The sequence below is a fragment of the Veillonella dispar genome (assembly GCF_900637515.1).
GTDB classification, from domain to species: Bacteria; Bacillota; Negativicutes; order Veillonellales; family Veillonellaceae; genus Veillonella; species Veillonella dispar.
On record NZ_LR134375.1, the window covers coordinates 1,412,501 to 1,470,171 of the forward strand.

55 protein-coding genes and 1 rRNA gene (2 of these 56 running past the window's edge) are annotated in these 57,671 nt (G+C 39.5%); 3 read left to right on the forward strand and 53 right to left on the reverse strand.

Going from position 1 to position 57,671, the window contains the following annotated elements:
- The 26 genes from EL171_RS06555 to ylxM all read right to left on the reverse strand — a co-directional run.
- Positions 1 to 1,168, reverse strand: a 16S ribosomal RNA gene (locus EL171_RS06555); it reaches 395 nt to the left of the window's first position.
- 618 nt (positions 1,169 to 1,786) lie between these two features.
- Positions 1,787 to 2,962 carry an MFS transporter gene (locus EL171_RS06560; protein ID WP_005387362.1) on the reverse strand — a complete coding sequence of 392 codons (1,176 nt, stop codon included), beginning with the start codon at positions 2,960 to 2,962 and terminating at the stop codon, positions 1,787 to 1,789.
- A gap of 221 nt (positions 2,963 to 3,183) precedes the next feature.
- Positions 3,184 to 4,080: a protein translocase subunit SecF gene (secF, locus tag EL171_RS06565; RefSeq protein WP_005387361.1), complete on the reverse strand. Its 897-nt coding sequence runs from the start codon at positions 4,078 to 4,080 to the stop codon at positions 3,184 to 3,186.
- Positions 4,077 to 5,351 carry a protein translocase subunit SecD gene (gene secD / locus EL171_RS06570; RefSeq protein WP_005387360.1) on the reverse strand — a complete coding sequence of 425 codons (1,275 nt, stop codon included), beginning with the start codon at positions 5,349 to 5,351 and terminating at the stop codon, positions 4,077 to 4,079. The genes secF and secD overlap by 4 nt, the downstream gene beginning before the upstream one ends.
- Positions 5,352 to 5,372: 21 nt before the next feature.
- Positions 5,373 to 5,939: a 5-formyltetrahydrofolate cyclo-ligase gene (locus EL171_RS06575; protein WP_005387359.1), complete on the reverse strand. Its 567-nt coding sequence runs from the start codon at positions 5,937 to 5,939 to the stop codon at positions 5,373 to 5,375.
- Positions 5,939 to 6,229: a preprotein translocase subunit YajC gene (gene yajC, locus EL171_RS06580; RefSeq protein WP_005387358.1), complete on the reverse strand. Its 291-nt coding sequence runs from the start codon at positions 6,227 to 6,229 to the stop codon at positions 5,939 to 5,941. The genes EL171_RS06575 and yajC overlap by 1 nt, the downstream gene beginning before the upstream one ends.
- A gap of 77 nt (positions 6,230 to 6,306) precedes the next feature.
- Positions 6,307 to 7,422, reverse strand: coding sequence for a tRNA guanosine(34) transglycosylase Tgt (gene tgt / locus EL171_RS06585; RefSeq protein WP_005387357.1), 1,116 nt, complete (start codon positions 7,420 to 7,422; stop codon positions 6,307 to 6,309).
- Positions 7,423 to 7,430: 8 nt separating this feature from the next.
- Positions 7,431 to 8,456: a tRNA preQ1(34) S-adenosylmethionine ribosyltransferase-isomerase QueA gene (gene queA, locus EL171_RS06590; protein WP_005387356.1), complete on the reverse strand. Its 1,026-nt coding sequence runs from the start codon at positions 8,454 to 8,456 to the stop codon at positions 7,431 to 7,433.
- An 11-nt stretch (positions 8,457 to 8,467) separates the two neighbouring features.
- Entirely contained in the window at positions 8,468 to 10,057 is a 1,590-nt protein-coding gene (locus tag EL171_RS06595; protein ID WP_005387354.1) for a SpoIID/LytB domain-containing protein, read from the reverse strand.
- Between the two features lie 2 nt (positions 10,058 to 10,059).
- Positions 10,060 to 11,064: a Holliday junction branch migration DNA helicase RuvB gene (gene ruvB / locus EL171_RS06600; protein ID WP_005387352.1), complete on the reverse strand. Its 1,005-nt coding sequence runs from the start codon at positions 11,062 to 11,064 to the stop codon at positions 10,060 to 10,062.
- Positions 11,065 to 11,066: 2 nt separating this feature from the next.
- Positions 11,067 to 11,675 (reverse strand): Holliday junction branch migration protein RuvA, encoded by a 609-nt coding sequence (ruvA, locus tag EL171_RS06605; protein WP_005387351.1) that lies wholly within the window; start codon positions 11,673 to 11,675, stop codon positions 11,067 to 11,069.
- A complete protein-coding gene (gene ruvC, locus EL171_RS06610; protein WP_005387349.1) occupies positions 11,675 to 12,169 on the reverse strand; it encodes a crossover junction endodeoxyribonuclease RuvC in 495 nt (164 codons plus the stop codon). The genes ruvA and ruvC overlap by 1 nt, the downstream gene beginning before the upstream one ends.
- A 202-nt stretch (positions 12,170 to 12,371) precedes the next feature.
- On the reverse strand, positions 12,372 to 13,109 hold the full coding sequence (locus tag EL171_RS06615; RefSeq protein ID WP_005387348.1) for a YebC/PmpR family DNA-binding transcriptional regulator: 738 nt from the start codon (positions 13,107 to 13,109) through the stop codon (positions 12,372 to 12,374).
- 9 nt (positions 13,110 to 13,118) lie between these two features.
- Positions 13,119 to 13,691: an RNA methyltransferase gene (locus EL171_RS06620; RefSeq protein WP_005377916.1), complete on the reverse strand. Its 573-nt coding sequence runs from the start codon at positions 13,689 to 13,691 to the stop codon at positions 13,119 to 13,121.
- A 39-nt stretch (positions 13,692 to 13,730) separates the two neighbouring features.
- Positions 13,731 to 15,032 (reverse strand): glutathionylspermidine synthase family protein, encoded by a 1,302-nt coding sequence (locus tag EL171_RS06625; RefSeq protein WP_081442686.1) that lies wholly within the window; start codon positions 15,030 to 15,032, stop codon positions 13,731 to 13,733.
- Between the two features lie 14 nt (positions 15,033 to 15,046).
- The gene (locus EL171_RS06630; protein WP_005387344.1) at positions 15,047 to 15,607 is read right to left on the reverse strand and encodes a hypothetical protein; all 561 of its coding nucleotides are present in this window, start codon (positions 15,605 to 15,607) and stop codon (positions 15,047 to 15,049) included.
- An 11-nt stretch (positions 15,608 to 15,618) separates the two neighbouring features.
- Positions 15,619 to 16,050 carry a DUF350 domain-containing protein gene (locus EL171_RS06635; protein WP_004695577.1) on the reverse strand — a complete coding sequence of 144 codons (432 nt, stop codon included), beginning with the start codon at positions 16,048 to 16,050 and terminating at the stop codon, positions 15,619 to 15,621.
- A gap of 10 nt (positions 16,051 to 16,060) precedes the next feature.
- Positions 16,061 to 17,131, reverse strand: a complete 1,071-nt coding sequence (locus tag EL171_RS06640) for a hypothetical protein (RefSeq protein WP_005387343.1) — start codon at positions 17,129 to 17,131, stop codon at positions 16,061 to 16,063.
- Positions 17,132 to 17,207: 76 nt separating this feature from the next.
- Entirely contained in the window at positions 17,208 to 17,861 is a 654-nt protein-coding gene (locus EL171_RS06645) for an NAD(P)H-binding protein (RefSeq protein ID WP_005387342.1), read from the reverse strand.
- Positions 17,858 to 18,688, reverse strand: a complete 831-nt coding sequence (gene trmD, locus EL171_RS06650) for a tRNA (guanosine(37)-N1)-methyltransferase TrmD (protein ID WP_005387341.1) — start codon at positions 18,686 to 18,688, stop codon at positions 17,858 to 17,860. The genes EL171_RS06645 and trmD overlap by 4 nt, the downstream gene beginning before the upstream one ends.
- Positions 18,689 to 18,807: 119 nt before the next feature.
- On the reverse strand, positions 18,808 to 19,305 hold the full coding sequence (rimM, locus tag EL171_RS06655) for a ribosome maturation factor RimM (RefSeq protein ID WP_005387340.1): 498 nt from the start codon (positions 19,303 to 19,305) through the stop codon (positions 18,808 to 18,810).
- Entirely contained in the window at positions 19,305 to 19,712 is a 408-nt protein-coding gene (locus EL171_RS06660) for a YlqD family protein (RefSeq protein WP_005387339.1), read from the reverse strand. Before EL171_RS06660 ends, rimM begins: the two co-directional genes overlap by 1 nt.
- A 14-nt stretch (positions 19,713 to 19,726) precedes the next feature.
- Positions 19,727 to 19,954 (reverse strand): KH domain-containing protein, encoded by a 228-nt coding sequence (locus EL171_RS06665; protein WP_005387337.1) that lies wholly within the window; start codon positions 19,952 to 19,954, stop codon positions 19,727 to 19,729.
- Positions 19,955 to 19,975: 21 nt separating this feature from the next.
- Complete coding sequence (rpsP, locus tag EL171_RS06670) at positions 19,976 to 20,239, reverse strand: 30S ribosomal protein S16 (RefSeq protein ID WP_004695565.1); 264 nt, start codon at positions 20,237 to 20,239, stop codon at positions 19,976 to 19,978.
- A 59-nt stretch (positions 20,240 to 20,298) separates the two neighbouring features.
- Complete coding sequence (gene ffh / locus EL171_RS06675; RefSeq protein ID WP_005387335.1) at positions 20,299 to 21,651, reverse strand: signal recognition particle protein; 1,353 nt, start codon at positions 21,649 to 21,651, stop codon at positions 20,299 to 20,301.
- Positions 21,641 to 21,976 carry a YlxM family DNA-binding protein gene (ylxM, locus tag EL171_RS06680; RefSeq protein ID WP_005387334.1) on the reverse strand — a complete coding sequence of 112 codons (336 nt, stop codon included), beginning with the start codon at positions 21,974 to 21,976 and terminating at the stop codon, positions 21,641 to 21,643. The genes ffh and ylxM overlap by 11 nt, the downstream gene beginning before the upstream one ends.
- Positions 21,977 to 22,259: 283 nt before the next feature.
- Here ylxM and EL171_RS06685 point away from each other — a divergent pair, with 283 nt between their 5' ends.
- Positions 22,260 to 23,585, forward strand: a complete 1,326-nt coding sequence (locus EL171_RS06685; RefSeq protein ID WP_005387333.1) for an FAD-containing oxidoreductase — start codon at positions 22,260 to 22,262, stop codon at positions 23,583 to 23,585.
- Between the two features lie 168 nt (positions 23,586 to 23,753).
- On the opposite strand, the gene EL171_RS06690 is transcribed toward EL171_RS06685, so the two are convergent.
- On the reverse strand, positions 23,754 to 24,281 hold the full coding sequence (locus tag EL171_RS06690; RefSeq protein ID WP_005387332.1) for an ECF transporter S component: 528 nt from the start codon (positions 24,279 to 24,281) through the stop codon (positions 23,754 to 23,756).
- Between the two features lie 191 nt (positions 24,282 to 24,472).
- Entirely contained in the window at positions 24,473 to 26,647 is a 2,175-nt protein-coding gene (locus EL171_RS06695; RefSeq protein ID WP_039969645.1) for a heavy metal translocating P-type ATPase, read from the reverse strand.
- A 337-nt stretch (positions 26,648 to 26,984) separates the two neighbouring features.
- Here EL171_RS06695 and EL171_RS06700 point away from each other — a divergent pair, with 337 nt between their 5' ends.
- On the forward strand, positions 26,985 to 27,638 hold the full coding sequence (locus EL171_RS06700; RefSeq protein ID WP_005387330.1) for a YigZ family protein: 654 nt from the start codon (positions 26,985 to 26,987) through the stop codon (positions 27,636 to 27,638).
- Between the two features lie 23 nt (positions 27,639 to 27,661).
- On the opposite strand, the gene EL171_RS06705 is transcribed toward EL171_RS06700, so the two are convergent.
- Complete coding sequence (locus EL171_RS06705; RefSeq protein ID WP_039969458.1) at positions 27,662 to 27,850, reverse strand: hypothetical protein; 189 nt, start codon at positions 27,848 to 27,850, stop codon at positions 27,662 to 27,664.
- Between the two features lie 196 nt (positions 27,851 to 28,046).
- Here EL171_RS06705 and EL171_RS06710 point away from each other — a divergent pair, with 196 nt between their 5' ends.
- Positions 28,047 to 28,937: a LysR family transcriptional regulator gene (locus EL171_RS06710; RefSeq protein ID WP_005387328.1), complete on the forward strand. Its 891-nt coding sequence runs from the start codon at positions 28,047 to 28,049 to the stop codon at positions 28,935 to 28,937.
- A 196-nt stretch (positions 28,938 to 29,133) separates the two neighbouring features.
- On the opposite strand, the gene EL171_RS06715 is transcribed toward EL171_RS06710, so the two are convergent.
- The 24 genes from EL171_RS06715 to EL171_RS06830 form a co-directional block, all read right to left on the reverse strand.
- Positions 29,134 to 30,087: a dihydroorotate dehydrogenase gene (locus tag EL171_RS06715; RefSeq protein ID WP_005387327.1), complete on the reverse strand. Its 954-nt coding sequence runs from the start codon at positions 30,085 to 30,087 to the stop codon at positions 29,134 to 29,136.
- Positions 30,087 to 30,854 (reverse strand): dihydroorotate dehydrogenase electron transfer subunit, encoded by a 768-nt coding sequence (locus EL171_RS06720; RefSeq protein ID WP_005387326.1) that lies wholly within the window; start codon positions 30,852 to 30,854, stop codon positions 30,087 to 30,089. The genes EL171_RS06715 and EL171_RS06720 overlap by 1 nt, the downstream gene beginning before the upstream one ends.
- Before the next feature lie 4 nt (positions 30,855 to 30,858).
- Positions 30,859 to 34,059 carry a carbamoyl-phosphate synthase large subunit gene (gene carB, locus EL171_RS06725; protein WP_005387325.1) on the reverse strand — a complete coding sequence of 1,067 codons (3,201 nt, stop codon included), beginning with the start codon at positions 34,057 to 34,059 and terminating at the stop codon, positions 30,859 to 30,861.
- Between the two features lies 1 nt (position 34,060).
- Positions 34,061 to 35,128 carry a glutamine-hydrolyzing carbamoyl-phosphate synthase small subunit gene (carA, locus tag EL171_RS06730; protein ID WP_005387324.1) on the reverse strand — a complete coding sequence of 356 codons (1,068 nt, stop codon included), beginning with the start codon at positions 35,126 to 35,128 and terminating at the stop codon, positions 34,061 to 34,063.
- Positions 35,128 to 36,414: a dihydroorotase gene (locus tag EL171_RS06735; RefSeq protein ID WP_039969456.1), complete on the reverse strand. Its 1,287-nt coding sequence runs from the start codon at positions 36,412 to 36,414 to the stop codon at positions 35,128 to 35,130. Before EL171_RS06735 ends, carA begins: the two co-directional genes overlap by 1 nt.
- Positions 36,398 to 37,348, reverse strand: a complete 951-nt coding sequence (locus EL171_RS06740; RefSeq protein WP_005387322.1) for an aspartate carbamoyltransferase catalytic subunit — start codon at positions 37,346 to 37,348, stop codon at positions 36,398 to 36,400. The genes EL171_RS06735 and EL171_RS06740 overlap by 17 nt, the downstream gene beginning before the upstream one ends.
- 352 nt (positions 37,349 to 37,700) lie before the next feature.
- On the reverse strand, positions 37,701 to 40,988 hold the full coding sequence (locus EL171_RS06745) for a hypothetical protein (RefSeq protein ID WP_005387321.1): 3,288 nt from the start codon (positions 40,986 to 40,988) through the stop codon (positions 37,701 to 37,703).
- Between the two features lie 12 nt (positions 40,989 to 41,000).
- Positions 41,001 to 41,948, reverse strand: coding sequence for a DNA-binding protein WhiA (whiA, locus tag EL171_RS06750; RefSeq protein ID WP_005387320.1), 948 nt, complete (start codon positions 41,946 to 41,948; stop codon positions 41,001 to 41,003).
- A 15-nt stretch (positions 41,949 to 41,963) separates the two neighbouring features.
- Positions 41,964 to 43,313: a gluconeogenesis factor YvcK family protein gene (locus tag EL171_RS06755; protein WP_005387319.1), complete on the reverse strand. Its 1,350-nt coding sequence runs from the start codon at positions 43,311 to 43,313 to the stop codon at positions 41,964 to 41,966.
- Positions 43,314 to 43,325: 12 nt separating this feature from the next.
- Complete coding sequence (rapZ, locus tag EL171_RS06760) at positions 43,326 to 44,240, reverse strand: RNase adapter RapZ (protein ID WP_005387318.1); 915 nt, start codon at positions 44,238 to 44,240, stop codon at positions 43,326 to 43,328.
- Positions 44,241 to 44,252: 12 nt separating this feature from the next.
- The gene (locus tag EL171_RS06765; RefSeq protein ID WP_039969455.1) at positions 44,253 to 45,065 is read right to left on the reverse strand and encodes a Cof-type HAD-IIB family hydrolase; all 813 of its coding nucleotides are present in this window, start codon (positions 45,063 to 45,065) and stop codon (positions 44,253 to 44,255) included.
- Between the two features lie 288 nt (positions 45,066 to 45,353).
- Entirely contained in the window at positions 45,354 to 46,565 is a 1,212-nt protein-coding gene (locus tag EL171_RS06770) for a putative porin (RefSeq protein ID WP_005387316.1), read from the reverse strand.
- Between the two features lie 606 nt (positions 46,566 to 47,171).
- Positions 47,172 to 48,434, reverse strand: a complete 1,263-nt coding sequence (locus EL171_RS06775; protein WP_005387314.1) for an S-layer homology domain-containing protein — start codon at positions 48,432 to 48,434, stop codon at positions 47,172 to 47,174.
- 471 nt (positions 48,435 to 48,905) lie between these two features.
- Complete coding sequence (lepB, locus tag EL171_RS06780; RefSeq protein ID WP_005387312.1) at positions 48,906 to 49,478, reverse strand: signal peptidase I; 573 nt, start codon at positions 49,476 to 49,478, stop codon at positions 48,906 to 48,908.
- Positions 49,479 to 49,487: 9 nt separating this feature from the next.
- Complete coding sequence (locus EL171_RS06785) at positions 49,488 to 50,357, reverse strand: YitT family protein (protein WP_005387310.1); 870 nt, start codon at positions 50,355 to 50,357, stop codon at positions 49,488 to 49,490.
- A complete protein-coding gene (locus tag EL171_RS06790) occupies positions 50,347 to 50,874 on the reverse strand; it encodes a RuvC family protein (protein ID WP_005387308.1) in 528 nt (175 codons plus the stop codon). Before EL171_RS06790 ends, EL171_RS06785 begins: the two co-directional genes overlap by 11 nt.
- A 115-nt stretch (positions 50,875 to 50,989) precedes the next feature.
- The gene (locus EL171_RS06795) at positions 50,990 to 52,204 is read right to left on the reverse strand and encodes a DUF3084 domain-containing protein (RefSeq protein ID WP_005387306.1); all 1,215 of its coding nucleotides are present in this window, start codon (positions 52,202 to 52,204) and stop codon (positions 50,990 to 50,992) included.
- Between the two features lie 87 nt (positions 52,205 to 52,291).
- Positions 52,292 to 53,383: an LptF/LptG family permease gene (locus EL171_RS06800; protein WP_005387304.1), complete on the reverse strand. Its 1,092-nt coding sequence runs from the start codon at positions 53,381 to 53,383 to the stop codon at positions 52,292 to 52,294.
- A gap of 9 nt (positions 53,384 to 53,392) precedes the next feature.
- A complete protein-coding gene (gene lptB, locus EL171_RS06805; RefSeq protein WP_005387303.1) occupies positions 53,393 to 54,112 on the reverse strand; it encodes an LPS export ABC transporter ATP-binding protein in 720 nt (239 codons plus the stop codon).
- Positions 54,113 to 54,121: 9 nt separating this feature from the next.
- On the reverse strand, positions 54,122 to 54,841 hold the full coding sequence (locus tag EL171_RS06810; RefSeq protein WP_039969454.1) for an LptA/OstA family protein: 720 nt from the start codon (positions 54,839 to 54,841) through the stop codon (positions 54,122 to 54,124).
- A gap of 14 nt (positions 54,842 to 54,855) precedes the next feature.
- Entirely contained in the window at positions 54,856 to 55,392 is a 537-nt protein-coding gene (gene lptC / locus EL171_RS06815; RefSeq protein ID WP_005387299.1) for an LPS export ABC transporter periplasmic protein LptC, read from the reverse strand.
- Positions 55,379 to 56,311 (reverse strand): lysophospholipid acyltransferase family protein, encoded by a 933-nt coding sequence (locus tag EL171_RS06820; protein WP_039969452.1) that lies wholly within the window; start codon positions 56,309 to 56,311, stop codon positions 55,379 to 55,381. Before EL171_RS06820 ends, lptC begins: the two co-directional genes overlap by 14 nt.
- Before the next feature lie 13 nt (positions 56,312 to 56,324).
- Entirely contained in the window at positions 56,325 to 56,846 is a 522-nt protein-coding gene (locus EL171_RS06825) for a KdsC family phosphatase (RefSeq protein ID WP_005387295.1), read from the reverse strand.
- Positions 56,846 to 57,671 carry the 3' portion of a KpsF/GutQ family sugar-phosphate isomerase gene (locus EL171_RS06830; protein ID WP_005387293.1) on the reverse strand. It continues 146 nt past the right edge of the window, so only the last 826 of its 972 coding nucleotides appear in the window; its start codon lies beyond the right edge, outside the window; the stop codon is at positions 56,846 to 56,848. The genes EL171_RS06825 and EL171_RS06830 overlap by 1 nt, the downstream gene beginning before the upstream one ends.

The following is a 57,671-nucleotide window of genomic DNA, read 5'->3' on the forward strand; positions in this document are numbered from 1 at the left end:
AGTTCCCACCCAAAGTGCTGGCAACATAAGATAGGGGTTGCGCTCGTTGCGGGACTTAACCCAACATCTCACGACACGAGCTGACGACAACCGTGCACCACCTGTTTTCTGGCTTCCGAAGAAGAGGAACCATCTCTGGTTCTGTCCATCAATGTCAAGACCTGGTAAGGTTCTTCGCGTTGCGTCGAATTAAACCACATACTCCACCGCTTGTGCGGGCCCCCGTCAATTCCTTTGAGTTTCAACCTTGCGGTCGTACTCCCCAGGCGGGGTACTTATTGCGTTAACTCCGGCACAGAAGGGGTCGATACCTCCTACACCTAGTACCCATCGTTTACGGCCAGGACTACCGGGGTATCTAATCCCGTTCGCTCCCCTGGCTTTCGCGCCTCAGCGTCAGTTTTCGTCCAGAAAGTCGCCTTCGCCACTGGTGTTCTTCCTAATATCTACGCATTTCACCGCTACACTAGGAATTCCACTTTCCTCTCCGATACTCTAGATTGGCAGTTTCCATCCCATCACGGGGTTAAGCCCCGAACTTTTAAGACAGACTGACCAATCCGCCTGCGCGCGCTTTACGCCCAATAATTCCGGACAACGCTTGCCACCTACGTATTACCGCGGCTGCTGGCACGTAGTTAGCCGTGGCTTTCTATTCCGGTACCGTCAATCCTTCTAACTATTCGCAAGAAGGCCTTTCGTCCCGATTAACAGAGCTTTACAACCCGAAGGCCGTCATCACTCACGCGGCGTTGCTCCGTCAGACTTTCGTCCATTGCGGAAGATTCCCCACTGCTGCCTCCCGTAGGAGTCTGGGCCGTGTCTCAGTCCCAATGTGGCCGTTCATCCTCTCAGACCGGCTACTGATCATCGCCTTGGTGGGCCGTTACCCCTCCAACTAGCTAATCAGACGCAATCCCCTCCTTCAGTGATAGCTTATAAATAGAGGCCACCTTTCATCTATCCTCGATGCCGAGGTTAGATCGTATGCGGTATTAGCAGTCGTTTCCAACTGTTGTCCCCCTCTGAAGGGCAGGTTGATTACGCGTTACTCACCCGTTCGCCACTAAGATTGATAGAAGCAAGCTTCCATCGCTCTTCGTTCGACTTGCATGTGTTAAGCACGCCGCCAGCGTTCGTCCTGAGCCAGGATCAAACTCTCCAAGATATCTTGAAGCTATTTGAATAGCTCATTATTTGTTGTCGTTACATTTAAGTAACTTTGAATTATGGTTGGTTTTGACTATGTCAAAACCCGCACTCTGGCATATGTTCAATCGTATTGATTGATTACCTATCATTGTTCAGTTTTCAAAGATCTGTACCAGTTTCCACGACCTCTTTCGAAGTGTTTCATCAACTGGCGACTTGATTATTCTATCAAGTTCAGCTCATTCCGTCAAGCACTTTTTCAAAACTTTTTTAGAAGTTTTTTGCTTGTCGTTTGTGCTGTGTCCTAACGACTTGTATAAGTATAGCATAAATAAAAATATCGTCAACACATAAAGTGGCCATTTTTACAACTTCATTTTATTTTCACTACACATTTCAAAAATTACTTCTAATTTCGACAAATTTAAGGATTTAAATTTTATAACACTATTTTCTCTTTTATCTTTATTCATATTATTTTTAAGTACTATCTTATAAACCTATAAGCTTATAACTGTTTGATAAAAGAAAAATCCTTAGAACATACCATAAAATACATTCTAAGGATTGATTATTATATTGTGTCTAATAGTCTAATACGGTTAGTAGCTTTTACTATATCACTATATTTGTTTTACAGTTCTAGAGGCGTATACCTCTTTATCCATATATGATATAAAGCCAACGCTACAATCATTGTCACCGCTGTAAACATATAAAGATACTGATATCCTACAGCACTAGCTAACAGAGCAAGAATGACAGATCCCGCCCCCACACTTATATCTAATGCTAAAAAATATGTTGCTGTCGATACCCCAGCCCGTTCTATTGGTGCTGATTGAATGGCTAACGCTTGAAATGCTGGTTGTGCTGCACCATAACCTAAACCTAACAAAGGGGCCGTTAATATTATGGTTAATGGCGTAGTAGCTATTCCTAACGCTAATAGTCCTAGTATAAAGAGTACTAGGCCTGGGTAGATAATATATTTAGAGCCATACCGAGCATATGCTTTTCCTACTAGAGGTCGACTGATTATGATTATTACAGCAAAGATAGCAAAAAATGCACTGCCCCAAATACCAGACCCCATACTATTTAACTCAATGGGAATAAATACTAACACACCAGAATAGGTAAAGCCAATAAACAGTCCCATTAAAGCCCAAGGCAAACTTCTTTTTTCAATAAATTGAGATATATGCCACCCTTTGTGAGTAGATGGTTTAGGCATTGCTAATTCTTTTGATAAGGGAATACTATTACTCAATACTAGGACTAACCCTGTCATAATAGTTAAGAAAAGATAGAGAGCTATACTACCATATGAAGCAAGTGCATATAAGCCTATTGCAGGCCCCAACACCATTGCCACATTCGAAAAGATAGCAAACATATTGATGCCCTCCCCCTTTCGATTAGGAGGTAACACCAATACCGCCAACGCCGCCATTACAGTTGTGCCTAAAGCAAATACAACACCATGTAGCCCCCGCAATACAAAGATGGCTTCTAAAGAGGTTGTAAAATTAAAGAGCCCCATAATGATGAAAAATAAAGCAGTTGATAGTAGTAATACAACTCGTTTGTTAAAGCCATCAATCAAGCGACCTGCAAAGAGCCTACATACAATTGTTCCTATTTGAAAATAGGTCATCGCTAATCCCGCATCTAAATCACTTCCACTTAATTCAGAGGTTATAACTATCGGCAAGGCTGCTACGAGAACATATTGTGTCATATATAAAATGCCACTGCTTATACCATAGTTTATAAAAGCAGGGCTCCATAATCGATTTGAATCCATTTATCTATCCCCTTTTCAACATTGTGTTACTTTGCTATTTTACGCCCCCTATACAAAGAATTCAATAAGTATAGACCTTACTATATACATATCCTATACATATATGTATGAGTTATCCATGGTAATAATTTATTAGTAGATGATACATAAAAAGAACCTCTCTGAATATAATACAGAGAGGTTCTTATACTTTTACCAACAATAGGTAAAAGCATTATATATTATTGTTGATTGCGGATATCGTTTTTGTTGCGACTCTTCCACATAACCCATAAGGATGTAGCTACGCAGATAGAGGAGTACGCACCACTAGCGAAACCAATAATCATACAAAGAGCAAAGTTCTTCGTAGTGTCCCCACCGAATAAATAAAGGGATACACAGGCAAACATAACGGTAGCCAATGTATAGAAACTACGGTGAATACTTTGTGTAATAGACGCATTCGCAAGATCTGCAAATGTGTCAGAACGTTTATGTGTATGTGTATTTTCACGAACACGGTCAAAGATAACTACAGATTCATTCATGGAGTAACCTACAACCGTAAGAATAGCCGCCAAGAAAGACGCATCAATTTCTAATTGGAAATAAGAGAATACACCAAGAACCATAATCAAATCATGGAAAATTGCAACGAGAGCAGAAATAGCAACTTTATATTCAAAACGATAAGAAATATATAATGCTAATGCCGCAAACGCTATAACAAGATTTAACAACGCATGTTCTGTAACTTCAGAACCAATTACAGCACCTACAGTTTCAATACGTTTAACTGTATTGTTACCGATAGATTTAGTCAAAGATTCAATCACAGCGGCACTTTCACTAGGTTCAAGATTACGTGTACGAATCATTACGTCTTCGCCCGCTGTATCACCAGTAGTATCTCCAGAAAGCTGAATTTGTGCGTTTTCAAGATTATATTCTTTTAGGACGTCACGAACTTGACTAACCTCTACAGGTTGATCAAATACAACTTCAACAATCGTACCACCAGTATAATCAATACCAAAGTTAAAACCTTTAGTAAAGATGGAAATCAAACTGATAATAACAAGTGTGGAGGAAATTGCAAACCACCAACGATGATGCTTAATTACGTCTAATGTCATTTGCGTTTACCTCCTTTCAAAGATTTTGGTGCAAATGCGTCAGCACTTGTGCTTGGAGAGATATTCGCACCAAACCAGAATGGATGGTTCGTAAAGTTACAGTCAATAAGTAAGCGTAATAAGAAATGGCTCACAGTAATCGCTGTGAACATACTTACAACAACACCTACGCCTAAGCTGATAGCGAAACCTTTTACAGGGCCAGAGCCTAAGATTGTCAAGATAGCAGCAGTAATGATAACGGATACGTTCGCATCTGTAATTGTTGCTAAAGCACGACTGAAACCAGCTTCCATGGCTACACGCATGGACTTACCGGAGAACACCTCTTCTTTGAAACGTTCAAAGATAAGAATGTTCGCATCTACAGCAACACCCATGGATAAGATAATACCAGCGATACCTGGCAATGTCATAGTTGCATTAAAGCCTTTACCTAATACGAGCAATAAGAGCATAACATATACAAGTAATGCAATATTAGCTACGATACCAGAAAAACGATATAAAATAACCAAGAAAATCATGATCATGGCAATACCAGCACTGAAGGCTACAACAGATTTATCCTTGGAGTCTTGACCCAAAGAAGGACCGACTGTACGCACTTCTAATACATTAATTTTAACAGGCAATGCACCAGAACGTAATAAAATAGCCAAGTCTTTAGCTTCTTCTAAGCTTTGACTACCAGAGATTGTTGCTTTACCACCTGTAATTGCTTGTTGTACTACAGGATTAGTCAATTCTTTACCATCCAATGTAATGGCAATACGACGACCAATATTTTTAGATGTTAAATCAGCAAACTTCTTAGCCCCTTCATCGCTTAATTCAATAGCAACGAGTGGTTGTTTATTTTGACCTAACTCTTCTTTAGCATCTTTTAAATCATCACCAGTCATAACAGTTTGACCTTGGTCGTTTTTAAATTCCAAGACCGCTGTTTTACCGATACGTTTAATCGCTTCGTCAGGATCTTTTACACCTGGCAATTCGATGATAATACGACGAGCACCTTCACGTTGTACTAATGGTTCAGACAAACCCATTTCATTAATACGACGCTCTAAGATTTGCTTCGCTCGTTCCACTGCATCATTGTCAGCTGTACCAGTCGCAGAGTCCTCTGCTTCCAATACGATGTGCGTACCACCTTGCAAGTCTAGACCTTGTTTCAAAGAGCCTGCTAATGGTTGAATAAAATACGCAAATAATCCAATGATGGCAGCAATAACTACTAAAAACTTGATAATAGCTTTACCGTTCAAAATAGTTGCTCCCTTCTACTACTATACGCAATGTATAACGCCTTGCTCCGTTACAATTTTGCTCATCCGTTGGTCCAGTTCATCCATTGGAATTAGTGTATCCCACAATTGTACTGACCAGCATATGCCCATAAATGTACATGGTGAAAGTTCCTTGAGAAATCGATCATAATACCCATTCCCCATCCCCATGCGACCGCCTTGACGGTCAAAGCCAGCACCAGGCACTAAAATCAAATCCAAGTCATGTGGATTAATAACCTCGTATAGCTCAGAGGGAATGCGTATATTTAACACACCCCGAGTGATAGATTCTAGAGACTTAAGACGAACGGCAATCATGGTCGTCTTATCTGTACATACTGGAACATATACGGATTTACCATGTTCTAGAGCATGACGAATAACATCGTCTAAATTGGCCTCCTTAGGCATCGCTAAATAGGCCATAATGCTATTAGCTGATTTATATTCAGGAGTATTGACGATTTGCTCCGTCAACATAGGTGTCCATCTATGACAATCAGCAACGGATAAAGCAGCGCGCTGGGCCTTGCACGCCCGGCGCACTGCTTCCTTTGTATTCATTATTTTTCTTCCTTGTTTTTCTTGGAAAGAACGTTAGCAATTGCAGAGCGTGCAAATGTTAACTCTACTTTTTCAGATACTTGAACCTTTACTTTTTCATCATCAAGTTCAACGATTTCGCCATAAATACCGCCGATAGTAACGATTTTTTGGCCTTTCTTCAAGCTGCCTAACAAATTAGCGCGCTCTTTTTGTTGTTTCTTTTGTGGACGCCACAATAAGAAATAAAAGATTACGACCATCAACAAAATAGGCCAGCTAGTTTGCAACACTTGTAAAATATCTTCCATTTTATCCTCCTAGTATAATAAATATGTTTTTCTTTTCTAGTATAGCCACCTAATATAGATTTGACTAGACTTAATTACTATTTTTTAAAGCTATCCCAAAATTGCATTCTAAATTGTGGGAACCGATCTTCTAAGATGGCTTGTCTCATTTGACGCATAAACTCAAGCAAGAAGTAAAGATTATGGTATGTTACGAGACGCAATGCCAAAATTTCTTCCGCCTTATACAAGTGACGAATATAAGCACGAGAATAATTTTTACATGTATAACATTGGCAGCCTTCTTCTAACGGACCCCAATCATGAGCAAACTGCGCATTTCGAATATTAAGGCGACCGTTCCAAGTCATGGCCATCCCATTTCGAGCAACTCGTGTAGGATATACGCAGTCGAACATATCAATACCACGTGCTACGCCTTCTACAAGGCAATCCGCCGTACCAACGCCCATTAAATAACGAGCCTTGTTAGTTGGCAATAGTGGCGTAGTAAATTCTAAGATTTCATTCATCAAATCATGAGGTTCCCCAACGGATAAGCCACCAATACTATAGCCTTCAAAGTCCATAGCTACCAGCTCTTCCGCACTTTGTTTGCGCAAGTCTTTGTACATACCACCTTGGACAATACCAAACATTCCTTGACAGTCATGGGCTTTACGAGCCTCTTGGCAACGATGAGCCCAACGTGTGGTACGCGCTGTTGAGCGTTTCGCATAATCATGGTCCGCAGGATACGGAATACATTCATCAAAGGCCATCGCAATATCAGAACCTAATTGTTCTTGTACCTTTGTTGCCACCTCTGGAGATAAAAACTGTTTAGACCCATCAATATGAGATCTAAAGGTTACACCCTCCTCAGTAATCTTACGCATATCGCCTAAGCTAAATACTTGGAAGCCACCGCTATCAGTTAAAATAGCTTGATCCCAGTTCATAAATTTATGTAAGCCACCTGCTTCTTCTACGAGTTCAGGACCAGGACGAAGGAATAAATGGTACGTGTTGCTCAAGATGACTTGAGATCCCATCGCCTTTAATTCCTCAGGCGTCATAGTTTTAACTGTAGCTTGTGTACCTACAGGCATAAACATAGGCGTTTGGAAAGTACCATGTGGCGTATGCAATAAACCAGCACGAGCCCCCGTGTGAGGACATGTCTTTTGTAATTCATAAGTAATACTCGGCATAGTCCCTCCTAACGTATAAACATAGCATCGCCAAAGCTAAAGAAACGATAACGTTCGCGTACAGCTTCTTCGTAGGCCGCTAAACAATGTTCACGACCAGCCAATGCACTAATCAACATTAATAATGTAGATTGAGGCAAGTGGAAATTCGTTACCAACGCATCAATCATCTTAAATTTATAGCCAGGATAGATGAAGATTTGTGTCCATCCACTAATGCCTTGTAGGACACCATCATCATTGGTAGCCGACTCAAGGGTACGCACAGAAGTAGTACCTACCGCAATAATACGGCGTCCGTTTCGCTTAGCTGCATTAATACGATCAGCTGTATCTTGAGATACCACGAAGAACTCACTATGCATTTCATGGTCCTCAATTGTCTCTGCTGATACAGGTCTAAATGTTCCAAGACCAACATGCAAAGTAACAAATTCTAGCTCTACACCTTTCGCTTTTATCTTTTCTAATAGTTCAGGTGTAAAGTGAAGCCCTGCTGTTGGAGCTGCAGCTGAACCTTTCTCCTTAGCATAAACGGTTTGATAACGATCTTTATCTTCTAGCTTCTCATGAATATATGGAGGTAATGGCATTTCACCGATTTCTTGTATCACATCATCAAATACACCATCGCAAGTGAATTCAATGATACGACCTCCAAACTCAGTTTTATCTATAACGGTCCCACTTAATCGGTCATCAAATTCGATAACTTGACCAATAGGACATTTTTTACCAGGTTTAACAAGGCATTCCCAGCGATTTTCACCACATGGTGTGAGGAGCAATACCTCAACCTTGCCACCAGAGCCTTGACGTTGGCCATATAATCTCGCAGGAATAACCTTTGTATTATTAAATACAAGTACATCCCCTTCGTGAAGTTCATCTAGCAAATCGTAAAAATGCTCTTTATGCGCAACCTCACCTGTAACCTTGTCTAAGGTCAACAGTCTCGCTGTATCACGAGGCTCTACAGGATGTTGAGCAATTAGTTCCTCTGGTAATTCATAATCAAAATCTGTAACTTTCATCGCAATCCTTATTAGTACATTTTCTTTAATGTAATGCCACTATAGTAGTGACGCAAAATAGTTTGGTAATAATTTGTATCCCCTGGTGTCGCACGCTTAGCCATTTCTGCAGCGCCCCATTGAGACATACCAAGACCATGTCCCCAACCGTGGCCTTTAATATAGACAGTATCATTGCTACCAGTAAAATTATGATACGCCTTACCCGTACCTTTAGCTGGGTTATAATTTACATAAAAATCAAATAGTGTTGATTTCAAGCCTAAAATACTGCGTAAAGAATCTCCATCAATGGTCGTTTTGCCAGAGGTACCTATGAAAGTAGCACTCTTAATTCGGCCAGATACACCGCGGTCAGATGTTTGTTGACCTGGCTTGCCAAGAGGTGTCAATTGAATGCTCTTTAATTTACCAACCCCTTTACTAGCTGCGTTAAGCTTACTTTCAAGGGCCTGACGAGAAGTAGTCACTGTCCAGTTCGATGTAGATGTGCCAGTACTAAAATCCTTTACACCTTTCAAATACGGTACATCGCTACCCCAAACATTGACGCTATCTTCAGTATAACCGCCACCATCAGAATGGAATAAAGCATTAATAGGGCGTTGATTATATAACATAACCATACCCTTTGTTTTATTAACTGCATTTGTAGTAGCTTGCGTTTCACCACTAACCCCATTATAGACTTGGTGATCTGTGGACGTACTTACATCATACAGTTTACCTTTATTCTCTTCCATAGTATGAAGAGCATAAGTTCGAGCAGCTACAGCTTGTGCTTCTAGTGCAGCTGCTGGCCAAGATGGAACGACTTCTTGCGGAACTACGCCGTAAAGATAATCTTCAAGAGGTACAGAATTAATGACCATCATCTTTCCATTATTAGCACGTAATGTAAGTCCTCCACGATAGCCTTTGCCTTCAAACAAGAATGGTGCATCACTATTAGCTGGTTTTAATGTAACTACCGTATCAATAGCTTTGCCATTAACAGCAATTTTACCACTTCGAATACCAACAGAGGTTCCACGGTTTGCACTGATTGTGCTAACTTGACCATTAGCACCATTTAACACAACCATATTAGCAGTAGATGTAACTGTAGCATCGGAACTGCGACTACCCAATAACACGCGTACATTTGGTACATTTTCTACACGCTCCGTAGCAGGTGTAACAACAGACCCTACTTTATTACGCGTAATAGCAGCCGTATTAGCTTTAATACTATTGGCTTCAGAAGTTTTTACAGCCTTAGATGCAGCTGGCTTTACCGTTGTAGCCTTAGCACTAGTAACTGTAGATTTTGCAACAGGCTTTTGAGCCGTTGTTGCAGCCTTAGTTGCATTTGACTTCGGAGTCACTTTTGGCACAGGCTTTGGAGCCGGTTTAGTTACAAGTGGTCGAAAAGTTGACCGCTTCGTCGTATTTACTTTCGATACATTTGTTGTAGATACTGTTGCTTTCGTCGTTGGCTTTTTAGTCACTACTGCACTTTTATGTTGCAATGTAGCCCCTTGTGCAACAGATGCACCGCCAACATTTACACCTAAAAACAAAGTTGCCATTATCATCAATTGTAATCGTTTCGTTTTCATTGTTATTTCCCTGTCTGTGAAATACCTAAATGCTCATAGGCAAGTTTAGTAGCCACCCTCCCACGCGGTGTACGTCCTAAAAATCCTAATTGCATCAAATATGGTTCATACACATCTTCGATGGTATCTCTCTCTTCGCTGATAGCGGCTGCAATAGTATCTATTCCTACTGGACCACCATCATACTTTTCAATAATACACTCCAACACACGTCGATCGATTCGATCGAGCCCTTCTTTGTCAATATATAAACGTTGTAACGCATCATCTGCAATACTTTGAGTGATAACCCCATCACCTATGACTTGTGCAAAATCACGTACCCGTTTAAGTAGACGATTTGCGATACGCGGCGTTCCCCTTGAACGACGCGCAATTTCACTGGCCCCAGTCGGCTCAATACCGATATGGAGTATTTCTGCCGCCCGAGTCACAATAAACTCTAATTCCGGTTGTTTATAATATTCCAACCGGTTAATAATCCCAAAGCGGTCCCTCAATGGTGCCGCCAAAGCCCCTGCCCGTGTTGTGGCACCTACCAAAGTAAACTTTGGCAAATCAATGCGCACCGTTCGAGCACTTGGGCCTTTACCGATGATAATATCAATTGCATAGTCCTCCATAGCAGAGTACAATACTTCCTCTACACTGCGAGACAAGCGATGAATTTCATCGATAAATAATACATCGTGATCATCTAAATTCGTTAAGATGGCGGCCAAGTCGCCTGACTTTTCAATGGCAGGACCAGATGTTATGCGAAAGTTAACACCCAATTCATTCGCAATAATACCTGCCAATGTAGTCTTACCAAGACCTGGTGGCCCATAGAGCAATACGTGGTCCAATGCTTCACCACGTTGCTTTGCAGCCTGAATATAGACATTTAGATTGCCTTTAGCCTCTTCTTGACCAACATATTCGTTAAAGAATTTTGGTCGCAAGCTATATTGCCACATATCTTCTTCGTGCTCGCCATTTCCGACAAGGCGTACTTCTTCGTTCATCCTTATCGTCCTTTCCCAAGCTCAATCAAGCTGACCTTAATCAACTCAGATACATCACGCTTACCATCATCTAAAGACTCTACAATGTCAGCCACATCTCGCTCTGAATAGCCTAGCGACACAAGAGCCTCAATAGCCTCTCCGGCAGCACCACTAGCAGCAACGCCAATCGGCTGTATAGCTGCTGGTGATTCTGCAGATATATGCGTCATCTTCGCTAACTTATCCTTTAATTCAAGAACAAGTCGCTCTGCAGACTTCTTACCAATGCCCGGCAATTTCGTTAATTGCTGCACCTGGCCATTGATAACAGCTAATTTGAAAGCCTCTGGTGTCATGCCAGACAAAATGCCAAGCCCCACCTTAGGCCCTATACCAGAAACAGAAATGAGTAAAATAAACAACTCATACTCCTCTTCCGTCCAAAAGCCATAGAGTTGCATCGCATCTTCACGTACGTTGAGATACGTGAATAGCGTTGCCTCATGACCTTCAATCAATTGTTGTCGCGTAGTGGTCGGCACATATACACGATACCCTACGCCATGTACATCTACGTAACAAGACTCTTTAAAGAGATGTGTTACGATGCCCCGTACATACCCTATCATTATACCAACCTCTTCAATCTATCATTGTGAGAACTATGAGCCGTACAAATAGCGACAGCCAATGCATCTGCCGTATCATCAGGCTTAATTTTCTCACGAATCCCCAAAATATTCATTGTCATATAAATGACCTGATTCTTATCAGCCTTGCCGTAACCTGTAACGGCTTGCTTGATTTGTAGCGGTGTATATTCATAAATAGGAATACGCTGTTGTTCAGCCGCTAATAAGATAACACCACGTGCTTGACCAACCTTGATGGCCGTCGTTACATTGCGGTTGAAGAATAATTCTTCTACCCCAAACTTATCAGGCTTGAATTCCTCTAGAATATCACTTAGGTCATTAAATAAAATTTCCAACCGCTGTGAATCTGTTAATTCCTTAGGAGTTGTAATAGCCCCATAGGCTACAGGTGTTAATTTGCTCCCCTTCACGTCAATAATGCCATAACCGCATATAGCCGTGCCTGGGTCAATACCTATAATTCGCACCTTAACCCCCTTAGTTTAAAAATGAGATAAGCTGTCGCCTACCTCCATTACATAATCTATTTTATTATAGCACAATACCACATCGAAGTTCATGAATTTCCATAGAAAATTTATAAGAAACTCATTAATTTTCATATTCCCAATGGTTCTTTAAAAAATACATAAAAAAGGAGCACCTTTAACGTGCTCCTTATAATAATTATTATTCTTCTTCGTCGTCTGGCAAGATACCATTGTGATATACGTTTTGTACATCATCAAGATCATCCAATACGTCGAGCATTTTTTGCATTTTTACAGCATCATCACCAGTCAACTCAATAGTTGTATCTGGAATCATGGTAATTTTAGCTACTTCTGTTTCAATGCCCGCATCAGCAAGAGCTGCTTCTACCGCATCATAATCTTCAGGAGTAGTATAAATTTCAAATACATCGTCTTCGGACTTAAGGTCTTCTGCGCCCGCTTCAAGAGCCAACATAGTCAATTCATCTTCGTCATGACCTTCTTTATCGATAACGAATACGCCTTTAGATTTAAACATCCAACCTACACAACCGCTTTCACCAAGGTTACCACCTTGTTTAGAGAATGCATGGCGCACATCTGCTGCTGCACGGTTACGATTATCCGTCATAACCTCTACAGTAACAGCCACACCAGCTGGACCATAACCTTCATATACGATTTCTTCGTATGCATTCATATCCGTAGCACCAACACCTTTATCGATGGCACGTTGAATATTATCCTTAGGAATATTGTTTTCACGAGCTTTTTGCAAAGCCAATTTCAAACGCATATTACCTGTTGGATCGGCACCACCCATGCGTGCTGCTACGGTAATTTCGCGACCGATTTTCGTAGCTAATTTAGCCTTCAACGCATCAGTTTTGCCTTTTTTATGTTTAATATTTGCCCATTTTGAATGTCCTGACATAGACGCCTCCTATTTATTCCACCATGCCTCGCCCCGCAATCGATCTAAGATGATTGAAACGGCACTACGCACAGATAAATGATTGTATTCACCATGGCCATATATAGGTTCTAAAATATAGTCAAAGCTTTCCATCGTTTCTTTTGTCATACCATAACCGGTACCAAATAATACTAACACAGGGCGACCCTCATTTTCAAGGTGTTCACGCATCCGTGCATAGGAAATTGTATTATCATAAGTTCTAGCATCGGTAGTTGCTACGATAGGTTTTACCCCTTCCAGTTCCTCGATAGTACGCACCGCAACAGCGATAGAATTAACAAGTTCAACGCCTGTGAAAGCATCTTTTCTATCTGGATTATAGGTACTACCAAAACCAGATTTCCAATGTTCCATAATGGTAGCTGCTAATTCTCGTTGAGCCGGTATATTATGAATCACAAAATATTTAGATACATCATAGGTGATAGATGCGCGTGCAATATCGTGAATATCATAATTGGTAATGGCCGTCGTTATCACATCTTTATGCTTATTCATAATCGGATAATGAACAAGTCCAATATATAAATTAGCCAAAGCCTTAAATCTCCACAACAATAAAAATACAAAATAAAATTAATCGATTAAAAGCGGTACAAAATAAGCTTCAGTACCGGCAATCTCTTCTGGAGAAAAACGACAACCGACTGCAGAAGCTTGATCGCCAAGCATAAAGCAAGATAATGTCAAACAGCCTTCTTTCGTACCACTATCTACGGTATGAGTAAAGTGTTTCTGCTTAATAAAGTCCTGATACATAACCTTTTTACTATCCCGACAAACTATATCATCATAGTTATCTACAAATTTCTCCATGTATAGTTCAGCTTGATTTCCACGTTTTTGAACAACCTGAATATTTCGCCCTTCACGGCCCCAAATTTCCTTTTGAATATAAAGTCCATCATCAAGGTTCGGGAAATCACTTTCAAAATAGGACGGCGTCAAATAGCGCTCGATAATATCTCGCTCAGGGGCAGTAAAAAATTGGTTTGTTAAGTATAGAGCATACACTAAGGACATAAACGATTTATTCTGTAAAATAATCGCCTCTGGTGGATTAAATAGATTAAAGCGGTATTCATTATACAAATCTAAAAACATTTCACCTAGTGGTTCACCATCTGCTGTAGTTTCATCAATCAATAGTTCCATGGGATGTAAACGATACAGATTGGCTGCATGACCACCGTCAGATAATAGAATACCCTCATCATCAATGACCATATCATAAAAGGATAGGAATCGAACATCTGCTTCTGGGCATGCTGATTTCATAGCCTGTAAGAGAAACTGTGTAGTTCCATAGTCCTCTAAATAATCATGAAAGCACCCGAAAACAAAGGGTTCTGTTTCATTATCCGTCATCATATTATGTTGTTTATTAGTCACACTATATTTTTTACGAGATGTTCCTTCATATACGCGTTTCAAAAAACGTTCAAGTTCATTATAAGCATCTATATTAGGATCTACTTTATCGAAATATCGTGCCGCTACACCATTAGCATAATAACTTTCAATTAGAAAGCAGGGTGTATCCGCATTAATCTCGACCATGCGCAATTGTCCTCTATCATCAAGGACAAAGTCAAATCGAGATAACCATGTAGGTAAGCCCAATGGATTCCCACGATGTAAATAGGGAATCAAATTTTCGGGCATATCCATATTGAGAGCAAACTCATCAGGTGCCTGTTGAAATACCTTAGCGGCTTTACAAAATATTTGAAATAACATGCGCGACGCATGTCGAATTTCATCATAAAAACCAGCCGGAAAAGATTGTGTAGAAAGCGCAGGATACCGATCATCATAGCCTTCATAATCTACAAAGGGCAATATATTCGTATCAAGTTCATCTATATACGATTTCATAATATCGGCCTCCATTAGGAACTACTAGAACGTACACCTGCACTACCAAAACCAGACTTTTGACCTATAGAAGAGGCTTTTTGACTTCTACGCTTCTCATAGTCTTTATACGTACGTCGTCCTAAAGAACTATGCGTATTTGAACCTGTTGTTGTATATACATTAGGCTCCTCATAGGGTTTTAAAGGGGCTGCCACACGATAGGTCATAGTTCGTCCATCCATACGCGCTGTAGGTGGATTAAATCCATGAAAAATATAGTAGCCTGCTGCAATACTAGGTAACAGCCCCGCTAAACCAGCGTCCCATACTAAATTTCCACTAGTATCGCGGTGAAAGGTAACAGACCGGTTATCATCATATAAAGCTGTTTCTTTACCATCTCCGTGGTTTAATAGAGAATAACGATTACCTTGATTATCCTTTAATCGAACTTCCCCGTCATTTGCTTCAGGATAGATTTTATCACATACAACATAAGCAATGTCATTCCAGTATGAATACACACCAACGAGGCCCGCTACAGCGGCAAAAGCACTCGTTATGTATAGAGTTTTCTTACTTGGCTTATACATAGGACACTCCCTTAGTGCACAGCACCACTAACAACGAGAGCAAGACCTACAAAGATACCAAATACGAGGATACCCGCTGCAGTATTACCACGCATAATCTCTTCAGATAAATTATATTTTCGATGCCATAAATTAATAAACATATAGCCTGTTACAAACAATATAATGCCTAAAATAGCATATACGATACTGGCCACCACACCATGCAATAAAGATGTATCAGCAGTAGTCACTACAGGAGACATGATGACAGCGCGCAAAATTTCACCAATACCGATAAATGAACCCGCTGAGAGCCATGCTACAGCACAGTTACCACGTTTAATTTCTTCGCTGAATTTGCCGGGTACAAAGAAATCAATAACAGTATTAGCTGTTAACATTAGAAAAATCCCAAAACAAGCATAAAAAATCGTCAATAATACATCTGGTATATAAATCATAATAAGCCTCCTAATAATATAATTTTGTATTGGATGTGTTATTAGAGTTGCTGGTAGGATACAACCGTTCGCGTCCCGTATTATCCCCTAGTCGAACCATAGTCGCATAGTTATCGAGTATATGAGAGCTGATTAATGTACGATCAATAATTTTCCAATCCTCTTGTGTCAATTTTGATTGTTCACATACCTTAACCTTAGTTTGTCCATCCGTATTGGTAATGATATACACCAAGTCCCCAGAATAAAATACAATAACTTCATGTCCCTCTTCTAAGTTGTCCCGCTCATTTTTAATATCACCATTCACAGAATCAATCAAATCTAATGCGGTGCTAACAGGGTCCAACGAAGACGTGTATACATAATCGCCATCCGAATCTGTTTTTGTATAATATGCAGATGTGTCATGCATATGTTCTTTTGCCGTATAAGGCACTCCAAACATAGCGCGTATACTATGCCAAGACAAATCATTGTCCGACCAAAACAGAAATAGTAAAAATAATACACCGATCCCTATAGAAGTAGCAACTCCTTCAAAGCGTTTTTTCAGCCGTTGATTCCGTTTCTTTTTACTAATAGCATTAGCTTCTGCATCATTACAGAGACGAATATTCCTCAAAGGAACACGTGCCCCTTCGGCGAACATCTTCTCCCCTTTAAACCAATTCTCTTCAAAGAATACGCTAGCACCACCTTCACAGGGCAATTGATATTCCTTATACCCAGCTCGATCACCTACGGACGCACCACTATCACCATCTACAGCTACAACCTTTTCTAAACCGATTTGATGTAATGTAAATCCTTTCGGAACACGCTTACGATAGGATGTTCTAGATACAGTGCACCACACATTGTCATTGTACTCAATGGTAACCCATATTTTATCAGTTCCCTCAATAGCCTCTAGGCCATATTCATGCCAATAATCACCAGGAGACTTTTGCATAGATGGCTTAGCCTTATAGACTTGTTCCTGATCAGCTTTTGGAATAATCTCATTATATTTAATTTTTTCAGTTATTACATAACGGCTGCCCTGAACCTCAAGGACATCGTAACAATTAAACTCCATAAACAACCTCGTTAGAGTAGCAATAACCTATATATGCGTCTAAACTACTCTCTCTCCTAAACGGGATTTAATGAAATTAAGCTTTAAAATAGCCTGCACGTTCATGAATCGTTTCATTTTCAATAATAGAAATACCATATTGTTGCCCCATGGTAGCTGTTACAAGAACCTTAGCTACATCAGCAGTTTTTACAGGCTCTTGACTCATTAATACACGTGCTTTATTGATGACCCCAAATACAGCACAGCTAATACGTTCTACCAATTTAGGTTCTTCTCGAATCAAGGTAGCTGGACGAGCAATAACAATTGCTTCAAATGGAAGTTCTAAGATGACATCTTCCAATTGTCCTTTCATAGACAGATAAAAGAATTTCGATTTTGGGTTCGCCCCTAAAGAGGACACTAATCCATATTTTTTTACTCCATTTTGAGCTGCAATGCGAGCCATTTCGTACTGGTAGGTATAATCGACTGTCCATTGTGCTTCTTTAGAGCCTGCTTGTTTACGATTTGTGCCCATAGCAGAGAATAAAATATCTCCTGTTACTAAGTGTGCCCATTCACGAGGTTCATCAAAATTAACAATATGAACGGTTACCTTTGGAGATGTATACGTAACTTGACGACGTACAAATACATGAATTTCTTGAATTTCATGATTATCAATCAATGATTCTACAATATGGCGACCTACTGCACCAGTAGCACCTAATACTAAAGCTTTCATACTTCACCTGTATTTCTTTCAGACTCTTCAGCAATAATCTCTTTTAAAAGTTTAACTTCTTCTTTTGTTAAAGGTCGTTCCAATAAATCGGGCCGCAATAATCGTGTCCGCTTTAAGGCTTCCTTTTGTCGCCAGGTAGCAATATTTTTGTGATGACCGCTACGCAATACATCAGGAACAGCCCATCCTCTGAATTCTGGCGGCTTTGTATATTGTGGACATTCTAATAAAGGCTCATAAAAGGAATCCTCTTGAGCACCACTAGCTGCGCCTAATACACCGGGTATCATACGAGCCACCGCATCAGCTACCACCATAGCAGGCAATTCACCACCAGTTAATACATAGTCACCAATGGAAATCGTTTCATCTACTAAATGTTCCTCTACGCGGTAGTCAACACCTTCATAATGGCCACAAATGAGGACTATTTGATCGTACATAGCTAGTTCACGAGCCTTCTCCTGTGTGAAAGGCTGGCCTGTAGGTCCCATGAAAATAATTCGACGTCGTATACTTTCACTAGGATTACCAATGAGACTCATTTCATCACACATCTCATCTGTAGAATAGGCGCTATTAGTTTCGCTATCATATTGAGCAATAACAGATTCTACCGCTTCAAAGATGGGAGGTGCCATCATAAGCATACCCGCACCGCCACCATACGGCGTATCATCTACTTGACCATGTTTATTATGACTAAAGTCCCGAGGATTAATTACGCCCATAGATAAGCGTTCCGCTTCGATAGCCCGTTTTATGATGGAATGACTAAAAAAAGCATCAAAAAACTCAGGAAATAAAGATACGATATCGATACGCATAGACCGTCCTCTGTACTTATTAACTCACATAAACTCATTAGCATTATCTATATATAGCTATATTATATAACTTTTATCATAATATACCTATATGTAGATAAAAAAAACCGCCTAAAGGATTATATCCATTCAGGCGGATCTACGATCATCAATTTATTCTCCACATCGATGTCTTTAACGACCTCTTCAATGGCTGCAAATAATTGATCTGGTTCCCCATCTTTAGAAACCACATAGACATCATTAGCACCAGGTTGCAACACATCAGTAACCGTACCAAGCACGTTACCTTTAGTGTCTTGAACCTCAAGACCGATGATATCAAAAATGTAGTAGCGACCTTCTGGCAATTCTACCAAATCTTCACGACGGACTTGAATTGCTTTCTTACTGAATAATTCAGCCGTGTTACGATCAGGAATTTCCTTAAAGGATGCTAGTACAAATTGCTTATGAAATCGTGCGGATGCAACGTGGTATTCTTTACCATCGATGTAACAGGCATCCATATGCATAAACCGTTCTGGAAAATCGGTTTGAGGCATAATACGAAGATCACCCCGCACGCCGTGCGGGGCGATGATAACACCTATTGTGATGAAATCGTTATGTTTCATTATTGACGAAACGCAACGATTTTACCGTCTTCTAATAGGATTTCAGCGCCCATCATGGCATCCAAATCATCCCCGATTTTAACGGTAACTGTTTGCTCTAAAGTACCTTGAGGAATTTCAGTTCCCAAAGCTAAACCTTGAGCGTCTTTCAATTTAGCTGTTACTTCTTCTTTGAAAGCCAAGCGTTTATTTTTTTCTTCGTCGATTTGTTGACGAATAGCAGTAAGACTTGTTGCATCAACTTTAGCTGCATCAGCTAAAATACGTTGGGCTTGAAACTCAATTGCTTCCAAATCTTTATTCACCATATCAAGGCGAGTTTCAAGATCGGATACAATTTTCGCTTTCAAGTCTTCTGTTACTTTTGCTTTTACTGCTACAGGGACACGTAATGTCATTTCTTCCATTGGAATACTCCCTTTTAGACAATATCAACAGATATCTTTTTGTTCTCTTTAATAGCCGCCGCTTTCACCACAGCGCGAATCGCCTTCGCAATTCGTCCTTGCTTTCCGATGACTTTGCCCATATCCTCTGGGGCTACGTGAAGTTCGTAAATCTCCATGTTTCCCTTTTGGACCATGGTAACAGATACGGCATCAGGCTGCTTCACTAATGATTTCGCAATTAATGAAATTAATTCTATCATCACAGTATGCCTCTCTATTAATTACTTTTTAGCGTCAGCAAATTTTTGCATAACGCCTTGTTTTTTGAACAAGGAGCGAACAGTGTCAGTAGGCTGAGCACCTTTAGCTAACCAAGCCAAAGCTTTTTCTTCGTCTACATTAACGATAGCTGGTTGTTTAGTAGCATCATATTGACCAATAGTGTCAACAGGACGACCTTCACGTGGAGCACGTGCGTCAGCAACAACGATACGGTAGAAAGGAGCTTTTTTAGCACCTAAACGAGTCAAACGAATTTTTAACATGTGAAATTCACCTCCTTATACTGATGTGGGTGGACAGGTTCAGCGCCCCTGCCCATGTATTACATAAACGGTAATTTAGGCATTCCTGGGAAGCCGCCCTTACCGCCACGTAAACCTTGCATGCGCTTCATCATCTTCCGCGCTTCCTCAAATTGTTTCAACAAGCGATTTACATCTTGTACCTGAGTACCAGAGCCTAATGCAATACGCTTGCGGCGAGAACCATTAAGAATATTTGGATTTTCTCGCTCTGCTGCCGTCATAGATGTAATGATGGCCTCAATGCGGCGCACCTCTTTACTGTTCAAATCAAGGTCTTTCAATTGATCCTTAATTTGTCCCATGCCTGGCAACATACCAATAATATTTTGTAATGGCCCTAACTTTCTCACCTGATTCATCTGTTTCAAGAAATCATCCAAGGTGAAATTGTTTTTCGCCATTTTCTTAGCCATTTCACGAGCTTCTTCTTCATCGATAGCGCCTTGAACATTTTCAATCAATGTTTTAAAGTCACCCAAGTCAAGAATACGAGAAGCCATGCGGTCTGGATAGAATACATCGAAACCATCCATTTTTTCGCTCACACCAGTGAACTTAATTGGCAAGCCTGTTACAGCTTTGATGGATAATGCAGCACCACCGCGCGCATCACCATCGAGTTTAGTAAGGATAACACCATCAACGCCTAATTTTTCATTAAACGTTTGTGCTGTTGTTACCGCATCTTGACCGATCATGGAGTCTACAACGAGTAGAATTTCATGAGGTCGAACAGCGGCTTTAATATTGGATAACTCGTCCATGAGGACTTCGTCTATCGCCAAACGACCAGCTGTATCGATGATAACAACATCTTTCAACATATGCGTACTTTGCTCTACGGCACGACGCGCAATGTCTACTGGATTAGCACCAGGTGTTTCATCAGCAAATACGGGGATATCGATTTGCTTACCTACAACTTGCAATTGAGTAATAGCAGCTGGACGATATACGTCGGCAGCTACGAGCATTGGATGCTTACCTTGTTTGCGAAGGTATACTGCCAATTTACCAGCTGTTGTAGTCTTACCAGCACCTTGTAAACCAACGAGCATAATAATCGTTGGAGGCTTGCTAGAAATCATGATACGGCTTTGAGTACCGCCTAAGAGAGCTGTTAATTCGTCATTTACGATCTTAATAACCGTTTGGGCTGGATTCAAAGAACCGAATACCTCTTCCCCAAGGGCCTTTTCCTTGATGGACTTAACAAAATCCTTCGCAACCATAAAGTTAACGTCCGCTTCTAAAAGTGCCGTACGTACTTGACGCAACGCAAGATTGACATCTTCTTCTGTAATTTTGCCCTTCCCTTTTAAGGATTGAAAGGCTTCTTGCAGTTTTTCTGACAAGCTATCAAATGCCATAATATCCCTCCATTTGCGCCAATACTTGTTGTACCTTACTTTCAGCTAACACCTCTTTAGGCAAGGTTTCTTTCAACTGTGAAAGCAGTCCTTCACGCTGTTCATATTGTGCTACCAAGTGTAATTTAGATTCGTAATCGTTTAAAATGTGCCGAGCACGCTGTAAATTATCATGTACAGCCTGCCGTGATACACCTAATTCCTCAGCAATCTCGCCAAGGGACATATCGTCTTCGTGGTGAAGTTGTAAGGACATGCGTTGCTTGTCCGTCAATAATGGCCCATAGAAATCTAAGAGCAAACTTATAAGTACTCGTTCTTCCATTTCGCCACCTCCATCACTGTCAAGTCATATTACTTTACATATACTACAGCATAAAAAAAGATGTGTCAAGTAGAAATACTTAACACATCATTTAAATTATATATTACATCTGATATATGATTCACTTCGCTTAATAAAGACATTCATCAGTTGTAAATATTACTATAACAGACTTCATATATTATAATTGATAACAATTTTTATATTTTAACTTTTATATCTACTATAATGTGCTATAATATAAATATCTAATATTTTCAATATAAAAGATAGGAGGTATTTTATGAATACCAAACAATATGACCTTATCGTCCTAGGTTTCGGCAAAGCCGGTAAAACATTAGCAGCTAAATTTGGCTCTATGGGCAAATCTGTAGCTATGATTGAAGAAAACCCACTTATGTATGGTGGCACATGTATTAATATTGCATGTATCCCAACTAAAACGATGATTATAGCCGCATCAAAAGGCTTATCTTACGAGCAAGTATTAAACCAACGCGAGGTAGTTACATCTCGTTTACGCAATAAAAACTTCGGTATGTTAGACACAAATGAACATGTCGATGTATATACTGGACATGGTGAATTCATTAGTAATAAAGAAATCGCCGTTACCGCTGGGGAAGATAAAATCGTCTTATGTGGTGAAACAATTATTATTAACACTGGTGCTGTAGCGATTAAGCCTAATATTGATGGCATCGACACCGCAACAGGCTTCTATAATAGCACAGAAATTCAACAATTATCCTCTCAACCAAGTACACTAGGCGTCATTGGTGCTGGCCCTATCGGCCTTGAATTCGCTAGCCTATACGCTAAACTAGGTACAAAGGTAACAGTATTTAATATTGAATCTGGCATCTTAAAACGGGAGGAACCGATTGTACAAGAATTAGCTAATGAATACTTGACTGAGCAAGGCATCACTATTCTTAATGATGTAACATTAAACTCTGTATCTAATGATGGCAACAAACCTGTTATCACTGCAGATGGTCAAAACTATACCTTTGATGCTGTTCTCTATGCTACAGGTCGCAGACCGAATACTACAAATATTGGTTTAGAAAACACGGATATTACTACTAATGAACGCGGTGCAATCGTAGTAAATGATACTTGTGAAAGCTCCGTTCCAGGTGTATATGCTGTAGGCGATGTAAACGGTGGTCCGCAATTTACCTACATTTCTCTCGATGACTTCCGCATCGTATTTGGTGCACTTACAGGTAATGGTCACTATACATTAAAAGATCGCAAAAACATTCCTTACACCACCTTCTTAACACCTCCACTCGCTCGTGTTGGTCTTACAGAAGAGGATGCTATTAATAAAGGTTACACTGTTAAAACGAAGGAAATGCTTGTAGCCACTATGCCAAGGGCTCATGTAAATGACAACCTTAAAGGGGCTTTCAAAATTGTGGTAGATGCGGAAAGCAATTTAATCCTCGGTGCTACACTCTATTCCCAAAGTGCCGAAGAATTGATTAACATGATTAAAGTAGCTATGGATAACAACATTCCGTATACATATTTCAAGAACCAAATCTTCACACATCCTACAATGGCAGAAAATTTAAATGATCTCTGTAATTTCTAGGTAAGAATAGTAACTACATAATCTAATATAATAAATAAAAGAGTCTCCTTTAACTTGAATACATAAGTTAAGGGAGACTCTTTTATTTATGCCTAATGATCAATTTTGGATTATTAGTTATTAGTTAGCAATATATAGTTTTTAGTAATTTATCATTAGTTACTCTATTTAGTTCTTTGTAAATAATCTACGAACTACAGATTGCAATTTAGGTGTCAATACGATAGCTACCACAATACCAGCTGCACTTGTAATCAAAGAATATTGAATTTTACTTGCCGCTACTGCTGCACTTTCAAGAACAAACCACCATGCAAGGAAATAACCAAAGGCAGTCCAAATTGTGCCAATAATTAAAGCACTCAAAATACGTGTAAAGGATGCTGTTGGCTTTGTAATGGATGGTGGCAAATAGCCTGCTGTCATACCGCCAACAATAAGGCCCGCAATACCTTTAATAAAGAACGAGAATACAATATACTGTGTATGACCACCAAAAAGATCAAATAATGCGGAGCCAATCGCCGCTCCTAAACCACCATATAAACCACCAAATAGAATGGATGATGTAAATAATGCAGCAGATCCTAAGTGAACCATTGCACCACCCGGTATTTCGATGCGAATTGTTGTTGCTACTGCACATAAGGCAGCAATAAATCCGATATATACAATATCGCGCGTCTTTAATTTCATAATCTAGCTCCTCTCTTTTAGCTGAATAACTATATTTAGTATAACAAATCTCACTCTGTCTAAAAACACTAATTTCATAGGATTTAAATATATAGTCAGATTTAAAATAAAGCACCTATACCATGGTATAGGTGCTTTATAAACTTTAATCAACTCTATCAAATATTATATGTTATAAGATACAAATTAAATTAAATCTTAGCTCGTTTCAAACGAAGAGAGTTACCCACAACGGTTACAGAGCTAAATGCCATTGCTGTGCCTGCAATCATAGGATTTAATGCACCGATAGCAGCCAATGGAATACCAATGCAGTTAAAGATCAATGCCCAGAATAGATTTTGTTTAATATTTGTCATTGTCTTACGACTGAGGCGTACAGCTTGTACTAATGTATGCAAGTCATTTCTTACAAGAACAATATCTGCTGCTTCTACAGCAATATCAGTACCACTACCGATAGCAAAACCAATATCTGCAGTTACGAGAGCTGGCGCATCGTTGATACCGTCACCAACCATACCAACTACAAGGCCTTTATCTTGCAACTCTTTTACCTTGCTAGCCTTATCTTGAGGTAATACTTCAGCAATTACATGAGTAATACCCGCTTGTTTTGCAATATATTGAGCAGTACGACGATTATCACCTGTGAGCATCCATACATCAATACCTTGAGCATGTAATTCTTTGACAACATCAATGGTTTCTGGACGTAATTCATCTTCTACAGCCCATAATGCACTGATAACGCCATCTACAGCGAGAACTGATACAGATGCACCTTGTTCTTCATAATGTAAAATATCATCTTGTACTGTAGTTAAATCATAGCCCAATTCAGACATCCATCGGCTATGACCTAGTTGTACAGAAAGGCCTTGATAAGCACCTTGCAATCCTTTACCAGGTACATCACCGAAGCTTTCAAGTTCTACAGCTTTACCTTTATAACCATGATCTTCGCCATAATAAACCATAGCCTTTGCAATCGGATGAGATGTACCACTTTCAAGAGCCATCATAAGGGACATATTTCTACTTTCATCACCATTATAGTTTTTGAAAGCCGTTACATCAAGAACACCTTGTGTAAGTGTGCCAGTTTTATCCATAACGATGGCATCGAGTTTACCAGCTTTTTCAAGATATTCTGCACTCTTGATAAGGACGCCATGCTCCGCGCCTAAGCCAGAGCCTACCATGATAGATGTTGGTGTAGCGAGACCAAGTGCACAAGGACAAGCGATAACAAGCACTGCTGTAGCATTAATGAGAGCTACATTAATAGAGTCGCCCATAATGAAGTACCATACGAGGCCGGTCAAAACAGAAAGGCCGATAACAGTAGGCACGAAGTATTGAGCTACGATATCTGCAATACGTTGAATACTTGCTTTAGAGGTTTGAGCTTCCTCTACGACCTTGATGATTTGAGATAGCATTGTATCAGAGCCGATACGTTTTGCTTCCATTGTGAAAGCACCGCTCAAGTTAATAGTCGCACCGATAACATCAGATCCCACTTGTTTTTCTACAGGCAAACTTTCACCGGTAAGCATAGCTTCATCTACAGTAGAATAGCCTTCAGTAATAGTACCATCTACTGGAATTTTTTCGCCTGCACGAACTTGTAAAATATCACCTGCTACAACCTTAGATGTAGGAATATCTACGAACTCACCGTCACGCAATACATGAGCTGTTGCTGGTTGCAAGGCAATCAATTTTTGAAGTGCTTCAGAGGTACGCCCCTTGGCAATTTCTTCTAAAAGTTTGCCAACAAGAATGAATGTAATGAGCCAAGCTGAGGTTTCAAAGTAAATGCCATGAGGCCCAAGTTCTGGATGGAACTGCCAATTATAAATACTGAATAGATAAGCAACAGTCGTACCCATTACAACGAGAACATCCATGGTAAGGGCGCCATTCTTTACCGCACTCCACGCACTCTTATAGAACATAAGGCCAGGGCCGAACTGAGCAATGGTAGCAAGAATGAACTCTACCCATACTGGCAAGGCTTGAATGCCAAAACGATGTAATGTCATGTTAATCATCATCGGTACGGCCATACAAGCAGCAATGATAAGACGCGTAATATGAGGTTTTAAATTAACCTTTTCTATTTCTTGCTTCGTTTCATCTGCCTCTGTAGCACCGAAACCAATATTTGTAATGGCATCAATAACTTGTTGTGATTCTACATTAGAACCGTCTTTGTATTCAACGCTGCCTTTACGAGTGAGTAGATTAACCTTTACAGATTCTACACCATCAATCTTCGAAACGACGTTTTCAACGCGCTTTACACAAGCAGCACAATGCATACCTGTTATATCAAACTCTTGCTTCTTCTTACTCATCATATCACTACTTTCTACTTGAATTTTCAAAAATATACGTTTCTATATATCTATATAAGTCAGAAACTCATAGTAGACATATCATACATCGCTAACAGAATACTTTATAAACACGTATAGTTTATTATATGAACACATTTACATAAGTATGAATTCATACGTGTTTATTCCATAATAACATAAATTTTCATTACGTCAATATCCTACTAAATCTAGAGGACTATTCCTTTTTTATAGGGGATTTAACATCTCCCCACCTATACACAACATTCATAAATAGATTATAATAAAGTGATGATGAATAAACATAAACGTTGATTCCAAAGGAGGTGAAACTATGTGTGAATCAATAAGCCCTATAGTAGAATTTACTACAGTAGCGAAGGAATTTCGCCATGAATATGTTGTGGAGAAGTCGCGTTTTATCACAACTATATGCCCTTGTTCTACAGAAGAGGAAGCGCAGGCTTTTATTGGACGTATCAACAAAGAATTTTGGGATGCACGCCATAATTGTACAGCCTTTGCATTAGGACCAAAACAAGAACAACAGCGCTCTTCTGACAATGGTGAACCATCTGGTACAGCAGGCAAACCTATGTTAGAAGTACTCAAAAAAACAGGTATTACCAATGTAGCGGTCGTAGTAACCCGTTATTTTGGAGGCATCAAATTAGGTGCAGGTGGTTTGATTCGTGCATATTCACACTCCGTTGCGGAAACCTTACGTCTTGCCCCTAAAGAACTACACACAACACGAACTCAGCTGCAGGCTACCATCGACTATGCCTTATATGGAGCCATTGAAAGATATGTGCAAGATCAAAAATTGCATTATGAATCAAACTTTGGTGAACATGTAGATATAACCATCTTAGTGCCACCAACTGATGTAGAGCGCATACAAAAAGAGCTCCAAGACATGAGTCATGGAGCTGCTACTTGTACTATATTAGATTCTATTGAAGTGGTGCTACCGCTAGAACAATAATCTAACTGATACACACATAGTAATTAGTTTTCACTATTAACTAAGCCACTTACGCCTTGACTAAGTTCATGACGTTTTTCTGTAGTTAATGGATGAGGCCATACGCGTTCAAGTTGTTTTTTACGACTAACACCTGCATTATGTGCAGTCATTAATCTACGTGCTTCCCAGTTACGAATTGCTTTACTTAATGTTCTTTTTACTACGCCCATGATAGTACCTACTTTCTTAATCACTATTATTATATTAAAAATTGTGATAAGGATAGAAAGTTTATTTCAAACACATTATTCTTTCTCTTTCCTTGATGAATATAGTATATACGCTATTTTATCAAATGTGAAATTACTGTTACTTAGTTCGTTATAATTTTTATTTATCTTATTTTGTGTATAATAGGGAGATTCTATGGATACATCTTACTACCACAATTTTATTACCCTCGTTCAAACGGGCAATATGACTCAGGCCGCAGAGATTCTTCATATTACACAACCAGCTTTAAGTAAACAATTAAAGTATTTAGAAGCTGAATTTGGAGCTCAACTCATAAATATCAAGCGCGGCCAACGAGGATCAAACTTACAACTGACTGATGCGGGCAAAATTTTTTATCAAAAAGCCCAACAATTATGCTCCATTGAAGAATCAACATACAATGCAGTACAACAGTTGAACTCACGTATTGAAGGTACATTGCGAATCGCTACGTCTGCATCGCGCTCCACACCAATCGTACAACAATACTTACCAGCCTTTTCCATGAAATACCCATCAGTTCACTTCGAAATCTACGAAGGACTAATGACTAATGTGGTCAATCAACTTATTAATGGTAATGCAGAGCTGGGAATTGCAAACATTCAAATGGTAGACACTGATAAATTTGATATCCTTCTTACTCAAGAGGAACATTTATACGCTATTTTCCGCCGTGATGTATTCTGGATAGATCGTGAACATGATACCATCACATGGGATGATATCAAAAAGTGTCCTTTATCCCTCTCTGGTGGATCTGTGCGAATGATTATGCAGTCTAGCTTAACTGACATGGATCAACTGAATGCTGTTGCCATCACTACAACTAAGAGCTCTGCCATCGAATGGGCATCCTCTGGGAGAACTGTGTCTTTAGTTCCTATGGATGCAAAAGAGCTCATTAACCATCGTAAAATGGCCCGTATCAAATTGCCAGAATTCTCAGGCGATTTTAAAAAAGCATTTATTACGCTTAAAGGCCATGCTTTATCCCCTGTAGCACAGCAGTTTATTGATTTCTACAAAGCATATGTATAAGCCACACTATACTAATTCATATAGTATGGTATTTATAACTTATCGTATGAGATTTTGTACAGTTATGAACATTAATACAATACATACAAAAAGACCTAGTACATAATGTACTAGGTCTTTTTATCTTTATATGTTGTAAACCATCTAGTCTATAAATATAAACATATTGTATTAAAGTTCTATCAAATATAAACTATTATTTCTCTTGATGTACAGCACCTACTATATCAGTAATACTATTAAGATTATATTGTTCCACATAATCACCCATCTCACGAGCAATACGTGAAATAGCCGTTGGATCAACCATCGTAGCAGTGCCAACTTGAACGGCTTGAGCACCAGCCATCATGAATTCGATAGCATCAGTGCCAGTCATAATACCGCCAAGGCCCATAATAGGAATATTTACCCCTTTATATACTTGATGCACCATGCGAAGAGCAACAGGTTTAACAGCTGGCCCAGATAAGCCACCATAAATATTCCCCAATACAGGTTTACGACGATGGATATCTATGGCCATACCGAGAATTGTATTAATAAGACTTACCCCGTCACCGCCACCAGCTTCTACAGCTTTAGCGATCTCCACAATATCTGTAACATTTGGCGACAGTTTTACAATAACAGGCTTATCTGTTACTTTACGAACAGCTTTTGTAACTTGTTCTACTACCTTTGGATCTACACCAAAAGCCATTCCTTCACATTCTACATTTGGACACGATACATTAACCTCTAGGCCTGCAATACCGTCTACAGATAAGGTCTCTGCCATCCATGCAAATTCATCAATTGTACCTGCAGACATATTAGCAAGCAATGGTACATCGTATTTCTTGAGGTCCGGTAAAATATCTGTCACAAAATGTTCTGCCCCGGGATTTTCGAGGCCAATACAGTTTAAGACACCAGACGGTGTTTCTGCGATACGAGGTCCAGGATTGCCGTGACGACCTTTAGGTGTTAAACCTTTTACAGATATAGCACCTACTTCATTGCTAAGGTCTAAATAACCAGCATACTCAGGACCATTACCAAAGGTACCAGATGCAGCAATAATAGGATTTTTCATCTTAATCCCGCAGTAATCTACAGCAAGCTTTGGATTAGGCGTAACGGTGTTATTTAAATCGCGTTCACTCATTAAAAGAACACCTCCTCAGCTGGGAATACAGGACCATCTTTACAAACTTTATAACGTTTGCCACCGGCACCGTCACAAGCGCAGCCTAAGCAACCGCCTGTACCACATCCCATGCGTTCTTCAAGAGATACTTGGCATGGTACATTGAGCTCTTTAGCAACTTGTGCGACTCCCTTCATCATCGGTGTAGGACCACAAGTCATAACAGATGTGAACGTATTAGCGTTAATAAGTTCTGGCATGATCGCTGTAGGGAAACCTTTCGTACCTACGCTACCATCATCAGTCGTGATGTGTACTTTAACAGGCGTATCTTTGAATAGATCTGCCCAGAAGGTTTCGCTTTCATTTCTAAAACCAAGAATAACTTGTGCCTCTTCCCCTTCTTTCAAATGGGATGCGATACATAGCATTGGTGCAATGCCAACACCACCGCCAACGAGAAGCATATTCTTAGATGTTACAAATGGTTCCCCTAGAGGTCCTAAACAATCTAGTGTATCGCCAGGTACGAGACGTGTCATAATTTCAGTCCCCTTACCTACGACGCGATACAAAAGGGTAATAATACCCTTTTGTGCATCGAATCCAGCATAGCTAATAGGGCGACGCAATAATGGCGCCGTAGAGTCCGCTACGCGAACATTACAAAACTGTCCTACCTTTGCTTCTGCTGCTTGTTTTGGTGCGTGAATATCCATAATCCACACATCAGAGCCTATTTGCTCATTGCGAACGACTTCGCCCTGTTCTACATATCCACTCATGGTTTTACTCCAATTCAAAATCTTGTAATGCTTCTACATTGTAGTTAGCATCATCTTTACGATTAGCTACAACGCGCAATACTTCACGTGCTGTATCGAGACTTGTCAAACATGGTGTACCCATTTCTACAGCAAGACGACGCAATTGGAAGCCTTCACGTTCAGGGCGTTTACCTGCCGTCAATGTGTTAAGTACAAGATCTACTTTATCTTGACGAATGTGGTCAGCACAGTTGTCATCACCTTCAGAGATTTTGTTAACTACCTTGCAGTCAACACCATGTTCTTTGAAGTATTTACCAGTACCGCCAGTTGCTTCGATGTGATAGCCCAATTCGATGAAGCCTTTTGCCAATTGGCTAGCTTCCTCTTTATCGCGGTCTGCTACGGTCATAAGAATTGTACCATCTTCTGGGATACGCATATTGGCACCATTGATAGCTTTAAACAATGCTTCAGAATAAGTACGACCAATCCCCATAACTTCACCAGTAGATTTCATTTCAGGTCCAAGAGCGATTTCTACAAGGCCCATTTTGGAGAAGGAGAATACAGGTGCTTTTACAGCTACATATGGTTTATTAGGTACAAGACCGAGTGGCAAGCCCAAATCTTTTAAGCTTTCACCAAGAGCAATGCGTGTTGCACATTCTACCATATTGATGCCTGTAACCTTAGAAATGAATGGTACAGTACGGCTAGAACGAGGGTTAACTTCGATTACGTTAAGTTCACCATCAGCCACGATATATTGGATGTTAAGTACACCTTTGACATTAAGGCCAATTGCAATACGGCGTGTATAATCAACAATTTGATCGATAATTTCTTGACTTAAATGTTGAGCTGGATAAACGGCCATGGAGTCACCAGAGTGAACACCGGCGCGTTCGATTTGTTCCATAATGCCAGGGATACAAACATCAGTACCATCGGAAATAGCGTCAACCTCTACCTCCATACCAACCATGTAACGGTCGATAAGTACTGGATGTTCCTTAGATGCTACTACGGCTTCCTTCATGTATACATCGAGTTCTTTATCGTTGTATACGATTTCCATGGCACGACCGCCCAATACATAGGAAGGACGAACGATTAATGGATATTTCAAGTTTTTAGCAGCTGCTTGCGCTTCTTCATCAGAAGTTACAAGAGCACCTACTGGACGAGGAATACCAAGTTTTGCCAATAATTCATCAAAACGTTCACGGTCTTCCGCCATGTCGATGCTATCTACGGATGTCCCGAGAATTTTTACACCGCGCTTAGCCAATGGACCTGCCAAGTTGATAGCTGTTTGACCACCAAACTGAGCAATAACACCAGCTGGTTTCTCTTTCTCGATGATTTCCATTACATCGTCCACTGTTAATGGTTCGAAGTACAAGGAATCAGAAATATCAAAGTCAGTAGACACTGTTTCTGGGTTATTGTTGATCATAATAGATTGGTAACCCGCTTTACGAAGTGCCCAGGAGGAATGTACGGAGCAGTAGTCAAACTCTACGCCTTGACCGATACGAATTGGACCGGAACCAAGTACGACAACGGATTTTTCACCTAATGGTTTAACTTCGTCTTCTTGTGCATAAGCACTGTAGTAGTACGGTGTTTTAGATTCGAATTCGGCAGCACATGTATCTACATATTTATATGTTGGAAGAATGTTCCATTCTTTACGTTTTGCACGAACCTCTTCTACAGTTGTATTAGCATAACGGGCGATAACAGAATCAGTGAAGGAATAACGTTTTGCTTTGCGCAATACATCCTCTGTTAAACCATGTTCAGCCAATGCCTTTTCTACATTAACAATGTTTTTGATTTTTTCAATAAAGAATGTATCAATTTTTGTAATGTAGTGAATTTTCTCTACACTAATGCCCTTGCGAAGTGCTTCTGCTACAACATAGATACGTTCATCATCTACTAAATGTAAACGTTCAATCAATTGTTCCATAGACTCATGAGAGATTTTCTTTAGCTCAATATGGTCTAAACCAATTTCCAAGGAACGAATTGCTTTAAGCAAGGAGCCTTCCAAGGAGCGATCGATAGCCATAACTTCGCCAGTAGCCTTCATTTGAGTACCCAATGTGCGGTCTGCCAAATTGAATTTTTCAAATGGCCAACGTGGGAATTTCGTTACTACATAGTCCAGAGTAGGTTCGAAGCACGCTTTTGTTTCACCTGTTACAGCATTTGTAATTTGATCCAATGTCATGCCTACTGCAATTTTTGCAGCTACCTTCGCAATTGGATAGCCAGTTGCTTTAGATGCTAATGCAGAGGAACGGGATACACGAGGGTTTACTTCGATAACGATATATTCATTGCTATTTGGATTCAACGCGTATTGTACGTTACAACCACCTTCGATTTTCAAATAACGAATAATTTCTACAGAAGCAGTACGAAGCATTTGGTATTGAATATCGTTCAATGTTTGGCTTGGTGCCACAACAATGGAGTCACCAGTATGTACGCCTACAGGATCGATATTTTCCATATTACATACGATGATACAGTTATCTGCACTATCGCGCATTACTTCGTATTCGATTTCTTTCCAGCCTGCTACAGAACGTTCTGCTAGGATCTGGTGAATTGGTGAAAGTTTCAAACCACGGCGTGTAATTTCATACATTTCATCTTCATTATGCGCAATACCACCACCAGTACCGCCCAATGTGTAAGCAGGACGGATAATGATAGGATAACCAATGCGATTAGCAAAGGCTACCGCTTCTTCAAGATCGTTAAAGATATCGGATTCAGGAACTGGTTGATTGATTTCCTTCATCGCTTCTTTGAAGAGTTCACGGTCTTCTGCTTGTTTAATAGCTTCAAGTGTTGTACCTAGAAGTTTTACACCGTATTCTTCTAATACGCCAGCTTCAGACAATTGTACGGCCATATTAAGACCTACTTGGCCACCCAATGTAGCCAATAAGCCCCAAGGGCGTTCTTTTTTAATTACTTCTGTTACGAATTCAAGACTAATCGGTTCTACATATACGCGGTCTGCAATATCTGTATCGGTCATAATTGTAGCAGGATTGGAGTTAACCAATACTACTTTATAACCTTCTTCACGAAGGGAACGGCATGCTTGTGTACCAGCATAGTCAAACTCTGCAGCTTGGCCGATAATAATTGGACCAGAACCAATTACAAGTACTTTTTTTGCTTCTGTGGTCATATTATTTTCCCTTTCTCATTAAGTCTTCAAATTCGTCAAATAAATATAGATTATCAGTAGGTCCTGGGGATGCTTCTGGATGATATTGTACAGAGAAGATAGGTAATTCTTTATGACGCATACCTTCTACAGTACCATCATTTACACTGCGATGTGTAATTTCTACAAAGTCTGGCAAGGAAGTATCATCTACTGCATAGCCATGATTTTGAGATGTAATATATACGCGGCCTGTACGTAAATCTTGTACTGGATGGTTAGAGCCCCGGTGACCAAATTTTAATTTAAATGTTGTACCACCATAGGCTTGAGCCAATACTTGATGGCCCATGCAAATGCCGAAGATAGGCTTTTTACCGAATAATTTCTTTACTTCTTCTACAGCATAGCCAAGATCTTGAGGATCTCCAGGGCCGTTAGATAAGAATACACCATCTGGATTTGCTGCCAATACATCTTCAGCCTTAGCATCTGCAGGGAATACTGTTAGACGACAACCAGCTGCTTCTAAAGAGCGAAGGATATTTTCCTTTACACCATAGTCCATTACAGCTACATGGAACTCTGCATTTTTATCGCCACGCATACCTTGCCATTTTGTAGTTACACGCATAACTTGATCTGTTGGCAAGTCTTGTTTAAATAATTTTTGAATATCTTCCATAGGGTAATCAGAACGTACAAGTACGCCTTTCATTACGCCATGGTTACGAAGTACACGTGTAATAGCACGTGTATCTACATCATAAAGGCAAGGGATGCCGTGTAAACGAAGATACTCGCTAAATAAGCCTTCATTTTGCCAGTTAGATGGGAAATCACACAGTTCTCCTACGATAAAGCCTTTACAATATGGTTTAGGGCCTTGAGTAATAGCATTCAATGTACCATAATTACCGATCAAAGGATATGTTAATGTAATAATTTGATCCGCATAGGATGGATCAGTCAAGATTTCTTGATACCCTGTCATACCTGTGTTAAATACAACTTCGCCTACTGTTGGAGCGCCACCTAATAAGGAACCTTCAAACACGGAACCATCTTCAAGAACTAACTTGCCTTTCATTATAAGACTACGCCCTCCTTCATAACTACTTTGCCATCAACTACTGTGAGTTTGGCCTTACCTGTAACAGTCATACCATCAAATGGGCTGACTTTGCCTTTTGTATAGAATTTATTTCGATCTACTGTCCATTCTTCAGTTGTAGAGAATACAGTAATATCTGCTGGTTTACCAACTTCAAGAACACCTGCATCAAGACGCATTAATTCAGCTGGACGTGTACTCATATAGTACACAACTTGGTCAATGCTGAGTTTATCTGGACCATACGCATTGGTAATAACCGCTGCTAAAGATGTTTCGAGACCACTGAAACCATTAGGAGCACAGCAGAACTCATGGTCTTTTTCTTCATATGCATGCGGTGCATGGTCTGTAATAATTGCATCGATTGTGCCATCTTTCAAGCCTTCTAATAATGCTTGACGATGATCTTCGGAGCGAATTGGAGGAGCCATTTTAAACGCTGGATTGTATTCGCGTAAATATTCATCTGTGAAAGATAAATGTTGGCTTGTAACTTCACATGTTACATTAAGACCTTTTGCTTTTGCGCGACGAACCATGTCCACTGTATTTTTACTACTTACGTGTGCAATATGAATGTGACCGCCTGTCATTTCAGATAACAAAATATCACGAGCAACCGCTAAATCTTCAGCTACTGCAGGACGACCAATAACACCTAGTTCATAGGAAACGATACCTTCATGCATATGACCATTTTTAGTCAATGTAATATCTTCTGCATGGTCGATAACCATTTTATTAAACATGGAGGAGTATTCTAAGGCACGACGCATAAATGCAGCATTTTCTACATAATGGCCATCATCGGAAAATGCTACTACACCAGCTTCAGCCATATCGCCCATTTCAGCAAGTTCCTTACCTTCAAGACCTTTGGATACAGCACCAATAAATTCTACTTTCACAACGCCAGTGAGTTCAGCCTGTTTTTGTAAACCTCTTACAAGTGCAGCATTATCTACAACTGGGTTTGTATTAGCCATAGTGACTACACGTGTGAAACCACCAGCAGCAGCCGCTTGTGTACCAGAGTGGAAATCTTCTTTAGCTTCTTGGCCTGGTTCACGCAAATGTGTGTGAATATCGATAAGACCAGGTGCTACGATAAGACCTGTTGCATCATATACTTCAGCGCCTTCAGCACTCAAGTTTTGACCGATGGCTGCAATTTTACCATCTTTTACGAGAACGTCTGCTACTTCGTTTTGTTTTTTTGCCGGATTAACTACCGTACCATTTTTAATAAGCAAGCTCACTACCGTCACCTCCGATAATAGTTAAGTACAATACAGCCATACGTACAGCTACGCCATTACGTACCTGTTCTTGAATTACGGATTGATCAGAATATGCTACATCTGGTGCAATTTCAAGGCCACGGTTCATAGGACCTGGATGCATTACCATCACATCATCTTTAGCCAATTTCAATACATCATTGTTAATACCAAAGATACGAGCATATTCTCTATTTGTAGGATACAACGCAGAATGAATACGTTCTAATTGAATGCGAAGTACGTTAACCACATCTGCATCAACTACTGCTTCACGAATATCGTGGTGTACGGTAACACCTAATTTTTCGAGCTCTGGATATACCATTGTACGAGGACCAGCCAAATGGACTTTAGCACCCATTTTTGTAAGTCCATAAATGTTAGATCTTGCTACACGGCTATGCATAATATCGCCTAAGATAACAACTTTTAAGCCTTCAATAGATTCTTTTTTCTCTAAAATGGAGTACATATCTAATAATGCTTGTGTTGGATGTTCATGAGCGCCGTCACCAGCATTGATAATAATAGGATCTACTGCTTTTGTGGCATATAGAGGAGCCCCTTCTGCACTATGACGCATTACGATAGCATCTGTACCCATATAGGATAATGTTAGCAAAGTATCACGGAAGCTTTCACCTTTACCCATGGAAGAACCGCTAGGAGAAAGATTGATAACGTCAGCCCCTAAATATTTGCCGGCTAATTCAAAGGAACTACGGGTACGAGTACTTGGCTCCATAAAGAGGTTAACAATAGATTTCCCCTTTAAAACCGGAACCTTCTTGTCATCAGAAAGAACGATTTTCTTCATTTTTTTTGCCACATTTAAAATCAATTTGATTTCTTCAGGTGACACATTTTGCAAACCTAATAAATGTTTGCCTTTTAGGCTAACTTGTCCCATGATTTCCTCCTAACTCACGTAACAAAAAAGACCTTTTGCCCAGGGCAAAAGGTCAAATAGTTTGCACAAAGAAGCCCTTATGGGGCGCTTCAACTATATTCCTTTCTCAGCCTCTCTGGACTAAATTAAAAGGTTTTGTAATATGCAATGGTCTCTCGTACCATGGATGCATTTTCTTTATTTATTGTACTGAATCTCCTCTTGAAAGTCAATGTGAAAGCAAAAGTTCATAAGTATTTTAAAAAGAGGACAAACCCTTAGAAGTGGCTTGTCCTCTCTATACTTCACCAATTGTTTCCTTATAATCAATCTATAATTAGATACAAATAATTTTCATTATTATAAGCTAATATTAGTGCCCCATAGGATATAATTTTGGTGGATTTTGATCATCATTTTGTTGATCTTGCTGTGAACTATAAGGAGCTTGACCTTGTTGACCATTAGTCATTGGGTTTTTCTGTGCATATTGTTGATTTGGTTGTGGTTGACGTTGGTCACGACGACGTGTATTTTGAGATGCAGTCGGTCTAGGTTTAGTCAACTCATCAATAGATACAGCATTTGGAATAGTTACACTTGGTGTATCCTCATGTACATCATCAAGTTCACTGAAGGAAGGTCCTGTTTTAGCCGCTTGTGCTGCCTTACGTTCTGCCTCAATTTGTTGACGTGCAAGTTCTGCGCGACGACGAGCATTTTCTTGTTGTTCTTTGACACGTTGAATCGCTTCAGCTCGCTCTTTTGCTTTACGTTCAACTTCGGCTTGTGCAAGAGCTTGCTGACGTGCTTCTTCCGCTTTGCGTTCCGCTTCTAAGTGAGCTTGATAACGTTCTTCAGCAATGCGTTTTGCCTCTGCTGCTTGGCGTTCAGCCTCTGCACGTTCTGCAGCCAATCTAGCTTGCTCTGCTTTACGTGCCTCAGCAGCCATACGTACTTCTTCGGCTTTTCGCGCTTCTTCTGCTCGTCTAGCCTCTTCTATGCGGCGTGCTTCCTCTGCTCTCCGAACCTCTTCTGCTCGTTTTGCTTCCGCTGCAATTCGAGCTTCCTCTGCCTTACGAAGTTCTTCTGCTCGTTTTGCTTCTGCTGCAATTCGAGCTTCCTCTGCTTTACGCAATTCTTCCTGACGTTTTGCTTCAGCAGCAACGCGAGCTTCTTCAGCTTTACGAGCTGCTTCAAGTCGTTCTTGCTCGGCCTTGCGTTGTGCCTCAAGTCTAGCTGCTTCTAAGCGACGTGCTTCTTCTGCGCGGCGTGCTTCTTCAGCCATACGAGCTTCTTCAGCTTTACGGGCCGCTTCAATTCTTGCCTCTTCAGCCTTACGCGCTTCTTCTGCACGTTTAGCCTCTGCTGCAACACGAGCTTCCTCTGCTTTACGGGCCTCTTCGATTCTTGCCTCCTCAGCCTTTCTCGCTTCTTCTGCACGACGTGCTTCTTCAGCTTTTCTTGCTGCTTCAATACGTTGTGCTTCTAATGCTGCTTTTGCTTCTGCCGCTTTACGAGCATCTTCTTGGCGTTTCGCTTCTAACGCAGCCTGTTCAGCTGCACGTTGTGCTTCTAATGCCGCTTTCGCCTCTGCAGCTTTACGTGCTTCTTCTGCGCGGCGTGCTTCTAATGCTTCTTGTTCTGCTTTTCGCTGTGCTTCTAAACGCGCTTTTGCTTCAGCTGCTAAGCGTTCTTCTTCAGCTTTTTTTGCCTCTAATGCTGCTTTTTCTGCTGCCCGTTGTGCTTCAAATCGAGCCTTGGCTTCTGCGGCTTGTCTAGCTTCTTCAGTTTTACGAGCGGCTTCAATACGAGCCGCTTCTATTCTACGTTCTTCTTCAAGACGTTTCGCTTCTGCCGCTACACGAGCTTCCTCTGCTTTACGGGCCGCTTCTAAACGATCCGCCTCAGCCTTTCTTGCAGCTTCAATACGCGCCATTTCTGCTTTACGTTCTTCTTCGGCCTTACGTGCTTCAGCTACTTTTCGATCAAGCTCAGCTTTTCTTTCAGCTTCTAGTCGTTTAGCTTCTTCTGCTTGGCGCATTTCTTCAGCTTTTTTAGCTTCTAATACAGCTTTTTCTTTTGCAGCTTGTGCTTCTTGAGCCGCCTTCAATTCAGCAGCTTTGCGATCAGCTTCAGCTTTTTCTGCCATTTTACGCTCAATTTCAGCATGTTTGGCTTCTGCAGCCTTGCGTGCCATTTCTGCTTTTTCAGCAGCTAATTTAGCTTCTTCTGCTTTTTTACGAGCTAATGTTTCCTCCGCTTCTTTTGATTTTTTAAGTTGAGCTTCTTTTTTAGCTTCAGCAGCTGCTTTATCACTTAACTTTTTAGTTTCTTCATGAGCGATATTCTCTGCCTGCTTACTAGGTGTCAATGTGGATTTTGTAGTATCTACAGTACCTTTATTGCTATCTTTACTACCTATAGGACCTACCGGAATTTGCGTAGTCCCTTGAGTTGGATGACCTAAACTATCTTTTACATCCTTAGGAACATTAACAGCAATAGTTTGATGTTTTTGTGGATTCGCAAGAGATTCAGGAATTAACAAGAACCGTATCGGCAAGTTAGATGCCCCTGCAGGCATAAAGTTTAATGTTAATAAATCACCTGCGTTATAGTTACCCATGATGCGACTATCTAAAATAGTTCCATCCCCTAGTGCAGTAATCCCATCAGCACCACCGATATGATAGGTACGCGTATCGGTTTGACCTCTACGGGCACCTTGTTGATGAAGTGCTTTTACCGTAAAGGAACCAGAATAGGGACCACCAAGAGGGTTAAAATACAATCTAAATGGTTCATTACCTTTTGTAGGAATTTTTAAAGTATATGAAACACCATAGTTACCACGGTCACGAACAAATGCTTTATTTTGCATTTCGTCTACACCATTGATAAACATATCTTCACGGTCATTACCGATTTCTACAAAAGCACCACCTAATGCCGTATCAAATGGTGTAGTAACCTCCATATTACGCTTAGACCCAGTATAGGTACCGCGCAACTGAATTTCATCAATAGGTAAATTTTTAGCCCAATGAGATGCATCAATGGCATCCATCCCCATAGGCAACATCATAACACGAGCAAAGATTGGTGCCTCTGTTTTAATATCTACGATACCGGTAAATAATGCATCTTGATATACTGGTGTATTTTCCAAATCACTAAAGATTAATTGGCGCTCTTGTGGCGGAATACTTAGCGAATATAAAGGTCTCGCATTGGGACTTTCATCTAAAGGATTCTCTAGGTCCTTCCGGGATAAATCACGACCAGCAGCGAAATAATCTGGTGTAGCCACAGATTTTAACTGTCTCATCACATGAACAGTATTGGGATACGCCGATTGATTCTCCAATACGATAGCAATCTTATGGGGCTTATCCATTTCATTTACATGGTAAAAATAGATACGACCATTTCCATTAATTGTACCTGCACTAAGCGTACCACCTACTGGTCCTACATATTCAGGGCTATCTGATAGTAGCAATGTATCCGTTTGAGACACCAAACTTGGTGGCAACGGAGAAAACTGAAAATATCCAATTGATTGTAAATCTATATCACGAGCCTCTACATGGCCTGTAAGAGCAGCCATGGCGGCCATCGCTGCGGCTACACAATATTTTGATTTATAAGAAAACATATATTAATACCTCTATATTTCTTCAAGCCCCATAGGGTCATACGTAAGTGCTAATGCTTCGATTTTCTTTAAGCGATGTCCAATACCCGACTTAGATAATTCGCCATCCATCAATTCTTCAAGTTCTTTCAGACTCGCTTCTGGATTGTCCCATCTCAATCTTGCTACAATTCGCAACTTTTCAGGCAACTCATCAATACCAATTTCTCTATCGATAATTCGAATAGCCTTTACCTGGCGTACTGCAGCATCTACAACCTTTTGCAAATTTGCAGTCTCACAGTTTACTTGTCGATTAATTTGATTTCGCACAGTTTTCATTATGCGCACGTTTTCAAATTCCATCAGTGCTGATTGAGCACCCATAATTTGCAAGCAATTCGTTACAGCGTCCCCTTCTTTAAGATATACTACGTACTCTTCCTTACGCTCAGTCAAACCTGCATGAATATGAAATAACCGCAATACATGTATAATTTCCTTTGCAAAATTCTCATTCCCCGTCATAAACTCGAGATGATAGTCGCTTTGTGGCTTATTAACAGAGCCACCGCCTAAAAAAGCCCCCCGTAAAAAAGCACGTCGTGCCTCCATAGATTTAAGCCAACTACGAGGAATTTGTTCAGTTACAGGCCATAAAGCAAGATCTTCTAACGCCTGTCGCCCTTCTATAGATGGCTCTACAGATAAAGTATACATATTTTTCTTGCGCAAATTTAGTCCTTGTCGTACTAATACATTGGTAGGTAATTCATATTGTTTTTTTAATATGCCTAACAAGCGACGAGCTACTGCATTATTTGCAGTAGCCAATCTAATACCAACAGCCCCCTTCATCCCCAGAATGATAGATCCACCCATGCGCAATAAGCAAGACGCTTCAATTTTCATGGCCAAATCTGCATCACTAGAGGATTCATATTGGCATAATTCATTTTTTACATCTTCAGCAAATGACATAGGTATCCCTTCTCATTAATGATCATCTCGTTGGAGATAATATTCTAGGATATGTGGTTCAGTATCTGATTGCATAGCATGCACAATATCCATAATTACTTTACCTAACCGTTCAGGATCATGAACAGCCGGCTTTTTAGGACTTATCAATGTAGCCCGAATCGTGCGTATTCCCTTTGCTTGTAGCTTCTTAGTATCTAATGCTACAGGCTCTGAACCTACAGCACTATATTGTTCTACCATTTGAATTGGTAGTGGTCCATCATTAGCAAGTACAGTATCTACAATGCCTTCACCACCATGTGCAATGAGAGCCTCCACATGATCACTTAAGGTATAATCTGTAGTTTCGCCAGGTTGAGTCATAACATTAGCAATGTAAATTTTATTTGCCTTACTAGCGCGTACATGAGATGCAATTTTATCAGTTAACAAATTCGGAATGATACTTGTATATAAGCTACCTGGTCCAAAGATGATAACATCTGCTTCATCGATAGCACGTAACGCAGCACCTTCTGGTTTTGGCTGTGCTGGCTCACTATACATATGGCGAATGCGTTTACCAGAATTAGGAATATTACTTTCACCTTCTACGATAGTACCATCGGTCATCTCCGCTACTAATTTAATGAACTCAGTAGACGACGGAATTACACGACCTCGTACACGCAACAATTTACTAGCCGCTTCAAGCGCTTCCTCCACATCGCCATCATATACTTGAGCAAGTGCTGTGATAAAGAGATTACCAAAGCTATGACCAGATAGCTCGTTTTCCCCTTCAAAGCGGTAGCGGAAAAGATTTTCCATAACCCCTTCTTGTTCTGCTAATGCGACCAAGCAGTTTCGCAAGTCACCAGGGGCAATCATTTTAAAATCTTCCCGTAAACGACCTGATGAACCACCATCATCAGCTACTGTAACAATAGCTGATAAATTAGATGTGTGTGTTTTCAATCCACGCAATAGATTAGACAATCCTGTACCACCGCCGATAACAACGATTTTAGGACCTTTATCAAGTCGTATATTTTGGAAGATAATATCTGATACCTTACTATCAGGATTAGGCAATACAGCACGAATAATCGTTTTAATAACCTTACTAGTGCCGATTAGCATTAGAACGGCACCTATCGATAATATAACTGCACCCACAGCAATGAGCACATTATAATTGTAAAAGCCCGTCATATTATAGGAAAAGGCCAGTACAACATCTTCAAGAACGGCAAGCCATTGATAGTTAAACATCAAGGAAATGCCAATGATTAAAAGACCTACACCACAACTAAATAGGGCAAGCCAACGTTTTATATTTAGGCCCGGTATAAGCCACCGAAACCATCTTTTTCGCAACATAAGAACCCCTATCTAGTTACCAAGTGTTTTAATTTCATGAGGATTATAATCTTCTTCTACATTATTTTTCATCATATCTCGATGTTCTACAGAAACACGATACCCCTTTTCTAATAGATGGGAATATAATGCTTCTGCCATAGCTACAGATCTATGCATACCGCCAGTACAACCTACAGCCACGATAAATTGAGACTTCCCTTCTTGTTCATAATTAGGCACAAGAAAATCAATAGTATCAAAATAACGGTTTTTAAATTCCTCTGTAACTTCAAAGGAATGAATATATTCATTTACAGCTTTCACACGACCTGTTTTATGACGGAAATCTGGAATGTAGAATGGATTTGGTAAGAATCGAACATCCCAAACCATATCCGCATCCAATGGTAATCCATATTTAAAGCCAAAGCTTACAACTGTAATAGACATGCCATGACCTTCGTCTACTTGAGTAAAGCGAGTTTTTAAATACTCTTTCAAGCTAGCTGTCTTCATATTCGTTGTATCAATAATGAAGTCTGCTTTATGTCGTACAGAATTTAATATCTGACGTTCTTCTTTCAAACCTGTAGTGATCATCCCATCTGGAGCCAGTGGATGGCTGCGACGACTTTCTTTATATCGTCTAATTAACGTCTCATCTGTAGCATCCATAAAGACAATTTCATAATCTACCTTCATTTCTCTTAATGTTTCAAGAGATGATGAAAGAGCTTCAAAGAATTCACCACCGCGAATATCTACGACTAAAGCTACACGGTTTGTACGTTCTCCACCTTGTCGACAAATTTCACTTAGCTTAGGAATAAGTACAGGAGGAATATTATCAATACATAGATAGCCCATATCCTCTAATGCTTGTAGAACTTGAGTTTTGCCGGCACCAGACATGCCTGTAACAATTAATAAACGAAATGCTTCCATAGTTTTACTCCATTATAAAAGATTCTTTTCTATCCAGTGAGCTACACCATCTTCATTATGATGACCACATACTTCATTAGCCACAGATTTTACATGTTCTGTTGCATTTGAAACAGCTACCGAATATCCCGTTTCACTTAACATAGAAATATCGTTATCTGCATTTCCAAAGGAAACTATATTTTCAAGACTAAGATTATTATCTAGAGCTAATTGAGCTAATGCACGCCCTTTTGATACATTCGGTGCAGTGATTTCGAGGAAATCTCGTTGACTACGCACTAATGTAACACGATTACCAACTAATGGGGTCAAGATATCAATAATTCTATCGATTCCTTCCTCTGTATCGATAGCAATGAGCTTATTGGGTTCTGAAGAAAGTGTATAAATTGTATCACCTAAAAACTCAGCTACAGCCCCTGTTTGCTGTTCATAATGATCGGATTGCCAATTTTTATGATGACATAGTAAATGATCATCTACATACGATTGTATATGCCAACTATATTGTTGGCCGAGTTGAAAAACACGATATACGACATCTATAGGAACAGTTTGTTCAAATAGCTTATATCCCGTTTCTAACTCCTGGATTAAACCACCAGAGAACAATATCATAGGAACATTGCCAAGTTGTAATGCTAATCCAATTGGTTTTGCCGTTTGATACATGCGTCCAGTAGCAATTGTTATACCAATTCCCTTCTGCTGCAAGCGATGCAATACATCAACCGTATATGCAGAAACTGTATTATCACTTCGAACTAATGTCTCATCACAATCGATGGCTACCATTTTTATATGAGAGAAAGAAGGATTCATTCTTACCTCCTTCACAAGAAAATCTAATACTCTTTATTATACCATTTATAATACTTATATAGATAGAAATATACAGTAATCCTCTATCAAAAATATTTTACACCTCCCAGTAATAAAGCTAATAAATGATCAAATTAAAGATAAGTATAATTTGTATATAAATCGATCTGTAATTATCAAAATTGCATAATAAAAGGTATTCTATATCAATTTATTATAGGAATCTATATTTTATTCATAAAAAAAGAGACTCCCGAAGGAGTCTCTTTTATATGGTTAACTATCAAATTAGAATTTGTAGTTAAGGTCTGCACGGTAGAAGTCGTTAAGATCGTTACCAGCTTGGTCTTTCCAGTCGAAACCGTAGTAAGCGGACAAGCCAACGTTGTTTTGCAATGCATAGTCAACAGTTGCCAACCAACCTTTGGAGTCAGCACCGTATTTTTGGTTCCAAGTGGAATCAATGATAGGAGCGTTTTCTTTTTGGTTGAAGTATTGACCTTTAACACCCCAAGTACCTTGTTTTGCGATGTTGTAGTTGCCATAACCAAGACCTGCAGTCCAAGCTTGAGAATGATCAACATGGGAATCTCTCAACCATTCGCCACCAACCCAAACTTTGTCGAAATTAGCATTAGCGTTGAAGCCATAGATATTTTTGTAACCGTTAGAACCGTCTTGGTTTACACGATCGTAGAAACCACCAACCATAGTGTGTTTACCTACTTTACCGTTCAAGCCAAGGTAAGTGTTAGTTACGTTTTGTTCTTTACTTAAGCCAGCTGCTTCACCGGATACCATGTAACCGTAAGCTGCTTGAGCTTGGATTTTGTCGTTGCCAGCGTTCAATTGAGCACCATCGAAAGTACCATCAAATGCTAAGCCGCCACCGATAGTTTGGCCGAAACGACCAGCTTTCAAGGATACGCGTTCGCCGAATTTATGGTTTACATAAGCGCGGTCGATTGTAGCGTTTGCATTACCACCGTTTTGGGAGTTGCCCAATTCGAAGTTGCCAGAAGTTAAACGAACAACTGCGTCAGTGCGATCGTTTACTTTTGCGTTGAATTGTACACGTGCACGAGCGTCGAATTTGGATTTAGCATGTTCAGCATCTTGGTAACGAAGACGAGCATCACCAGTAACTTTTACGTTACCTACGCGGTCTTCCAAGCGAGCTACACGAACGCCCAAGTTGTTCAATTCGTTGGAGAATTCATCAGCCAAACGGTTGATCATAGCTTGTTGTTCAGCGTTAGCACGGTCTTGGTTAGCCATAGCTTTAGCTACCATTTGAGCCATTTCGTAACGAGTGATGTTGTTTTGGCCTTTGAAAGTGCCATCTGGGTAACCGTTAACGATACCAGCATTTGCCAATTGGGAAACTGCTTGGTATGCCCAAGAATCTGGAGTTACATCGGAGAATGGGTTAGCTGCGAATGCAGTAGTTACACCCAAAACTGCTGTTGCTGCAAAGATTGCTGCGAATTGTTTTTTCATAGTTGAATTCCTTCTTTCTGAAAAATAGAAATATAAAATGTTACAAGTCATAACATTCACATTCTACTCTGTTCTTCAGAATAAGAATTTCTGGGAGTGTCCACGTTTCCTCGCCACATTCTACATCGAAGTTCTTCGTTTCATGTGTTTGTTACTTCTTGTAGGGTGATATTAGCATAACCAAATTTTCGTGTAAACCCTTTTTTCTCAATTTCATTCTCATTATAAAAATTTTATAATTTAAAATGCCCTAAAATTCACTTATTATCTACGTTTATGAGATATATTTTTTTTTACTAAAAATATCAAATTTATCTTTTTTTGTATTAAATGAGATTTGTTATCATATATATTGTTAAGTATTTCTAATTAATAATATGTCTATTAATTAGAAAAAGCTATTTTATGCATAAACAGTTCATAAACACCTCATACAATATATTGTGGAATAGATCAATATACATACTAATCAAATAAATTTTTATCTTTTACTATATTTAGATTTATTTTACTATATATATACTATTATATACAAAAGAAAATATTATCTCTTTATATACAACAAAAAAAGACTTCCGAAGAAGTCTTTTTTTGTTTGTGAGGGAATTAGAATTTGTAGTTTAATTCTGCACGGTAGAAATCGGAAAGATCATTACCTTTTTGGTCTTTAGAGTTGAAACCATAACCTGCAGATAAGCCTACGTTATCTTGTACTGCGTAGTTTACGCTAGCCATATAACCTTTGTAACCATTAGATGTATTTGTTAAGTCATATGCTTGATCCCAAGTGGAACTTACGATTGGAGCGTTAGCTTTTTGGTTGAAGTATTGACCTTTTACATCCCATGTACCTTTTTTAGCGATATCGTAATTACCATACCCAACACCTGCTGTCCAAGCTTGGGAATCATTTACGTTGGAAGCTTTCAACCATTCACCACCAACCCAAACTTTGTCTTTACGGAAATCTGCATTGAAGCCGTATACGTCTTGGCTATCAGAGTTAACTGTAGAACCGTTATGATTCAAGTTGCCGCTAGACAATTTAGAGTAGAAGCCACCAACTGTGGATTCTTGACCAACTTTACCTTTAACACCTACATATGCAACGGAAGGATTATCGGATTTGGAGTTGCCATCAGCAGCGCCTGCCATCATGTAACCATAAGCACCTTGTACTTGAACTTTATCATTACCTACGTTCAATTGAGCACCATCAAATGTATCATCGTACATTAAACCGCCACCAATTGTTTGTTGGAAACGACCACCTTTAGCAGATACGCTATTACCAAATTTGTGATCTACATAAGCACGATCGATTGTCGCATCAGCACCTTTTGTGGAGTCACCGAATTCGTAATTACCTTTTACACGAACAACAGCTTCAGTTTTATCATTAACTTTACCATTGAATTGAACACGTGCACGTCCATCTGTTAAGGATTTGCTGTTTGTTTTATAAACTCCTTTATCTTCAGAACCTTGGTAACGGATACGAGCATCACCAGTAACTTTTACATTACCTACTCGATTTTCCAAACGAGATACGCGTACGCCCAAGCTGTTCAACTCGTTGGAGAATTCATCTGCCAAGCGGTTAATCATTGCTTGTTGTTCTGCATTAGCACGATCTTGGTTAGCCATTGCTTTAGCTACCATTTGAGCCATTTCATAACGAGTGATATTGTTTTGGCCTTTGAAAGTACCATCTGGGTAACCATTAACGATACCAGATTGTGCTAATTGAGATACAGCTTGGTATGCCCAGCTATCTGGAGTTACATCAGAGAATGGGTTAGCAGCGAATGCTGTTGTTACACCTAATACTGCTGTTGCTGCAAAAATTGTTGCGAATTGTTTTTTCATTATGAATTCCTTCTTTCTTATAAATAAGAATTTATATTACCAGAAGACATTCACTGTATAAGTGGTATAACTATGAAAGAAATATTAGGAGTGTCCACGTTTCCTCGACTATATTTTCTATCACAGTCTCACCTCTTTTTTAGTGGTGTCTTTCTGTGATTAGAATATATCACCGTCCAAATTTTTTGTAAAGCATTTTATACAACTAAATTTGATGAAATTTCTTTCATGAATAAAAATAAGCTTATAAACATAGATTTTATCTATATTTCTTAAAATTAAATTTTACACAATTTCATTTTATTTCTTAAAAATATGACAAAATTAGACACAAAATTCATGATTTTTAATTATTATAATTAATATAAAGTATATATATTAATACATATTTCTAATATATTGCTTTCAATACCTACTATTAAATAGAAAAAGCCTCCCTATAGTAACACTATAGGGAGGCTTTTATAAGCATTAAATTGCATAGGATACAAAACCTAATACGTGATCAACTGGAACAGGACCGATAAAACGACTATCGCTAGAGTGATTTCGATTATCCCCCATCACAAACACATGCCCTTCTGGAACTGTAACAGGTGTAGAGCGTGTATAATTCATTATTGTATCTTTAGTATATGGTTCTTGTAATTGTTCACCATTACGCCATACATGACCATCTTTAAACTCTAATACATCGCCAGGACGACCAATAACGCGCTTAACCCATACATCATTTGTTTGAGCAGCTTTGTTAAAGACAGATGCATAGTTCATTAATGGTTCTTCTACATCATCTACCCAAGTACGTGCACGATTAACACGACTATCAATGATTACAATTTGTCCATAATTTGGCATTTCATTCATAATATGATGCCACTTCGTTACAATTAAATATTGACCATTATGTAGTGTATCCTCCATTGATTCACCAGATACCCGTGTTGGTTGAATCAAGAAGATATGGATTACCATAGCAATAACCAATGCTAATACAATGGCATAAATCCAATCTAATATTTCTTTTACTATTTTATTACTCATATTAACCCCTTAATGACCGTTTTTTGTAAATCTACCACCGAATACATCATGTACATCCTGAATCGTAATAAATGCCGATGGATCTACTTCATAAACAGTATTTTTTAACCTCATAATCTCAAGTCTTGTCACCACAGAGTACAAAACATGTTTAGGTTGCTTTAAATAGCCCCCTTCACCATACATGATGGTAACACCACGATTTAGGTTCGCATTTAATGCATCTGCAATTTTTTGGGAATTCTCTGCATCTGTAATAATCATGACCCCTTTAGATTCATCAAGGCCTGTAATTGTAATATCAATCATCTTATAGGCAATGAAGTATGCAATCAAGGAGTACATAGCACTATTCCAACTATATACAAAACCTGCTGCGCCAAGAATAATAAGATTCATGGCCATTACGATTTCACCTACAGAGAAGGTAGAACGTTTATCAAATATGATGGCTACGATTTCAGAGCCGTCCAAAGAACCACCGTTACGTATAATGAGGCCTACCCCGATGCCTAAGATGATACCACCAAAGATAGATCCTAAAAATGGATCCGATGTAATCGGTGTGAAATCATGAGCAAAGGTTGAAAAAATAGCCATCCATACGATAGAGAACAGTGTAGAGAATGTAAAGTTTTTACCGTTAGCTCTATAGCCAATATATAAGAAAGGCAAGTTAAAGAGTACAACAAAAATACTGAAAGAAACTCCTGAAAGCTCTGCAGCCATCAAGGAAATACCAACTACACCACCATCGATGATGCTATTCGGTACTAAAAATAAATCTAAGCCTATAGTATAAATTAAGGCCCCTAAAATCATCATTAAACAACGCATAATAAAGTTTGACCAGTTATGCGTTGAAGTTTCATTTGTCATGCACTTCTCCTTTTCCGTACAACTGCTCCATAGCATGTAATCTTTTTTCTTCTAACTCACTAGCGTCTATGCTGTCCCCTTGTATATCATTAGCAGCTTGACATAACTGTTTTGTATACCGTAAGCCAATAACAAAGGCTGTTAAATCGTCTACTGGCTCCGGTGGGAATTGCATAGATGTAGGGATTATCTTACGCCACCCTGTAGGAGGATTATATTTCCAATATAATTTACGAGCCTCCTCTGTGCTATGCGATTCATCAATTAAGCTAGTAGTAATCCTGTGATTTCGTCCAATTTGTTGAAGAGATGGATATAAATATTTATGATTTGTACCATTTCCACATACGATATGAACAATACCATAATATTCAGTTAATGTACGTTCAATTTCATCATTGAACTGTTTTGTCATAATAATTTTACGACACACCATAGTACCAGACGGTGTTACAATTGCTACACCAGTTTTCTCATTGCCTGGATCTACAGCTAAAATGTATGTAGTATCAGTCATATAACTATCCTCGCTTTAAATACAGCAGTTATATTTTAACACAAAATAAAGGTCTTATGTAAAAAATTACATAAGACCTTTATTTAAAGTATATAAAACCAAAATACTATTTCTATTAATAAGCTGGCATTTTTGCCTTATCATTAAAGACAGGCATTTGAGTAATACGCAACTTAAGATGTACAGGACCAGATGAATATGTATCACCGTCAACATATGCTTCTACATGAACCTTGCCATGTATAGTAGCAACACGTCTAATAGCAGTAAATAAATCATCCCCTGGTATCGTTCCAATATCACCAGATAAGGAGTCTGGAATTATGCCTTTCACTCTCGCCTTTTCATTTACTTGCTTCAAGAATTGAAGCATAGCTGATTGAGCATTAGGCCCACCATCCATTACAGCAGAATGGATTACTTCTCCATTTTTATAAATAAATTGTTGTGGATATACTTGGATAATAGCCACTGCAGGTTCGCCAGCAATGATATTGCCAGCCGCTACAACTTGAACGACCATAGGTGTCTTTGCACTATTAAGCTTTTGTGTAGCTACCTCAATATTTTGACGCTCTACATATACAACAGCTTGCCCTTGATCTTCGATACCAAGGCGGCGTAGCACCAATTTATTTGTATCATCAATAATATTTTTGATTGCTGCTTGGCTATCTTCTTCACTTAAACCAGGTCGAACAACAGCTTGTGCCAATAATTGATCAACTTGGAAAAGAATAGTTCCTTCACGCAAATGAATAATGCCATTTTGCAATTGTTCTTGTGTTGTTTGTAAATCCTTAATATGAGCTTCCATCTTAGCTCTTGTTGCTTCTAAGTCAGCTAACTTTTTAGATACTTCATCATATGAGGCTTGAAGTGTTGCTAACTCGGCTGCAGTCGCATCTTTAGCAGCTTGTGCACTAGCTAACTCCGCCTTGGTAGCTTCAACTTCACTGCGAATTTGCTCTATTTCAGCCATGCGTTCTGCTAATTCTTGCTTATTTTGCTCAAGCAATGCTTGACCACGAATTAGCTCTTGCGTCTTAGCAGCCACCTCATCATTGAGTTGCTTCATATCTGCTCGCAACTGGTCCATTCCAAAGAGTGCTGTTCTTACACTTTGAGAAGTAATGGTTAATACCCCTACTGTAGCAGCAGCAACTAATAAACCTGTTACGATAGTAACAATAATCGATGTATGCTTAGGCCTTAATCCAAAGAGGGACATGCGACGCTTACCAACCTTGGTGCCTAACTTATCCCCCATGTAGGCAATAAGTCCACCCATAAGGGCGATAATAATTAATATTTTAACACCTACTAACATCGAGTCCCTCCTTTCCTAAGATTACACAATTATTTTGTTCAAAAATACGATATTTCGTAAGTCAAATTTATTTCTTTATACGCTAAGTTACTTGGATACACGCCAATTTAAATATAAACCGGCAATGATACCTAATGTATCTGGAATTAATGCGGCAAATACAGTCGGCAATGCACCACCTTTACCTAATGCACCAGCAAATGTCATCACACCATAGTAGATAAAGATGATTAAAATACTGATACCAAAGCCAATAGATGAGCTAGAGCGTTGTTTTTGAAGGCCTAATGGAGCACCTACAAGAGCAAATACAAAGCTAGCTAATGGAATTGTAAAACGTTGGTACATTTCCATTTCTAGTTTATTTGCATTCGTATACGCCGCCTTATACGCTTTAATTTGATGACGTAATTCTTTGATTGTTAATTCTTCTGGTTTACGTTGATCTTGTTGAATATCCTTTGGTGCAGATTTAATTGGCAAGGATTGCTCCTTGAATTTCATTGTACGTTCTACACCATCACCGGCGGAAATATCATAAATGATGCCGTTTTGCATCACCCAATATTGACCATTCCAAACGGCAGTATCTGCATTTTCAACCTGTTGTAGCTTGCCACCTTCACCAAATTGTTGCACCGTAATCATGCTTAACTTTTTAGTTTCTGCATTGTAGCTTTTAGCATACATCAATGTACCTAAATCATTACCATTCATCGTTTTTAAAACGATATGATTTTGTGTTTGAGGTGATGCATTTTTCATAATCTGTTCCCGTACAATTGTTTGATACATATTATTTGTACGTGGTACAACAAATTCATTAAATGCGACAGCCCCAATTGAGATGATGAGAGCGATGATGTATACCGGCATCGCTAAACGTAAAAAGCTAAGACCACCGGCACGCATAACAACAATTTCACTGGTGCTACTCAAACGACTAAATGTCATAAGAGAAGCCAATAACACTGACATAGGGAATGTTAAGATAACAATGCTTGGTAAAGCCAATACAAAGGCTTTCATAACAAGCAATAATGGAGCCCCATATTCAGTAATATATTGAGCAATTCTAAACAATGTACCGGTACCAATAAAGATACTGGTAAAAGCAAATACCCCAAATAGGAACGGGCCTACAAAGGCTTTTAGTATATATTTATCTAATAATCTCATAGTCCCCTCCTATAATCTAAAGTTATCCCCTAAGTAATGCTCACGAGCAATTGGATTGTTCGCGATTTCTTCAGGGGTACCTTCTAGGAGGATTTTACCACTACTCAAAATATAAGCCTTGTCTACAATCCCCAATGTTTCACGTACATTGTGGTCTGTAATCAAAATGCCAATACCTCGATTTTTAACATGCAAAATAATTTGTTGAATATCAGCAACCGCTATAGGATCGACACCAGCAAAAGGTTCATCGAGAAGAATAAAATTCGGTTCTAATGCAAGACAACGAGCAATTTCTACACGACGACGTTCACCGCCAGATAGTTGCATGCCCATACGATCCCGAACGTGACCAATATGAAATTCTTCAATGAGGGATTCCACAATCGCTTCAATTTCATCAGACTTCTTTGATGTTGTTTGTAACATTGCGCGAATATTATCCTCAACGGTCATAGAACGAAAGATTGATGCCTCTTGTGGAAGATACCCAATACCTTCAGCAGCGCGTTTATACATTGGAATATTCGTAATATCCTTGCCATCAACGGTAATGATACCAGAACTAGGTCGTTCAATGCCTACAATCATATAGAATGATGTAGTTTTCCCTGCCCCATTAGGACCTAGGAGCCCAACGACTTGCCCCTTATCAACGCGTAGACTGACCCCGTCTACTACATTGCGCCCGCTAAAGGTTTTGACTAAGTTTTTGGTTTCTATATACATATTTAATCCTTATTGATTTGGAACAATGATAAGTGTACTACGGCCACCTAATGTTTCAGCAGAATCATCGGCAAGACGGATTTTAAGCTCTGGTGCATTGAGCACATTACCATTTTGAACAGCATGAGCAGAACCAGATAAAAGTACAACGCCATCATTTTGATTTGGAGTTTGTGTATAGGTAGCACGTTCTGCAGAGCCAGATACGTTTCGTTCTGGGTTAGAGAATGTTACATCCCCTTGTGCCACTGCACGAATTTCTTTTAGCCAACCTTCTACTTGATTACCTGTCAATGTAGTACCTTCTGCAATCAAGCGAGCATTGCCAGATACAAGGCCATATTCTGTATCTGTGTTATATTCAACTTTATCGCCAAAAATTTGACGATCACTACGTTGTAAATGAACACCACCATTAGCAGTGAACTTATTGTTATTGTAGCTATGCACTGATTGTGCAGACATAGCCATATCAGTACCAATCATGGATACGCCACCATCAAGATTTGCTTCTTGAGTTTTTGTATTGTACCAACCATTGGCACCAGTCATTGTTTTATCAGCTTGTGTAATTACCACATTACCGTTTGCATCAGCACGCCCCGTATTGCCATCATAAGATAATGTATCCGCGCTAATAGTCAAAGGATCATTTGCGGCCCAAGCTGTAACAGATGCTGTCATAAGCATAGCTAAGATAGCCATACCAATCTGTTTTTTCTTATTCATTATATTTCCTCGCATTACTTCTTCGTTAACTTCGCATTACCAATAGCTTTAATTTTCTTCAAGGACATGTTGCCTTCAAGTTTATCACCAGTTAATGTTATATCTTTACTGTTATAAGTAAAAGCAGATTTAGATGTCAACGTTTTTGTCTTATTATCAAAATGAAGTGCATCGGTTTTAAACTCAGCACCATCAGTATTAGTGGCGGTAACGCCTTGATCAATATCGAGGGAATTACGATCGCCTGTCAATACGGCATGAGGTGCTGTAATTGTTGTCGTAACATCATCTTGATAGAAAAGACCTTTTAAATTAGTCAGGACAATAGCTTTTGTACGTGGGTCATATTCAATCTTTTCAGCTGATAAAGCCCACACTAGCTTGCCATCTTTTTCCTCTTGTAAGTCAGCTCCTTGGAAGTTAACAAGTTGTCCATTCTGATTTTGAGTGGTACTAACATCACCAGAGTCTTTCATAATATATACGATAAGACCAATCAGAGCCAACACTATAGCGGCCACAATGGCAATTAATTTTTTATTGTTTTTCATGTGCCCTCTCCCGTGCAGCTACCTTCTTATCATAATCAATAATTTGATCCATCTTAGTCATCCAACGATGTTGGAACCATAGCCACTCATCTGGATGTTCCTTAATAAATTCTTCTGTAACGCGTACACATTCTTCAGTCAAGCGGTACATATCTACATCTTCATCACCTGTATCAACATAATGTAAGGCTGGTAAAATATGTACAATATGACCACCTTCAGGCTTACGAGATGCAAAAATTGGAACTACTGGAGAGCCAAATTTTTTTGCAAATGTAGCTGGTCCTATGACCGCTGAAGAGTCCTGCCCCAAAAACGGAACAGGTAAGCCATTAATATAACCATCTTGGTCAGCTAAAAAACCAAGTAATTTTTTCTTTTTTAATGCCTTAGCAGCAGAAACGATTTCATTACCACCGCTAGCAAACACATCAAGACCTACCATCTCACGATATTCATTCATGAGACGTGTAAATTGTGCATTAGGTTGTTTCTTAACAATTGTAGTAGATGGATATCCATGAGCAGCCATGGCAGCCCCCATCCATTCCCAGTTGCCAACATGTCCAGTAAGAACAATGACACCTTTATCTTCAGCGATGGCTTTTTCTAAATGTTCTACGCCTCGCATTTCAATATGTTTATTGATAAAGGACTTTGTCAGATTTGGCATATATAAGACTTCCATAACACTGCGGCCAAGATTTTTGAACAATTTTTCAATTAATTGCTCTGCCTCTTGATCATTCATGTTCATGCCAATCTTTATATTTTTTATACCTCTAAGTTTTTGCTTCTTCGCTATGAGGCCATATACTGGCCCTAGACTAGCGCCTATGAGCAAAATGAGCTTGTATGGCAGGCGGCAAACAAGCCAGCTAATGCCTTTAACTAAATGGTATTGCCATTCGTTATTCATTCTGCCCACCTCCTTATTGTCCATGAGCATGGGCCTCTCGTGCATAATCTGCTACAACAGTTTCCCATAGTCCTTGTTTCTTCAAGATATATTCTACAGCCCCTCTAACGGCACCGTGGCCTCCATTGACAGTAGATATAAATTTAGCTAATTGTTTGACCTCTGGTACCGCATTATTGGGTGCCATCGGTAATCCTACAATTTGAAGAGCTCCTAAATCATTTAAGTCATCCCCCATATAGGCAATTTCCTCTAAATTGATTTGATGCTCTTTACAGAGATTTCTTAATGCTTCTGTTTTATTGGCATGCCCCATAAGCAGTGCATCAAAATGAAGCTCTTTAGCACGTCGCTCAACCATAGGAGATATCCGTGCTGTAATGATTGCAAGCTTAAGTCCTGCTTTTCGAGCTGCCGTTAATCCTAGGCCATCTTTCACAGAAAAAGACTTAAGCTCTTCTCCACTCGATGTATAGATTAGAGTTCCATCAGATAGTACGCCATCAACATCAAGAACAATCCATTGAATATTCATTATACAATGCCTCTACGCAATAAATCCGTAATATGAACAATGCCTAGACATTTATTATCTGTATCTACAACTGGTAATACAGTAATAGGGCGCGGTTGATTTTTCTCCATTAAATGAAGAGCTTCTGCCGCTAATTTATCCTTTGTAATTGTACGAGGCATAGATGTCATCATATCCTCTACAGGCCATTCTAGGAAATTACTACCAGAATCCAGGCCGCGACGAACATCCCCATCAGTAACAAGGCCTAACAAATGACCATCTTCATCAATAACATTAGTAGCGCCCAATCCTTTTTCTGTCATCACAAAGAGTGCATCTCGAACGGTTGCACCTTTGAATACCGTTGGATTATCTTCACCACCATGCATAATGTTTTCTACAGTCAACAATAATTTGCGACCAAGAGAACCACCCGGATGGAATACGGCAAAGTTTTCCGGTGTAAAGTGATGGCGTTCTAATAAGCAAACTGCTAATGCATCGCCAAGTGCCAATGCAACTGTAGTACTTGTAGTCGGCGCCAATCCCAATGGGCAAGCTTCACGTTCTACTTCAGCTAGCAATACAATATCAGAATTCTTAGCTAAGGTAGACTCTGGTTTTCCTACAACACAGATTAATTTAGCACCAATGCGACGTAAGGATGGCAAGATACTGATGATTTCGCCTGTTTCACCACTATTGGAGAATGCTAATACTACATCATCTTCTGTAATCATACCTAGATCGCCATGCACACCTTCGCCAGGATGCATGAAGAGTGCTGGTGTACCAGTACTAGCCAAAGTAGCCGCAATTTTACGACCAATATGGCCAGATTTA

Bases quoted from the DNA above. Each gene is read 5' to 3' on its own strand.
- EL171_RS06560 (WP_005387362.1), bottom strand. From the start codon at position 2,962: ATGGATTCAAATCGATTATGGAGCCCTGCTTTTATAAACTATGGTATA.
- secF (WP_005387361.1), bottom strand. From the start codon at position 4,080: ATGACATTAGACGTAATTAAGCATCATCGTTGGTGGTTTGCAATTTCC.
- EL171_RS06575 (WP_005387359.1), bottom strand. From the start codon at position 5,939: ATGAATACAAAGGAAGCAGTGCGCCGGGCGTGCAAGGCCCAGCGCGCT.
- yajC (WP_005387358.1), bottom strand. From the start codon at position 6,229: ATGGAAGATATTTTACAAGTGTTGCAAACTAGCTGGCCTATTTTGTTG.
- tgt (WP_005387357.1), bottom strand. From the start codon at position 7,422: ATGCCGAGTATTACTTATGAATTACAAAAGACATGTCCTCACACGGGG.
- queA (WP_005387356.1), bottom strand. From the start codon at position 8,456: ATGAAAGTTACAGATTTTGATTATGAATTACCAGAGGAACTAATTGCT.
- EL171_RS06595 (WP_005387354.1), bottom strand. From the start codon at position 10,057: ATGAAAACGAAACGATTACAATTGATGATAATGGCAACTTTGTTTTTA.
- ruvB (WP_005387352.1), bottom strand. From the start codon at position 11,064: ATGAACGAAGAAGTACGCCTTGTCGGAAATGGCGAGCACGAAGAAGAT.
- ruvA (WP_005387351.1), bottom strand. From the start codon at position 11,675: ATGATAGGGTATGTACGGGGCATCGTAACACATCTCTTTAAAGAGTCT.
- EL171_RS06615 (WP_005387348.1), bottom strand. From the start codon at position 13,109: ATGTCAGGACATTCAAAATGGGCAAATATTAAACATAAAAAAGGCAAA.
- EL171_RS06625 (WP_081442686.1), bottom strand. From the start codon at position 15,032: ATGAAATCGTATATAGATGAACTTGATACGAATATATTGCCCTTTGTA.
- EL171_RS06630 (WP_005387344.1), bottom strand. From the start codon at position 15,607: ATGTATAAGCCAAGTAAGAAAACTCTATACATAACGAGTGCTTTTGCC.
- EL171_RS06635 (WP_004695577.1), bottom strand. From the start codon at position 16,050: ATGATTTATATACCAGATGTATTATTGACGATTTTTTATGCTTGTTTT.
- EL171_RS06640 (WP_005387343.1), bottom strand. From the start codon at position 17,131: ATGGAGTTTAATTGTTACGATGTCCTTGAGGTTCAGGGCAGCCGTTAT.
- EL171_RS06645 (WP_005387342.1), bottom strand. From the start codon at position 17,861: ATGAAAGCTTTAGTATTAGGTGCTACTGGTGCAGTAGGTCGCCATATT.
- trmD (WP_005387341.1), bottom strand. From the start codon at position 18,688: ATGCGTATCGATATCGTATCTTTATTTCCTGAGTTTTTTGATGCTTTT.
- rimM (WP_005387340.1), bottom strand. From the start codon at position 19,305: ATGAAACATAACGATTTCATCACAATAGGTGTTATCATCGCCCCGCAC.
- EL171_RS06660 (WP_005387339.1), bottom strand. From the start codon at position 19,712: ATGGAAGAAATGACATTACGTGTCCCTGTAGCAGTAAAAGCAAAAGTA.
- EL171_RS06665 (WP_005387337.1), bottom strand. From the start codon at position 19,954: ATGATAGAATTAATTTCATTAATTGCGAAATCATTAGTGAAGCAGCCT.
- rpsP (WP_004695565.1), bottom strand. From the start codon at position 20,239: ATGTTAAAAATTCGTTTGACTCGTTTAGGTGCTAAAAAAGCTCCTTTC.
- ffh (WP_005387335.1), bottom strand. From the start codon at position 21,651: ATGGCATTTGATAGCTTGTCAGAAAAACTGCAAGAAGCCTTTCAATCC.
- ylxM (WP_005387334.1), bottom strand. From the start codon at position 21,976: ATGGAAGAACGAGTACTTATAAGTTTGCTCTTAGATTTCTATGGGCCA.
- EL171_RS06685 (WP_005387333.1), top strand. From the start codon at position 22,260: ATGAATACCAAACAATATGACCTTATCGTCCTAGGTTTCGGCAAAGCC.
- EL171_RS06690 (WP_005387332.1), bottom strand. From the start codon at position 24,281: ATGAAATTAAAGACGCGCGATATTGTATATATCGGATTTATTGCTGCC.
- EL171_RS06695 (WP_039969645.1), bottom strand. From the start codon at position 26,647: ATGAGTAAGAAGAAGCAAGAGTTTGATATAACAGGTATGCATTGTGCT.
- EL171_RS06700 (WP_005387330.1), top strand. From the start codon at position 26,985: ATGTGTGAATCAATAAGCCCTATAGTAGAATTTACTACAGTAGCGAAG.
- EL171_RS06705 (WP_039969458.1), bottom strand. From the start codon at position 27,850: ATGGGCGTAGTAAAAAGAACATTAAGTAAAGCAATTCGTAACTGGGAA.
- EL171_RS06710 (WP_005387328.1), top strand. From the start codon at position 28,047: ATGGATACATCTTACTACCACAATTTTATTACCCTCGTTCAAACGGGC.
- EL171_RS06715 (WP_005387327.1), bottom strand. From the start codon at position 30,087: ATGAGTGAACGCGATTTAAATAACACCGTTACGCCTAATCCAAAGCTT.
- EL171_RS06720 (WP_005387326.1), bottom strand. From the start codon at position 30,854: ATGAGTGGATATGTAGAACAGGGCGAAGTCGTTCGCAATGAGCAAATA.
- carB (WP_005387325.1), bottom strand. From the start codon at position 34,059: ATGACCACAGAAGCAAAAAAAGTACTTGTAATTGGTTCTGGTCCAATT.
- carA (WP_005387324.1), bottom strand. From the start codon at position 35,128: ATGAAAGGCAAGTTAGTTCTTGAAGATGGTTCCGTGTTTGAAGGTTCC.
- EL171_RS06740 (WP_005387322.1), bottom strand. From the start codon at position 37,348: ATGGGACAAGTTAGCCTAAAAGGCAAACATTTATTAGGTTTGCAAAAT.
- EL171_RS06745 (WP_005387321.1), bottom strand. From the start codon at position 40,988: ATGTTTTCTTATAAATCAAAATATTGTGTAGCCGCAGCGATGGCCGCC.
- whiA (WP_005387320.1), bottom strand. From the start codon at position 41,948: ATGTCATTTGCTGAAGATGTAAAAAATGAATTATGCCAATATGAATCC.
- EL171_RS06755 (WP_005387319.1), bottom strand. From the start codon at position 43,313: ATGTTGCGAAAAAGATGGTTTCGGTGGCTTATACCGGGCCTAAATATA.
- rapZ (WP_005387318.1), bottom strand. From the start codon at position 44,240: ATGGAAGCATTTCGTTTATTAATTGTTACAGGCATGTCTGGTGCCGGC.
- EL171_RS06765 (WP_039969455.1), bottom strand. From the start codon at position 45,065: ATGAATCCTTCTTTCTCTCATATAAAAATGGTAGCCATCGATTGTGAT.
- EL171_RS06770 (WP_005387316.1), bottom strand. From the start codon at position 46,565: ATGAAAAAACAATTCGCAGCAATCTTTGCAGCAACAGCAGTTTTGGGT.
- EL171_RS06775 (WP_005387314.1), bottom strand. From the start codon at position 48,434: ATGAAAAAACAATTCGCAACAATTTTTGCAGCAACAGCAGTATTAGGT.
- lepB (WP_005387312.1), bottom strand. From the start codon at position 49,478: ATGAGTAATAAAATAGTAAAAGAAATATTAGATTGGATTTATGCCATT.
- EL171_RS06785 (WP_005387310.1), bottom strand. From the start codon at position 50,357: ATGACAAATGAAACTTCAACGCATAACTGGTCAAACTTTATTATGCGT.
- EL171_RS06790 (WP_005387308.1), bottom strand. From the start codon at position 50,874: ATGACTGATACTACATACATTTTAGCTGTAGATCCAGGCAATGAGAAA.
- EL171_RS06795 (WP_005387306.1), bottom strand. From the start codon at position 52,204: ATGTTAGTAGGTGTTAAAATATTAATTATTATCGCCCTTATGGGTGGA.
- EL171_RS06800 (WP_005387304.1), bottom strand. From the start codon at position 53,383: ATGAGATTATTAGATAAATATATACTAAAAGCCTTTGTAGGCCCGTTC.
- lptB (WP_005387303.1), bottom strand. From the start codon at position 54,112: ATGTATATAGAAACCAAAAACTTAGTCAAAACCTTTAGCGGGCGCAAT.
- EL171_RS06810 (WP_039969454.1), bottom strand. From the start codon at position 54,841: ATGAATAAGAAAAAACAGATTGGTATGGCTATCTTAGCTATGCTTATG.
- lptC (WP_005387299.1), bottom strand. From the start codon at position 55,392: ATGAAAAACAATAAAAAATTAATTGCCATTGTGGCCGCTATAGTGTTG.
- EL171_RS06820 (WP_039969452.1), bottom strand. From the start codon at position 56,311: ATGAATAACGAATGGCAATACCATTTAGTTAAAGGCATTAGCTGGCTT.
- EL171_RS06825 (WP_005387295.1), bottom strand. From the start codon at position 56,846: ATGAATATTCAATGGATTGTTCTTGATGTTGATGGCGTACTATCTGAT.